51 protein-coding genes, 3 tRNA genes and 1 riboswitch (1 of these 55 only partly in view) are annotated in these 56,202 nt (G+C 72.4%); of the genes, 18 read left to right on the forward strand and 36 right to left on the reverse strand.

Annotated features, from left to right (window positions below; all coding sequences use genetic code 11):
• The first annotated feature begins 191 nt into the window (after positions 1-191).
• Positions 192-1,232 (forward strand): adenosine deaminase, encoded by a 1,041-nt coding sequence (locus tag ABD350_RS11255; protein ID WP_344347773.1) that lies wholly within the window; start codon positions 192-194, stop codon positions 1,230-1,232.
• Positions 1,233-1,255: 23 nt separating this feature from the next.
• Here the strand turns inward: ABD350_RS11255 and ABD350_RS11260 are convergent, their stop codons facing one another.
• On the reverse strand, positions 1,256-1,876 hold the full coding sequence (locus ABD350_RS11260; RefSeq protein WP_344347774.1) for a TetR/AcrR family transcriptional regulator: 621 nt from the start codon (positions 1,874-1,876) through the stop codon (positions 1,256-1,258).
• A 116-nt stretch (positions 1,877-1,992) separates the two neighbouring features.
• On the opposite strand from ABD350_RS11260, the gene ABD350_RS11265 reads away from it, so the two are divergent.
• The gene (locus ABD350_RS11265) at positions 1,993-2,625 is read left to right on the forward strand and encodes an NAD(P)-dependent oxidoreductase (protein WP_344347775.1); all 633 of its coding nucleotides are present in this window, start codon (positions 1,993-1,995) and stop codon (positions 2,623-2,625) included.
• 31 nt (positions 2,626-2,656) lie between these two features.
• On the opposite strand, the gene ABD350_RS11270 is transcribed toward ABD350_RS11265, so the two are convergent.
• The 6 genes from ABD350_RS11270 to ABD350_RS11295 form a co-directional block, all read right to left on the reverse strand.
• Positions 2,657-3,712, reverse strand: coding sequence for a UDP-N-acetylmuramate dehydrogenase (locus tag ABD350_RS11270; RefSeq protein WP_344347776.1), 1,056 nt, complete (start codon positions 3,710-3,712; stop codon positions 2,657-2,659).
• Between the two features lie 258 nt (positions 3,713-3,970).
• A complete protein-coding gene (locus ABD350_RS11275) occupies positions 3,971-4,399 on the reverse strand; it encodes a MaoC family dehydratase (protein WP_181797226.1) in 429 nt (142 codons plus the stop codon).
• A 7-nt stretch (positions 4,400-4,406) separates the two neighbouring features.
• A complete protein-coding gene (locus tag ABD350_RS11280; RefSeq protein ID WP_344347777.1) occupies positions 4,407-4,859 on the reverse strand; it encodes an FAS1-like dehydratase domain-containing protein in 453 nt (150 codons plus the stop codon).
• Positions 4,860-5,021: 162 nt separating this feature from the next.
• Positions 5,022-5,186 (reverse strand): 50S ribosomal protein L33, encoded by a 165-nt coding sequence (gene rpmG, locus ABD350_RS11285; protein ID WP_003948671.1) that lies wholly within the window; start codon positions 5,184-5,186, stop codon positions 5,022-5,024.
• Positions 5,187-5,276: 90 nt separating this feature from the next.
• Positions 5,277-5,349 (reverse strand) — tRNA-Met (locus tag ABD350_RS11290).
• Between the two features lie 46 nt (positions 5,350-5,395).
• Positions 5,396-5,468 (reverse strand) — tRNA-Thr (locus ABD350_RS11295).
• Positions 5,469-5,792: 324 nt separating this feature from the next.
• On the opposite strand from ABD350_RS11295, the gene ABD350_RS11300 reads away from it, so the two are divergent.
• Both ABD350_RS11300 and ABD350_RS11305 read left to right on the forward strand, forming a co-directional pair.
• Entirely contained in the window at positions 5,793-7,067 is a 1,275-nt protein-coding gene (locus ABD350_RS11300) for an amidohydrolase family protein (RefSeq protein ID WP_344347778.1), read from the forward strand.
• Positions 7,068-7,224: 157 nt separating this feature from the next.
• Entirely contained in the window at positions 7,225-7,881 is a 657-nt protein-coding gene (locus tag ABD350_RS11305) for an SDR family oxidoreductase (RefSeq protein WP_344347779.1), read from the forward strand.
• Positions 7,882-7,898: 17 nt separating this feature from the next.
• On the opposite strand, the gene ABD350_RS11310 is transcribed toward ABD350_RS11305, so the two are convergent.
• The 3 genes from ABD350_RS11310 to ABD350_RS11320 form a co-directional block, all read right to left on the reverse strand.
• Positions 7,899-8,111: a hypothetical protein gene (locus ABD350_RS11310; RefSeq protein WP_344347780.1), complete on the reverse strand. Its 213-nt coding sequence runs from the start codon at positions 8,109-8,111 to the stop codon at positions 7,899-7,901.
• A 213-nt stretch (positions 8,112-8,324) separates the two neighbouring features.
• Entirely contained in the window at positions 8,325-8,549 is a 225-nt protein-coding gene (locus ABD350_RS11315) for a hypothetical protein (RefSeq protein ID WP_344347781.1), read from the reverse strand.
• A 52-nt stretch (positions 8,550-8,601) separates the two neighbouring features.
• Positions 8,602-9,327 carry a class I SAM-dependent methyltransferase gene (locus tag ABD350_RS11320; protein ID WP_344347782.1) on the reverse strand — a complete coding sequence of 242 codons (726 nt, stop codon included), beginning with the start codon at positions 9,325-9,327 and terminating at the stop codon, positions 8,602-8,604.
• Positions 9,328-9,420: 93 nt separating this feature from the next.
• Between ABD350_RS11320 and ABD350_RS11325 the strand changes: the two genes are divergently transcribed.
• Positions 9,421-12,039, forward strand: coding sequence for a SpoIIE family protein phosphatase (locus ABD350_RS11325; protein WP_344347783.1), 2,619 nt, complete (start codon positions 9,421-9,423; stop codon positions 12,037-12,039).
• A 221-nt stretch (positions 12,040-12,260) separates the two neighbouring features.
• On the opposite strand, the gene ABD350_RS11330 is transcribed toward ABD350_RS11325, so the two are convergent.
• Together ABD350_RS11330 and ABD350_RS11335 are read right to left on the reverse strand one after the other, a co-directional pair.
• Positions 12,261-12,644, reverse strand: coding sequence for a hypothetical protein (locus ABD350_RS11330; protein ID WP_344347784.1), 384 nt, complete (start codon positions 12,642-12,644; stop codon positions 12,261-12,263).
• 1,495 nt (positions 12,645-14,139) lie between these two features.
• A tRNA-Tyr gene (locus tag ABD350_RS11335) sits at positions 14,140-14,221 on the reverse strand.
• Positions 14,222-14,455: 234 nt separating this feature from the next.
• Between ABD350_RS11335 and ABD350_RS11340 the strand changes: the two genes are divergently transcribed.
• The gene (locus ABD350_RS11340) at positions 14,456-14,947 is read left to right on the forward strand and encodes a YajQ family cyclic di-GMP-binding protein (protein WP_344347786.1); all 492 of its coding nucleotides are present in this window, start codon (positions 14,456-14,458) and stop codon (positions 14,945-14,947) included.
• 78 nt (positions 14,948-15,025) lie between these two features.
• Here ABD350_RS11340 and ABD350_RS11345 read toward each other — a convergent pair whose 3' ends face one another.
• Positions 15,026-15,292, reverse strand: coding sequence for a GlsB/YeaQ/YmgE family stress response membrane protein (locus ABD350_RS11345; RefSeq protein WP_344347787.1), 267 nt, complete (start codon positions 15,290-15,292; stop codon positions 15,026-15,028).
• A gap of 88 nt (positions 15,293-15,380) precedes the next feature.
• On the opposite strand from ABD350_RS11345, the gene ABD350_RS11350 reads away from it, so the two are divergent.
• On the forward strand, positions 15,381-16,634 hold the full coding sequence (locus tag ABD350_RS11350) for an APC family permease (RefSeq protein WP_344347788.1): 1,254 nt from the start codon (positions 15,381-15,383) through the stop codon (positions 16,632-16,634).
• Between the two features lie 40 nt (positions 16,635-16,674).
• Here ABD350_RS11350 and ABD350_RS11355 read toward each other — a convergent pair whose 3' ends face one another.
• The 12 genes from ABD350_RS11355 to ABD350_RS11410 form a co-directional block, all read right to left on the reverse strand.
• Positions 16,675-17,067, reverse strand: coding sequence for a YccF domain-containing protein (locus ABD350_RS11355; protein WP_344347789.1), 393 nt, complete (start codon positions 17,065-17,067; stop codon positions 16,675-16,677).
• Positions 17,064-17,924 carry a zinc metalloprotease HtpX gene (gene htpX / locus ABD350_RS11360; protein ID WP_344347790.1) on the reverse strand — a complete coding sequence of 287 codons (861 nt, stop codon included), beginning with the start codon at positions 17,922-17,924 and terminating at the stop codon, positions 17,064-17,066. Before htpX ends, ABD350_RS11355 begins: the two co-directional genes overlap by 4 nt.
• 187 nt (positions 17,925-18,111) lie before the next feature.
• Positions 18,112-19,629: an NADH-quinone oxidoreductase subunit N gene (locus ABD350_RS11365; protein WP_344347791.1), complete on the reverse strand. Its 1,518-nt coding sequence runs from the start codon at positions 19,627-19,629 to the stop codon at positions 18,112-18,114.
• Entirely contained in the window at positions 19,626-21,200 is a 1,575-nt protein-coding gene (locus ABD350_RS11370; protein WP_344347793.1) for an NADH-quinone oxidoreductase subunit M, read from the reverse strand. The genes ABD350_RS11365 and ABD350_RS11370 overlap by 4 nt, the downstream gene beginning before the upstream one ends.
• Before the next feature lie 6 nt (positions 21,201-21,206).
• Positions 21,207-23,201 carry an NADH-quinone oxidoreductase subunit 5 family protein gene (locus tag ABD350_RS11375; protein ID WP_344347795.1) on the reverse strand — a complete coding sequence of 665 codons (1,995 nt, stop codon included), beginning with the start codon at positions 23,199-23,201 and terminating at the stop codon, positions 21,207-21,209.
• Positions 23,198-23,578, reverse strand: coding sequence for an NADH-quinone oxidoreductase subunit NuoK (gene nuoK / locus ABD350_RS11380; protein ID WP_344347797.1), 381 nt, complete (start codon positions 23,576-23,578; stop codon positions 23,198-23,200). The genes ABD350_RS11375 and nuoK overlap by 4 nt, the downstream gene beginning before the upstream one ends.
• Complete coding sequence (locus tag ABD350_RS11385) at positions 23,578-24,156, reverse strand: NADH-quinone oxidoreductase subunit J family protein (RefSeq protein WP_344347798.1); 579 nt, start codon at positions 24,154-24,156, stop codon at positions 23,578-23,580. Before ABD350_RS11385 ends, nuoK begins: the two co-directional genes overlap by 1 nt.
• Entirely contained in the window at positions 24,153-24,704 is a 552-nt protein-coding gene (locus ABD350_RS11390; RefSeq protein WP_344347799.1) for a NuoI/complex I 23 kDa subunit family protein, read from the reverse strand. Before ABD350_RS11390 ends, ABD350_RS11385 begins: the two co-directional genes overlap by 4 nt.
• Entirely contained in the window at positions 24,705-25,673 is a 969-nt protein-coding gene (locus ABD350_RS11395) for a complex I subunit 1/NuoH family protein (RefSeq protein WP_181797013.1), read from the reverse strand.
• Positions 25,670-26,986 carry an NADH-quinone oxidoreductase subunit C gene (locus ABD350_RS11400; RefSeq protein ID WP_344347800.1) on the reverse strand — a complete coding sequence of 439 codons (1,317 nt, stop codon included), beginning with the start codon at positions 26,984-26,986 and terminating at the stop codon, positions 25,670-25,672. The genes ABD350_RS11395 and ABD350_RS11400 overlap by 4 nt, the downstream gene beginning before the upstream one ends.
• Positions 26,983-27,588: an NADH-quinone oxidoreductase subunit B gene (locus tag ABD350_RS11405; RefSeq protein ID WP_344347801.1), complete on the reverse strand. Its 606-nt coding sequence runs from the start codon at positions 27,586-27,588 to the stop codon at positions 26,983-26,985. Before ABD350_RS11405 ends, ABD350_RS11400 begins: the two co-directional genes overlap by 4 nt.
• The gene (locus ABD350_RS11410; RefSeq protein WP_344347802.1) at positions 27,579-27,998 is read right to left on the reverse strand and encodes an NADH-quinone oxidoreductase subunit A; all 420 of its coding nucleotides are present in this window, start codon (positions 27,996-27,998) and stop codon (positions 27,579-27,581) included. Before ABD350_RS11410 ends, ABD350_RS11405 begins: the two co-directional genes overlap by 10 nt.
• Before the next feature lie 269 nt (positions 27,999-28,267).
• On the opposite strand from ABD350_RS11410, the gene ABD350_RS11415 reads away from it, so the two are divergent.
• The 5 genes from ABD350_RS11415 to ABD350_RS11435 all read left to right on the forward strand — a co-directional run bounded on the left by ABD350_RS11415 (position 28,268) and on the right by ABD350_RS11435 (position 35,685).
• On the forward strand, positions 28,268-29,476 hold the full coding sequence (locus ABD350_RS11415; RefSeq protein ID WP_344347803.1) for a sensor histidine kinase: 1,209 nt from the start codon (positions 28,268-28,270) through the stop codon (positions 29,474-29,476).
• A 287-nt stretch (positions 29,477-29,763) separates the two neighbouring features.
• Entirely contained in the window at positions 29,764-31,089 is a 1,326-nt protein-coding gene (locus ABD350_RS11420) for a sensor histidine kinase (RefSeq protein WP_344347804.1), read from the forward strand.
• A 648-nt stretch (positions 31,090-31,737) separates the two neighbouring features.
• Positions 31,738-32,397, forward strand: coding sequence for a response regulator transcription factor (locus ABD350_RS11425; protein ID WP_280842467.1), 660 nt, complete (start codon positions 31,738-31,740; stop codon positions 32,395-32,397).
• Between the two features lie 305 nt (positions 32,398-32,702).
• Positions 32,703-34,631: a 2-oxoacid:acceptor oxidoreductase subunit alpha gene (locus tag ABD350_RS11430; protein WP_344347805.1), complete on the forward strand. Its 1,929-nt coding sequence runs from the start codon at positions 32,703-32,705 to the stop codon at positions 34,629-34,631.
• On the forward strand, positions 34,624-35,685 hold the full coding sequence (locus tag ABD350_RS11435; RefSeq protein ID WP_344347806.1) for a 2-oxoacid:ferredoxin oxidoreductase subunit beta: 1,062 nt from the start codon (positions 34,624-34,626) through the stop codon (positions 35,683-35,685). Before ABD350_RS11430 ends, ABD350_RS11435 begins: the two co-directional genes overlap by 8 nt.
• 13 nt (positions 35,686-35,698) lie before the next feature.
• Here the strand turns inward: ABD350_RS11435 and ABD350_RS11440 are convergent, their stop codons facing one another.
• A complete protein-coding gene (locus tag ABD350_RS11440) occupies positions 35,699-36,103 on the reverse strand; it encodes a winged helix-turn-helix transcriptional regulator (RefSeq protein WP_344347807.1) in 405 nt (134 codons plus the stop codon).
• A 95-nt stretch (positions 36,104-36,198) separates the two neighbouring features.
• Here ABD350_RS11440 and ABD350_RS11445 point away from each other — a divergent pair, with 95 nt between their 5' ends.
• Entirely contained in the window at positions 36,199-37,053 is an 855-nt protein-coding gene (locus ABD350_RS11445; protein WP_344347808.1) for an SDR family oxidoreductase, read from the forward strand.
• 140 nt (positions 37,054-37,193) lie between these two features.
• A complete protein-coding gene (gene rarD, locus ABD350_RS11450) occupies positions 37,194-38,150 on the forward strand; it encodes an EamA family transporter RarD (RefSeq protein WP_344347809.1) in 957 nt (318 codons plus the stop codon).
• A gap of 98 nt (positions 38,151-38,248) precedes the next feature.
• Here rarD and ABD350_RS11455 read toward each other — a convergent pair whose 3' ends face one another.
• A complete protein-coding gene (locus tag ABD350_RS11455) occupies positions 38,249-39,328 on the reverse strand; it encodes a hypothetical protein (RefSeq protein ID WP_344347810.1) in 1,080 nt (359 codons plus the stop codon).
• Between the two features lie 211 nt (positions 39,329-39,539).
• Between ABD350_RS11455 and ABD350_RS11460 the strand changes: the two genes are divergently transcribed.
• A complete protein-coding gene (locus tag ABD350_RS11460; protein ID WP_344347811.1) occupies positions 39,540-40,136 on the forward strand; it encodes a flavodoxin family protein in 597 nt (198 codons plus the stop codon).
• A 25-nt stretch (positions 40,137-40,161) separates the two neighbouring features.
• On the opposite strand, the gene ABD350_RS11465 is transcribed toward ABD350_RS11460, so the two are convergent.
• From ABD350_RS11465 to ABD350_RS11480, 4 genes are all read right to left on the reverse strand, one after another.
• Positions 40,162-41,049 (reverse strand): ABC transporter permease, encoded by an 888-nt coding sequence (locus tag ABD350_RS11465; RefSeq protein ID WP_344347812.1) that lies wholly within the window; start codon positions 41,047-41,049, stop codon positions 40,162-40,164.
• Complete coding sequence (locus tag ABD350_RS11470; RefSeq protein WP_344347814.1) at positions 41,036-42,007, reverse strand: ABC transporter ATP-binding protein; 972 nt, start codon at positions 42,005-42,007, stop codon at positions 41,036-41,038. The genes ABD350_RS11465 and ABD350_RS11470 overlap by 14 nt, the downstream gene beginning before the upstream one ends.
• A 34-nt stretch (positions 42,008-42,041) precedes the next feature.
• A complete protein-coding gene (locus ABD350_RS11475; RefSeq protein WP_344347815.1) occupies positions 42,042-43,256 on the reverse strand; it encodes a LolA family protein in 1,215 nt (404 codons plus the stop codon).
• Between the two features lie 314 nt (positions 43,257-43,570).
• Positions 43,571-44,581 carry a polyprenyl synthetase family protein gene (locus tag ABD350_RS11480; protein WP_344347816.1) on the reverse strand — a complete coding sequence of 337 codons (1,011 nt, stop codon included), beginning with the start codon at positions 44,579-44,581 and terminating at the stop codon, positions 43,571-43,573.
• A 589-nt stretch (positions 44,582-45,170) separates the two neighbouring features.
• A riboswitch (cyclic di-AMP (ydaO/yuaA leader) is annotated at positions 45,171-45,351 on the forward strand.
• 2 nt (positions 45,352-45,353) lie between these two features.
• Between ABD350_RS11480 and ABD350_RS11485 the strand changes: the two genes are divergently transcribed.
• Positions 45,354-45,842, forward strand: coding sequence for a transglycosylase SLT domain-containing protein (locus ABD350_RS11485; protein WP_344347818.1), 489 nt, complete (start codon positions 45,354-45,356; stop codon positions 45,840-45,842).
• 29 nt (positions 45,843-45,871) lie between these two features.
• Here ABD350_RS11485 and ABD350_RS11490 read toward each other — a convergent pair whose 3' ends face one another.
• On the reverse strand, positions 45,872-46,684 hold the full coding sequence (locus tag ABD350_RS11490) for an HAD family hydrolase (RefSeq protein WP_344347819.1): 813 nt from the start codon (positions 46,682-46,684) through the stop codon (positions 45,872-45,874).
• Between the two features lie 260 nt (positions 46,685-46,944).
• Between ABD350_RS11490 and fahA the strand changes: the two genes are divergently transcribed.
• A complete protein-coding gene (gene fahA, locus ABD350_RS11495) occupies positions 46,945-48,162 on the forward strand; it encodes a fumarylacetoacetase (RefSeq protein ID WP_344347820.1) in 1,218 nt (405 codons plus the stop codon).
• A 332-nt stretch (positions 48,163-48,494) separates the two neighbouring features.
• Positions 48,495-49,433, forward strand: coding sequence for a M56 family metallopeptidase (locus ABD350_RS11500; protein ID WP_344347821.1), 939 nt, complete (start codon positions 48,495-48,497; stop codon positions 49,431-49,433).
• A gap of 61 nt (positions 49,434-49,494) precedes the next feature.
• Here ABD350_RS11500 and recQ read toward each other — a convergent pair whose 3' ends face one another.
• The 4 genes from recQ to nuoL form a co-directional block, all read right to left on the reverse strand.
• Positions 49,495-51,486 (reverse strand): DNA helicase RecQ, encoded by a 1,992-nt coding sequence (gene recQ, locus ABD350_RS11505; protein ID WP_344347823.1) that lies wholly within the window; start codon positions 51,484-51,486, stop codon positions 49,495-49,497.
• 237 nt (positions 51,487-51,723) lie between these two features.
• The gene (gene nuoN / locus ABD350_RS11510; protein ID WP_344347824.1) at positions 51,724-53,373 is read right to left on the reverse strand and encodes an NADH-quinone oxidoreductase subunit NuoN; all 1,650 of its coding nucleotides are present in this window, start codon (positions 53,371-53,373) and stop codon (positions 51,724-51,726) included.
• The gene (locus ABD350_RS11515) at positions 53,370-54,941 is read right to left on the reverse strand and encodes an NADH-quinone oxidoreductase subunit M (RefSeq protein ID WP_344347825.1); all 1,572 of its coding nucleotides are present in this window, start codon (positions 54,939-54,941) and stop codon (positions 53,370-53,372) included. Before ABD350_RS11515 ends, nuoN begins: the two co-directional genes overlap by 4 nt.
• A gap of 5 nt (positions 54,942-54,946) precedes the next feature.
• Positions 54,947-56,202, reverse strand: the 3' portion of a protein-coding gene (nuoL, locus tag ABD350_RS11520) for an NADH-quinone oxidoreductase subunit L (RefSeq protein ID WP_344347826.1). 709 nt of this gene lie beyond the right edge of the window; 1,256 of the gene's 1,965 nt are visible here — the last part of the coding sequence; its start codon lies beyond the right edge, outside the window; its stop codon occupies positions 54,947-54,949.

Here is a 56,202-nt window from a genome sequence, read left to right on the forward strand (position 1 = left end):
CCGGACTCCACCTCGCCGCCATCTTCATCTGGTCGGCGAGGTGATCCGAAGGAAACGGCCTAGTTCCCGGCCGCCACGCGCGCGTGCGGGCCGTCTCCCCGGGGGGAGGCGGCCCGTTCGTGTGTACGGGCGCGCCCACCTACGGTGACACGGGCTACCGGGAACGCGGTGACGTGCGGCAGGATCTGGGAATGGAGCGTGTACGTGATCTCTCTGAGCTGCCGAAAGCCCATCTGCACCTGCACTTCACCGGGTCGATGCGACCAGGGACCGTGCTGGAGCTGGCCGACAAGTACGGCGTACGGCTGCCCGACACGCTGAGGGACGCCCTCGTCAGCGGCGATCCGCCCCGGCTGCGCGCCACGGACGAGCGGGGCTGGTTCCGGTTCCAGCGGCTGTACGACGCGGCCCGCTCCTGCCTGCGCGGCCCGGAGGACATCCAGCGCCTGGTCCGGGAGGCCGCGGAGGAGGACCTGAAGGACGGCTCGGGCTGGCTGGAGATCCAGGTGGATCCGACGTCGTACGCGCCCCGGCTGGGCGGTCTGATCCCGGCGCTGGAGGTCATCCTGGACGCGGTCGACACGACCTCCCGGGAGACCGGCCTCGGGATGCGCGTCCTGGTCGCCGCGAACCGCATGAAGCACCCGCTGGACGCGCGCACGCTGGCCCGGCTGGCGGTGCGGTACGCGGACCGGGGCGTGGTCGGCTTCGGGCTCTCCAACGACGAGCGGCGGGGCCTGGCGCGGGACTTCGACCGGGCCTTCCACATCGCGCGCGAGGGCGGCCTGCTGTCGGCCCCGCACGGCGGCGAGCTGGCCGGGCCGGTGTCGGTCCGGGACTGCCTGGACGATCTGCACGCCTCGCGGATCGGGCACGGGGTACGGGCCGCTGAGGACCCGCGGCTGCTGAAGCGGCTGGCCGACCGGGGCGTGACCTGCGAGGTGTGCCCGGCCTCGAACGTGGCGCTCGGCGTGTACGAGAAGCCGCAGGACGTCCCGCTGCGCACCCTCTTCGAGGCGGGCGTGCCGATGGCCCTGGGCGCGGACGACCCGCTGCTGTTCGGCTCGCGGCTGGCCGCGCAGTACGAGATCGCCCGGCACGCCCACGGTTTCTCGGACGCCGAGCTCGCGGAGCTGGCCCGGCAGTCGGTGCGGGGTTCGGCGGCGCCCGAGGAGGTCAAGGCGCGGCTGCTGGCGGGCGTGGACGACTGGCTGGCCCGTCCGGCCTCCTGAAGGCCGGCGGGCGGGACCCTGTGTCACCCGGCGGGCTCTCGCGGGGCCCGGATGCCGCCGAGCAGGGTCCGCGCGAGGCGGGCGGCGAACTCGTCGGCCGGCGGCCGCCCGGTGTCGGTGGCGTCGTAGGCGAAGGCCCGCTGGGCGCAGGCGCCCAGGAGGAGTGAGGCGGCGGCGTAGGTGTCGGCGTCGGCGCGCACCCGGCCGGCGGCCTGTTCGGCGCGGAGGTAGGCGTCCACGCCCTGGATGGGCAGGTGGGGGCCGGAGCCGAGAGCGCGCAGGGTGTCGTCGTGGCGCCGCTTGAGCTGGGTCTCGGCGTACAGGGAGGCGGCGATCGGGAAGCTCTGCTCGTAGAAGAGCGCGGCCTGGCGGGCGATCTCGGTGAGGTTCTCCTCCAGGGTGGCCCGTCCCGGTGCGGCGGCGAGGCTGTCGAGCAGCGGGGTGAGCCGGGGCAGCCGCTCGGTGAGGACCCGTACGAACAGCTCTTCCTTGCTGTCGAAGTACTTGTAGAGGGCCGCTTCGGAGCAGCCGGCCGCGCGGGCGATCTCCTTGGTGGTGGCGCGGGCGAGCCCGACGGTGAGCATCAGCTCGTGGGCGGCGTCGAGGATGCGCACACGCGCCGGCTTGGTGTCGACGGGCTCCATGGGGTTCCTAACGGCCTTGACGGGTGGGTGAGTACTTACCCACTCTAGGGCCGGAAGGGGTGAGTGAGCACTCACCCACCTGCGGGTCGCGCGCAGGGCACGGGAGGGAAGCCACCATGAGACTCACTGTTTTCGGCGCCACCGGGGGAACGGGCCGCGAGCTGGTACGCCAGGCCCTGGACGCCGGTCACGAGGTCACCGCGGTCGTCCGGGACCCGGCCCGCCTCCCGGTGTCCGGGGACCGCCTGGAGGTCGTCCGCAGCGGCCTGGACGATCCCGAGGAGCTGCGCGCCGCCGTCCGGGGCCGGTACGCCGTCCTGTCCGGTCTGGGGCCCCGGGGGCGCAAGGCCGACGGGGTGACCGCCCGGCTGACCCGTACGATCGTCGGCGCCATGGAGGCGGAGGGGGTGCGCCGGCTGCTGGTGGTCAGCGCCAGCCCGGTCGGCCCGGCACCGGAGGGCGACGGCCCCCTGGACCGCGCGGTGCGGAGCATCGTGTCGGCGGTCCTGAAGGACGTGTACGCCGATCTGCGCGCGATGGAGGCCGATCTGGCCCGCAGCGACACCGACTGGACGTGCGTACGGCCGCCGCGGCTCCAGGACAAGCCGCTCACCGGCCACTACCGCACGGTCGTCGGCGGCACCCCCGTCAAGGGCCGCTTCCTCGCGCGCGCGGACGTCGCGCACGCGATGCTGTCGATGATCGATGCCGAGGAGACCGTGCGGCAGGGCGTGGGAGTGGCGTACTGAGCGGGTACGGCCACTGCCGCGGCACCCGTCCTTACAGGCTCACACCCACGGTCACCGGCTCGTTGACGAGCGTGACGCCGAAGGCCGCGCGGACCCCGGCGACCACCTCGCGGGCCAGGGCCAGCAGGTCCTCCGTGGTGGCCTCGCCCCGGTTGGTCAGAGCGAGGGTGTGCTTGGTGGAGATGCGGGCGGGGCCGGTGCCGTAGCCCTTGGTGAAGCCCGCCTTGTCGATCAGCCAGGCCGCGGACGTCTTCGTACGGCCCTCCCCCGCCGGGTAGGCGGGCGGTTCGACGCCGTCGCCCAGCCGCTCGCGCACGCGCGCGTGGAAGGCGGCGAACTGGTCGTCGGTGAGGACCGGGTTGGTGAAGAAGGAACCGGCGGACCAGGTGTCGTGGTCCTCGGGGTCCAGCACCATGCCCTTCCCGGCGCGCAGCTTCAGCACGGTGTCGCGGGCGTCGGCGAGCGGCACCCGGTCACCGGTCGCCACGCCGAGCGCGCGGGCGGTCTCGGCGTACTTCAGCGGCGCGGACAGCCCGCCGGCGTCCTTCAGCCCGAACCGGACCCGGAGCACGACATAGCGGTCGGGGTCGGCCTTGAAGCGGCTGTGGCGGTACGAGAAGCCGCACTCGTCGTTCGTCAGGGTGACGGTCTCGCCGGCCCGGCGGTCGTAGGCGATGACCTCGGTGATCGTCGAGGAGACCTCCTGGCCGTAGGCGCCCACGTTCTGGATCGGCGTGGCGCCCGCGGAGCCGGGGATGCCGGCCAGGCACTCGATCCCGGCGAGCCCGGCCTCCACGGTGCGGGCGACGGCGTCGCTCCACACCTCGCCGGCCGCCAGTTCCAGCGTGCCGCCGCGCAGTTCGACCCCGCGCGTGGCGATGCGCAGCGCGGTGCCGTCGAACCCCTTGTCGCCGATGACCAGGTTGGAGCCGCCGCCGATGACCAGCAGCGGTGTACCGCTGTCGTCGGCCTCGCGCACCGCGGCGATCACCTCGGCGTCGGTGCCGGCCGTGACCAGCCGGGTCGCGGGACCGCCCAGCCGGAAGGTGGTCAGCGGGGCAAGGGGGGCGTCGTGGAGTACCTGCACGGGGCCAAGCGTACGAGACGCGGCCGAGGGGGCCGGGCAGGCGGGGACCGATGGGGGCCGCCGCCCGCCTGGGGGCGCCGCACGCGCGCGGGGGGCCGGCGCGACAGGCATCGGCGGGCCGGTCGACGGCAGCGGTCGGGGCGCCGTACTCGGTGGCGGGCAGCCGGGGGTGCCGGCGGACAGCCGGCCCGGTCGAGCGCGGCCGGCGCGTAAGGGGCGCACGTCAAGAGAGGGCGCCCCTTACTTCGGCTGGGCCGGTCAGGCCAGTCGTACGACCGCCCGGGACATGCCCAGTACCTTCTGGCCGGCGCTCGTCGCCGTCAGGTCCACCCGGACGGTGCGGTCGTCCAGCTTGGCCGCGACCTTGCCGCTGACCTCGATCAGCGCGCCCTGGTCGTCGTTCGGCACGACGACGGGCCGGGTGAAGCGGACGCCGTACTCCACGACCGCGCCCGGGTCCCCGGTCCAGTCCGTGACCACACGGATCGCCTCGGCCATGGTGAACATGCCGTGCGCGATGACGTCCGGCAGGCCCACCTCCTTGGCGAACTTCTCGTTCCAGTGGATGGGGTTGAAGTCCCCGGAGGCACCGGCGTAGCGCACCAGCGTGGCGCGCGTCACGGGGAAGCTCCGGGCCGGCAGTTCGGTGCCGACCTCGACCTCGTCGTACGCGATCTTCGCCGTCATCGGATTCTCACGCCTCCTCGGCCGCGCGGGCCACGAGCTTGGTCCAGGCGGTCACGACGAGCTCGCCGGACTCGTCGTGGACCTCGCCGCGGATGTCCAGGATGTCGTTGCCCGCGAGGGACTTGATCGACTCGATGGTGGAGGTGACCGTGAGCCGGTCGCCGGCGCGCACCGGGCGGGCGTAGGCGAACTTCTGGTCGCCGTGCACCACGCGGCTGTAGTCCAGACCGAGCTGCGGGTCCTGGACGACCTGTCCGGCGGCCCGGAAAGTGATGGAGAACACGAAGGTCGGCGGGGCGATCACATCGGGGTGGCCGAATTCCTTGGCGGCCTCGGGATCGGTGTACACCGGGTTGGACTCGCCCACCGCCTCGGCGAACTCGCGGATCTTCTCCCGGCCCACCTCATAGGGCGCGGTGGGCGGGTAGGTCCGTCCCACGAAGGACTGGTCGAGCGCCATGGCCCGGCACCTCCTGATCTCTGCTGTGATGGCCCCAAATTAGCCGGAAACCCGGTCGGGGAATGCGCCCGGGGCCGGTGGGGCGGCTGGATGCGGGACGGGCCGGGAAAACGCCGTGAGGCCGCCCCCTCGGAAGGGGACGGCCTCACGAACGAGCCTGATTTATCGCGTTTCGCGGTGCGCGGTGTGCGCGTTGCAACGCGGGCAGTGCTTCTTCATCTCAAGACGGTCCGGGTTGTTACGCCGGTTCTTCTTGGTGATGTAGTTCCGCTCCTTGCACTCCACGCAGGCCAGCGTGATCTTCGGGCGGACGTCGGTGGCAGCCACGTGAGTGCTCCTAAGACGAACGGATGGACTGGTTCAACGCAAGAAAGAGTAGCCGATCGAAGGACCGACCCCACAATCGGCTACTGTCAGTAGCGGTGACCGGACTTGAACCGGTGACACAGCGATTATGAGCCGCTTGCTCTACCGACTGAGCTACACCGCTTTGATGAGATCAGCTCCCGCCTTGCGGCGGGAACCTCTCACACCAGAGCCCCAAAACGGAATCGAACCGTTGACCTTCTCCTTACCATGGAGACGCTCTGCCGACTGAGCTATTGGGGCGAGCGATGAAGACATTACACGGTCCGCCGCCGTTCACCCAAATCCGTATCCCGCCGCCCGCCGGGACGCTCCTCGCGGCCCGCCCGGCGGCCCCCTGAGCCCCGGGCCGCACGGCCGTCGGCGGGCACGCGCGCGTGGCGTGCGGGCGGGTCGCGCGGGGGCCCGGCGGGGGCGGACCACGCCGGTACGACTATTGCGCCCCTGCGGGATCCGCGCGGCTCCCGACCCTAGGCTCGACCCGCCCTGCGTGATCTTGGGGCGACCCGCCCGCCCCGCGTCTCACGCCGGCCCGTCCGAGCCCCTCCCGCCCGCCCCAGGAGCGCGATGCCCGACAGCCAGCCGCAGCCGCAACCGCCGTCGAACCCGCCGCACTCGCCGGGGTCCCCGGGTCCGTCCGGCCCGGCCGGCCTGCTGCTGTGCGGGGCGCGGCTGACCGACGGCCGGACCGTCGACGTACGGCTCGGCGGGGGGCGTATCGAGGCGGTGGGCACGGCCGGCAGCCTCGCGCCGGGCCCGGCCCGCACGGGCGTCACGCGGGTGGACCTGAGCGGCTATCTGCTGCTGCCGGCCCCGGCCGAACCACACGCCCACGGGGACACCGCGCTGTCCGCCGAGCGCCCGGGGCCGGTGTCGTACGCCCCCGAGGACGTCCAGCGCCGGGCGACGGAGGCGGCCCTGCTGCACCTCGGGCTCGGCGCGACGGCGGTGCGGGCGCACGTGCGCGTGGGCGACGTCCAGGGGCTCGACGCGCTCGGCGCGGTGCTGCGGGCCCGGCGGTCGCTGCGGGGGCTGGCGGAGCTGACCACGGTGGCGATGCCCCGGCTGCTGACCGGGGCGGCCGGGGCCGACGGGCTGGCGATGCTGCGGGACGCGGTGCGGATGGGCGCCTCCGTGGTGGGCGGCTGCCCCGACCTGGACCCCGATCCCACCGGTTACGTGGAGGCGGTCCTGGAGGTGGCCTCCGAGCACGGCTGCCCGGTGGACCTGCACACCGACGCCGCCGACCCGGCCCGGCTGGCCCGGCTCGCGGCCATGGCCGGAGGCCTGCGCCCCGGCGTGACCATCGGACCGTGCGCCGGTCTCGCGCGCCTGCCCACCCGGCTCGCCTCGCGCGCCGCCGACCAACTCGCGGCGGCCGGCGTGACGGTGGTCTGCCTGCCCCAGGGCGGGTGCGGCGGCGTCGACCGGCGGGGCACGGCACCGGTACGGCTGCTGCGCGCGGCCGGGGTACGGGTGGCGGCCGGCGGCGGGGCCCTGCGCGATGTCTGCAACCCCGTCGGCCGCGGCGACCCCCTGGAGGCCGCGTACCTCCTCGCGTCCGTCCACGGCCTGCGCCCGGAGGACGCCTACGGCGCGGTGTCCGCCTCGGCCCGCGCGGTACTGGGCCTGCCGGAGGTGCGGGTGGAGGCGGGCTTCCCGGCCGAGTTGCTGGCCGTACGCGGCGACCGGCTGGCCGGGGCGCTCTCCCTGGCCTACAGCAGGATCGTGGTGCACCGGGGCCGCGTGGTGGCCCGCACGAGCGCGGTACGCGAGTACTGCCAGTCGACGGGGACGGGGGACCCGGGACTGCCCCGGCAGGGGCGCGGAGAGCTGTCGTGAGGGGCGGTGGGCGGGGCGCGAAGAGCTGTCCTGAAGGGGCGCTGGGCGGGGTCCGGCGGGGGCGCACGCGCGGGTGGTTCGCGCTCGTACGCGGGGCTCGCGTCACGCCGGTTAACTCGTGCGGCGGACGGGGCTCTTCGGGCGTACGGTCGAAGTCATGCGCATTGTCATCGCTGGTGGTCATGGTCAGATCGCGCTGCGGCTGGAGCGCCTGCTCTCCGCGCGCGGTGACGAGGTCGCGGGGATCATCCGCACGCTGGAGCAGGGCGACGACCTGCGGGCGGCCGGCGCCGAACCGGTCCTGCTCGACCTGGAGTCGGCCCTGGTGGAGGAGGTCGCGGCGCATCTGCAGGGCGCGGACGCGGCGGTGTTCGCGGCCGGCGCGGGCCCGGGCAGCGGCGCGGCCCGCAAGGACACGGTGGACCGGGGCGCGGCGGTGCTGTTCGCGGACGCGGCCGTACGCGCGCGCGTGCGGCGCTTCCTGGTGGTGTCCGCGATGGGCGCGGACCCCGCGCACCAGGGGGACGAGGTCTTCGACGCGTACTTGCGCGCCAAGGGCGAGGCCGACGCGTACGTCACCCGGCAGGAGGCGCTGGACTGGACGATCCTGCGCCCGGGCGCGCTGACGGACGACCCGGGCACCGGACTGGTCCGTATGGAGGCGCACACGGGGCGCGGCTCCGTCCCCCGGGACGATGTCGCGGCCGTCCTCGCGGAACTGGTGGACACACCCGCGACGGCCGGCCTCATGCTGGAGCTGATCGGCGGTTCCACACCGGTGTCGGTCGCCGTCAAGTCGGTGGCCGGGAACTGAGGAAGCCGAGAAGAGGCTCAGAACAGGGGCAGCTGACCGGGGAAGTCCGGTACGGCGTAACCGTCCAAGGAGGGCTGGACGGCGCCGAGTTGCGCGGGCCGGCGCGATCCGGCACAGGAGACGAGGTCGCCGTTCGCCCGCGCCCCGGGCGGGTCGTGGCGCGCGAAGCGGCCCGCGACGACGGCGATGTCGCGGTGGCACACGGGACAGGTTCTGCGTCGGGAGGACATGCCGCCAGTGTGCCCGCCGAGTGCCCGCCGACGTGCCGGGACATCGACCGGCCGGGTGTCCGCGCCGGGACGGTGACGGCCGGCACGGCCGGGCCCTCAGGACACCGAATCCTCAGGACAGCCGGGTCCTCAGGACAGATGCGGCCGGGGGTGCGGTCGGGGTGGCCGGGTCCGTCGGGCGGTCGCAGGAGCGGCGGTCGGCGGACGGGGCGGTCAGGTCCGGGTCTCCGCCTCCCACCGGTCGGGGCCCACTCCGCGCCAGTCGATCAGCGGCGAGTCGGCGACCTCTTCCGGTTCGATGTCCAGCCCCGCCCGGCGCAGGAACTCCACGAGATCCCGCACGTTGTGCGCGAGGCCGAGGATCTCGCCGTCCACCCGCACCCGGCGACCGCCGGTCGGGGACGGCAGGTGCACGATGATGGGACGTTTCCCGGCCATGGCTCCAGCATCGTCCGGACCACCCGGACGCGCACCCGGGCCGGTCCGGCGCTCATGGGCGCCGGGCCACGAAGACGAACTCCCGTCCCGGCCTGTCGGGGGCGTCACGGACCTCCTCCAGCTCATAGCCGTGCGCGAGCAGGTCCCGCTCGACCTCCGCCCGCTCCCGGAAGCGCACCGTGGAATCCGAGGTCAGCACCTGTCCGTCCGCCGCGAAGGCGTAACTCTGGCGGAAGGTCACCAGCGGCCCGCGCACCTCGGTCAGCTCGACCCGGTACTCGACCGTTCCGACGCCGGGGACCTCCGCCACGTGGCAGGAATCCTCACGGGTCCACTCCTGCCAGCCGCGCCGGGCCGGATCGCGGGTCTCGAAGACCAGCCGTCCGCCGGGCCGCAGCGCTTCCCGAACGCCCCGCAGCGTCTCCCGCCACACGTGCGGGTCGGTGATGGCCTGGGCGACGTTCCCCGTCATCGTCGCCAGGTCGGCGCAAAGCGGCGGGAGGCCGGTCGCGTCGCCGTGGATCCAACGGACGCGCCCACCGCCCGGTTTGGCCCGGGCGACGTCGAGGGAGGCCCGGGCGGGGTCGACGCCGACCACCTCGATCCCGCGGCCGGCCAGGAGCAGGGCGAACACCCCGGTCCCGCAGCCGATGTCCAGCACGCGGCGCGCCCCGAACTCCTCCGCCATGCCCAGATACGCGTCCAGGTCGGCGCGGTCCGAGTGGAGCGGGTCGTAGACCGCGGCGAGGCGTGGATGCGCGAAGCAGTCGTCGGCCATGCGGGCGAACGTACGCGGTGCCGGACCCGGACGGCGACCGGTTTTCACGGGCGTCCCGGAGTTCAGGTACGGGGTTCTGGGCACCCAGGCGGTATGGGCAGCCCGATTCCACCGGGAGCGCCGGCGCGGCGCCTGTCACCGGCGCCGGAGAACGTCGTGGTGGCCCGGAGGTTCGTACGGTCGGTGCTGGACGGCCTGGTGCCGGACGTGCGGGACACCGCCGAGCTGCTGACCGGCGAGCTGGTGACCAACGCGGTCGTCCACGCGCGCACCGAGATCGAGGTGACGGCGTGGACCGCCGGGGGCCGGGCCCATGTGCGGGTCGGCGACCGCCGCCCGGACTACGGCCTGGTACCGCACGTGCGCCACCTGTACGCCTGCACCGGCAGGGGGCTGGCCCTGGTCGAGGAGCTGGCCACCAGCCACGGCGTCCACAGCGGGGCGGACCGCAAGACGGTCTGGTTCGAGGTGTGGCCCGAGGCACCGGCGCCGCCGGCGTCCGCGTGGGAGACCGTGGCGCCGCCCGGCCGCACCGTCACCGTGACGCTGAACGACGTACCGTACGCCCTCTACTGGGCGGCCCAGCAGCAGTGGGAGGGGCTGCTGCGCGAACTGTTCCTCGACCCGTCCACCGCCTCCGGGATCGGGGTGCGCCCGGAGGACCTCGCCGCCGCCCAGGACACGAGCAGCATGATCTGCGCGTCCATGACGGCGGCGGTGGAGCAGGAGACCCTCGACAGTTCGACGCTCTCGCTGCTGGTGGCGTTCGCGGCGGACGCGGCACCCCGGATCGCGACGCTGCGCCGGGTCCTCGACGCCGCCGACGCGGTGGCGCAGCAGGGCAGCCTGCTGGCCCTGCCGGCCCTGCCGCACATCCGGTCCTTCCGGCACTGGCTGCTCGACCAGATCACCGGTCAGCTGCCCGGCGGGCAACCCACCTCGTGGACGCAGGTCACCGGCGCGCCGGGCGCCAGCCCGACGGATCTGGCGCCCTGGGACGCGAGCGAGGTGGAGGCGGCCCTGGTGCCGACCATCGCGGCCGACGAGGGCAACCGGATCATCGCGGTGAACGACGCCGCGTCGAGCCTGCTGGGCTGGCCGGCGCACGACCTCGTCGGCCGGCGGCTGACCGTGCTCATGCCCGAGCACCTCCGCCAACGCCACGTGACGGCCTTCACCTCGCTGCTGCTCACAGGTGAGTCCCGCATCCTGGGCCGCCCGATCCCGGTTCCCGCGCTGCACCGGGACGGCCGGGTGATCCCCATCCGCCTCACCATCCAGACGCAGGAGGCGATCGACGGGCGGACCGTGTTCGTCGCCCAGCTCGCCACGACGACGGCTCCCCCGGCCCCGCCGGAGCCCCCCGGGGGCGGACTGGCCGCCACCCGGCCGGTACCGGGCCCGGTGCACCTGCCGACCTCGACCAAGAAGACCAAGACGCTGAGCGTGGAGGCGGCCGCGCCGCAGTGGCTGTCCCTGTTCGCTGACACCGGCATAGCGCTGACCAGCACCCTCGATCCGGAGGAGCGGCTACGACGGGTGTGCCATGTGCTGACCCGGGACCTGGCCGACTGGTGCATGGCGGACCTCGTCGACGAGCAGGGCCGGCTGGAGCGGGTCTGTCTCGTCCACCGCGATCCCCATGTGCCGGTGTCCGGGACGCACCTCGGCACGCTCCCGCCGGCGTCCGAGATCACGCAGGACTCGCTGCCCAGGGTGCTGCGCGGTGCCGGTCCGCTGCTGGTCACCGACATCACCCCGCCCGTCGCCCCGCTGAGCCCCTTGGACGCCCGGCAGCGGGAACTGGTCGAGCGGCTGGGCGCCGACAGCGCGGTCGTCGCTCCGCTGCGGGCCGAGCGCGCGGTCTTCGGGGCCCTGACCATGGTGCGTACCGAGGCCGGGCACCCGTTCGCCAAGGAGGACGTTCCCCTGATCGCGGAGCTGGTCCGCGCCGTCGCGCTCGGGGTGGACAACGCCCGTCTGCACCAGCACGCCCGCTCCAACGCCGAACACCTCCAGCGCGCGCTGCTGCCCGAACTGCCCCGCGCCGACCGGCTGGAGCTGACCGCCCGCTATGTGCCCTCCAGCACCACCGCCGAGGTCGGCGGTGACTGGTACGACGCCTTCACGCTGCCCGGCGGTGACATCGTGCTGGTCATCGGGGACGTCTCCGGCCATGACCTCCAGGCCGCCGTCGCCATGAGCACCCTGCGCAACATGCTGCGCGGTATCGCCGTCGACCGGCAGGAACCGCCCGAGGAGGTCCTGCGCCGCCTGGACCTGGCGAGCCAGACCCTGAACCCGCAGTCCACCGCCACCTGCGTCTACGGCCTGGTCAAGAGCGACGGCCGCACGACGTACCTGCACTACTCCTCGGCCGGTCACCTGCCGCCCCTGCTGACCACCCAGGAGGGCGAGACGCGTTACCTGGACACGGGCCGGGGCCTGCTGATCGGGATGGACCCGTGTCTGCCCCGCCGCTCCGCCTGGGAGCTGCTGCCGCCCCACTCCACGCTGCTGTTCTTCACGGACGGCCTCATCGAACGCCGCGGTGAGTCGCTCGACGAGGCGATGAACAGGCTCCGCCGGTCCACCGCCGCCCAGGCGCGGACCCCGCTGGACGTCTTCTGCGACGAACTGATCCTCAGATTCGGCCGCGACACCACCGACGACATCGCCCTGCTCGCCCTGCGCCCCGGCCCGCCGGCCTGACCCACGTACGACGAGAGCCCCGTGACCTGCTGTTTACGCAGGTCACGGGGCTCTCGTTCCCGTGTGGCGGCGCCAGGATTCGAACCTGGTAGGCATAGCCGACAGATTTACAGCCCCAAGGACCCGTCCTCCGAACCGCGCTGACCTGCGCAGATGAGTGATGCGAGAGGAGGCCCGACTTCAGCCGTCCGCGCCTCGTCCACATGCGACCGGCTAGGTCTTCAGCACTGCCTCGGAACGGCGATACATAGCTGTCGGAGACCATGCAGAGCGGCATGGAACGCAGCCGCGATCTCGCGCGCCCGCTGTTCGCTCTCGATCGCCCGCATGGAGATGTAGTCAGGCGCGATATTGGCCTGCGCCACTGTGTCCGCGAGCACCAATGCTTCAACCGCGGACCGCAGGAATGCCACTGCCTCGTCCGAGATGGTGGGCCCGCTGCTAGACATAGCGTCAAGCTCCACATTCCAGTGCTGGCCATGACGAGTGATGCACACAAAGATCGCGTCGTTGGCCTTGGCGCTTCTGTAGGCCGCGTGGTGAGCCTCCGGTTCGGTGCAGTCGGGAATGAGTGCAGCAGGGAGAGGCGTTCCGAGCGTCGACATGCCCGCATCATCGCAGCCGCTTACGCTGCAATCAGGCGAACGCACATGACCACAGCCGATCCTGCGCTGCCTGTCAGAGCATCTACTTCTGGCCGCTGTACACGGGCACCGATCGCAATCGACTCGTGGCGGTTGCGGATGGGGGCTGGATACGTGAGTTTGTCTGGGTATATGCACACCAGGATGGCTCGGCGTGATACCGGGCCATCCTGGTCGTCGGTGGTTCTCCAAGGCCGTCATGGGCCCCAGACGGCCCAGACCAGCACAGCCCTGGCGGGCTTGTAGGCCGCGAGCACCCGGCCCTGGCCAGCACTGAAACCGTCGAATGCGGCCTTGCTCTGCTTGCACATCAACTGCGCCCCCCCCAACTCGCCCGATCCGTGCCGACGCAATCCGCCAGGATTCGCCACCCCCCACGAACCCCTGACCAGGAAGAACTAAACGATCTTCAGCGTGACGGGCTCACGCCACGCCTGAACGCCATGGCCCGCTAGGGGTTTCGCCACGAGTCTTGATCATGAAACGGGTTCAGAAGCTTGATGCTTCGGGCTGCTTGAGGTTTCCTCGTTATGGGGCCGAAAGGCTCCCGAGCTGCGCAGAGAGCCTGGCTCCGGGCTGCTTCCCGGAGCCAGGCTCACACGCGGGGCTTCAGGCGGGTCCGGCCGAACACCAAGCGGCCGGGCTCGCTTATCACCCAACCTGTCGTCCGGACCCCCTCCAGCGCATCACATAAAGCGCTCCGCGCACCCCGCGATGGCAGTGATCGTCGTGAGGACCAGCGCTACCAACTGGATCCAGTCCGGTAACTGACTGCGCCTGCGGCCACGCCTCCGCCGTTTCGATCCCTCCATCTGATCCGACCTCCCTCTCTGAAAATTCCACTGGGTTGGACCCGCCCCTTGAGGCGGGCGTGCCGGGAGAGGGACTTCGGACTCATCGCAACTTAACCCGACTCCAGTAGCGCAATCGGCGGTCCGAGGGTGGCGAATGCTGGCGAACGATCGTCCGGCACCACGGGCCCAAGGAAGCTGCTTCGCCGAGGGCTCTGTCCGTGCTCTGATCTAGGGATCCTGCAAGCGATTACTGAGTGTGACAGGTTCGGGCCAGAGGCGTTCCATGCTACTTACGGGTGTTCCAGCACGGCCTGCTCGACTCGCTGAGGGGACTGGGGACGCTGGCGGAGGCACAGTTCCTACCGGATGCCGGGCTAAGAGCTCGAACCGCGGTGCATACACGGCGAGCGTGACCCCTGACGTGCCGACGCCGGCGCGGCTCGTGGATGCACTGGGCCAGCACCATCTGGCGGGAGCTGGACGAAGTTCAGGTCCGCAAGGCCATGTGGTCGGCCGCAGAACCCGTCCACGGCCCGTCCACACGCATCGAGACAGGGCGTTCGACCGCGAGACAGCGTGAGACAGTCCCCTGATCACTGGGGAGTGCGACGAGAGCCCCGTGACCTGCTGTTTACGCAGGTCACGGGGCTCTCGTTCCCGTGTGGCGGCGCCAGGATTCGAACCTGGGAAGGCTGAGCCGGCAGATTTACAGTCTGCTCCCTTTGGCCGCTCGGGCACACCGCCGGGTAATGCTGCCGTCTGGAACCCGCTTTCGGCGGTGTTCCCCGGCAACGACGTAAACAATACCCGATGCACAGGGGTGCTTCGCCACCCGGTTGATCTCCGCACCCGGGGGCGCGGGGTGGCTAGGCTGGTGCGGATGCGGCCCGGTGCTCCACCGGGCCCGGCGGTCGCCGCCGCGCGCCGGCACCCACCCCATACGCACCCCGATATCCCCGATACAAGGAGCCACAGGACATGGCCGACTCCAGTTTCGACATCGTCTCGAAGGTCGAGCGGCAGGAGGTCGACAACGCCCTCAACCAGGCCGCCAAGGAGATTTCGCAGCGCTACGACTTCAAGGGCGTGGGGGCTTCGATCAAGTGGTCCGGCGAGGACAAGATCCTCATGGAGGCCAACTCCGAGGAGCGGGTCAAGGCCGTCCTCGACGTCTTCGAGTCCAAGCTCGTCAAGCGCGGCATCTCGCTGAAGGCGCTGGAGGCGGGCGAGCCGCAGCTCTCCGGCAAGGAGTACAAGCTCTTCGCGTCGATCCAGGAGGGCATCTCCCAGGAGAACGCCAAGAAGGTGGCGAAGATCATCCGCGACGAGGGCCCGAAGGGCGTCAAGGCGCAGGTCCAGGGTGACGAGCTGCGCGTCAGCTCCAAGAGCCGCGACGACCTCCAGACCGTCATCGCCCTCCTGAAGGGCAAGGACTTCGACTTCGCGCTGCAGTTCGTGAACTACCGCTAGGCGCACGGAATGACGGAAGGGCGGGTGCCGTGGGGGCACCCGCCCTTCCGTGCTGCCCGGACCCGCGTCCGGACGCGGTCAGTCGCGGGAGTTGCCGAACAGGATGCGGTAGACGATCAGCAGCACCAGGGAACCGCCGATGGCCGCCGCCCAGGTCGCGCCGTCGTAGAAGTCCTTGGTGATCGGGTGGTCCAGCCAGCGCGCCGAGATCCAGCCGCCGAGGAACGCGCCCGCGACGCCGATGAGGGTCGTACCGATGAAGCCGCCGGGGTCGCGGCCCGGCAGCAGGACCTTGGCGATGGCTCCGGCCAGCAGTCCCAGGATGATCCAGCTGATGATGCCCATGCCGTGAAACCTGCCCTTCCGCGCTGTGTCGAGGAGGAAGACGCCGACGGGTCGTCCGACGGTTGCCGCACTCAGTAGGGTGCGGCGCATGACACGTACGGATGCCGGTCTGCGCCGCAGCCTGGGCGTGCGGGACGCCGTAATCGTGGGCCTGGGGGCGATGGTCGGCGCCGGGGTGTTCGCCGCGCCGGGGCCCGCCGCGCGGGCGGCCGGGTCCGGGCTGCTCGCCGGGCTCGCTCTCGCCGCCGTGGTGGCCTGCTGCAACGCGCTGTCCTCCGCCCGGCTCGCCGCCCGCTATCCGGCCTCCGGCGGCACCTACGTGTACGGCAGGGAGCGGCTGGGCGCCTTCTGGGGGTATCTGGCCGGCTGGGCCTTCGTGGTCGGCAAGACGGCCTCCTGCGCCGCCATGGCGCTCACCGTGGGCGCGTATGTGTGGCCGGGGCAGGCGCACGCGGTGGCGGTCGCCGCCGTGGTGGCGCTGACCGCCGTGAACTACGGCGGGATCCAGAAGTCGGCGTGGGTCACGCGGGGCATCGTGGCCGTCGTCCTCGCCGTACTCGCGGCCGTGGTGGTGGTGTGCCTGGCCTCGGGGCGGGCGGACGCCGGGCGGCTGGGCACCGGCCCGGCGGCGGGCCCGGGAGGAGTGCTCCAGGCGGCCGGGCTGCTGTTCTTCGCGTTCGCCGGGTACGCGCGGATCGCCACCCTCGGGGAGGAGGTGCGCGATCCGGCCCGCACGATCCCGCGGGCCATCCCGCTGGCCCTGGGGATCGCGCTGGTGGTGTACGCGGCCGTGGCCGTCGCGGTGCTCGGCGTGCTCGGCGCGGACCGGCTCGGGCACGCGGCGGCGCCGCTGGCCGACGCGGTGCGGGCGGCCGGGGCGCCGGGGCTGGTGCCCGTGGTGCGGGCCGGGGCGGCGGTGGCGGCGCTGGGCTCGCTGCTGGCGCTGATCCTAGGGGTGTCCCGTACGACGCTCGCCATGGCCCGCGACGGACATCTGCCGGGCGCGCTGGCGGCCGTGCACCCGCGGTTCCGGGTGCCGCACCGGGCGGAGGCGGCGGTCGGCGCGGTGGTCGCCGTGCTGGCCGCGACGGTGGACGTGCGCGGCGCGATCGGTTTCTCGTCCTTCGGTGTGCTCGCCTACTACGCCGTCGCCAACGCCTCGGCCTGGACGCTGAGCGCGGCCCCGCGCGCCCGCGTGGTGCCCGCGGTGGGACTGCTGGGCTGCGCCGCGCTGGCGTTCGCGCTGCCGCCGGTCTCGGTGGCCGTCGGCGCGGGCGTACTCGCGCTGGGCGCGGCGGCCTACGGCGCCCGGCGGTGGCGGGCGGGCCGGCACGGGGCCTGAGGCCCCTCCACGGCGCCCGGCGGGGCGTACGGCGGTGTGCTCAGCGGGCGGCGAACGGCCGGTCGGTGGGGACGATCTCGCGGCCCAGCGGCAGCAGGGAGACCGGTATCAGCTTGAAGTTGGCGATGCCGAACGGGATGCCGATGACCGTGACGCACAGGGCGATGCCGGTGACGATGTGGGCGAGCGCGAGCCACCAGCCGGCCAGGATCAGCCACAGCGCGTTGCCCACGCAGGAGGGGGCGCCCGCGTCGCGCCGCTCGACCGTGGTGTGCCCGAAGGGCCACAGGGCGTAGACGCCGATGCGGAAGGCGGCGATGCCGAAGGGGATGCCGATGACCGTGACGCACAGCAGGACGCCGGCGAGGAGATAGCCGAGGAACAGCCAGAAGCCGGACAGGACGAGCCAGATGACGTTGAGGATGGTCTTCACTGTTGTCCTGCCATCCTTTCGAGGCGGGCGATGCGCTCCGCCATCGGCGGGTGCGTGGAGAACATCTTGGACATCCCCTGGCCCGGGCGGAAGGGGTTGGCGATCATCATGTGGCTCGCCGTCTCGATCCGGGGCTCGGGGGGCAGCGGAAGCTGCTTGGTGCCCGTCTCCAGCTTGCGCAGGGCGCTGGCGAGGGCCAGCGGGTCGCCGGTGAGCTGGGCGCCGGAGGCGTCCGCCTCGTACTCCCGGGAGCGGCTGATGGCCAGCTGGATCAGCGAGGCGGCGAGCGGGCCGAGGATCATGATCAGCAGCATGCCGAACAGGCCGGGCCCCTCGTCGTCGTCCGAGCGGCCGACCGGGATCAGCCAGGCGAAGTTCACCAGGAACATGATCACGGAGGCGAGCGCTCCGGCGACCGAGGAGATGAGGATGTCCCGGTTGTAGACGTGGCTCAGCTCGTGGCCGATGACGCCGCGCAGCTCGCGCTCGTCCAGCAGGCGCAGGATGCCCTCGGTGCAGCACACGGCCGCGTTGCGCGGGTTGCGGCCGGTGGCGAAGGCGTTCGGCGCCTCCGTCGGCGAGATGTACAGCCGGGGCATGGGCTGGCGGGCCTGCGTGGACAGCTCCCGCACCATCCGGTACAGCGCCGGGGCCTCGAACTCGCTGACCGGACGGGCGCGCATCGCGCGCAGCGCGAGCTTGTCGCTGTTCCAGTACGCGTACGCGTTCGTGCCCAGCGCGACCAGGACGGCGATGATCAGCCCGGGGCGGCCGAAGAAGCCGCCGATGACGATGATGAGTGCGGACAGCCCCCCGAGGAGTACGGCCGTCCTGAGCCCGTTGTGCCGGCGGTGCACGGTGCGCCCTCCAAGTCGTGCTGCTGGGAACACTCTGATCCAGTGGACCCTCCCGCTTCCGACAACGGCGGGCGGGGTCCACAAGTTCCCGCGCGCCTGCGGCCGCCCGCCCCGGCCGAACGGGTGACGTGCCCTTTCGGCGGCGCGCGCGGAGCGGCACGGGTGCCCCGCGCGCGCGTTACGACTCCTAGAACAGTCCGCCGGCGGCGAAACGCAGGACCAGCTGGGGCGCTCCGGACAGGGCGACGCCGAGGACTGCGGTGAGGGCGAGCGCGGCCGTGAGGGGGGCCGGGACCCGGTGCCGGACGGGCTCGCCCTCGGGTGCGCGGAACAGCAGGGCCGTCCACTGGAGGTAGTAGAAGAGGGCGATCACGACGTTGCCGGCCATGACGACGGCGAGCCAGCCGAGGCCCGCGTCGACGGCCGCCGAGAACACGGTGACCTTGGCGAACAGGCCGATGACGCCCGGCGGCAGCCCGGCCAGGCACAGCAGGAAGAAGGCCAGCAGCAGCGCGCTGAGCGGGTTGGTGGCGTACAGGCCCCGGTAGTCGGCGATCCGGTTCAGCGCCCGGCCGCGGCCCACCAGGGCGGCCACGGCGAAGGCGCCGAGGTTCACCGCGGCGTACATCAGGGCGTACGCGACGGTGGAGCCGATCGCCCGCTCGGCGTCCTTGGTGTATCCGGCGGCGGCGATCGGCACCAGCAGATAGCCGGCCTGGCCGACGGAGGACCAGGCGAGCAGCCGTACGGCGCTGTACGCGCGCGTGGCCCGCTGGCGCAGCGCGGCGACGTTGCCGGCGGTCATGGTGAGGGCGGCCAGGGCGGCGAGCGCGGGCCCCCAGACGTCGGCGTACGACGGGAACGCGACGACGGTGACGAGGATCAGGCCGGAGAAGCCGACCGCCTTGCCGACGACCGACAGATAGGCGGCTACGGGCAGGGGCGCGCCCACATAGGTGTCGGGCACCCAGAAGTGGAAGGGCGCGGCGGCCGTCTTGAAGGCGAAGCCGACGAGGGTGAGGACGACACCGGCCTGGGCGAGGGTGTGCAGCTGCCCGTCGACGTGCGTCAGGCGCTGGGCGACCTGGGTGAGGTAGAGGGTGCCGGTGGAGGCGTAGACGAAGCTGATGCCCATCAGGCTGACCGCGGTGGCGGTGACCGAGGACAGGAAGAACTTCAGCGCGGCCTCGGCGGAGCGCTTGTCGCCGAGCCGGATGCCGACGAGGGCGAACGCGGGCAGGGAGGCGACCTCCAGGGCGACGATCAGCGTGGCCAGGTCGCGGGAGGCGGGCAGCAGGGCGGCGCCGGCCGCGGAGGACAGCAGCAGGAACCAGAACTCGCCCGCCGGGACGCGCCGCCGTTCGTCGTCCAGGTGGGTGACGGACAGCAGGGCCGCGAGCAGGGCGCCGCCGAGCACCAGGAACTGGACGACCAGGGTGAAGTGGTCGGCGGTGTAGCTGCACGCGCGCGCGGGCGCGTCGGTGCAGAAGGTGCCGCGGTCGCCGTCCAGCAGGGGCAGCAGCAGCGCGGTCGCCGCGGCGAGTCCGGCGACCGAGACCCAGCCGAGCACGGCCTTGCGGGGCTCGGGCACGAACAGGTCGGCGACGAGGACGGCGAGCGCGACGACGGCCGCGAGGGTGGGCGGGGCGATCGCCAGCCAGTCGACGGACTGGACCAGCGACTCGGCAAGCGGCTGGGCGCTCATCGGGTGCCTCCTGCGAGGAGCTGCTGCACGGCCGGGTCGGTCAGGCCGAGCAGGGCCCCCGGCCACAGTCCGGCGAGGACGGTGAGGGCGACCAGCGGGGTCCAGGCCGCGAACTCGTAGCCGTGGACGTCGGCGAGCTTCACCGCCTCCCGGTCGGTGCCGCCCATGCAGACGCGCCGGACCACGATCAGCATGTACGCGGCCGTCAGCAGGGTGCCGAACGCGCCGATCGCCATGAAGGTGAGGAAGGCCGGCCGGCTGAGGCCCGCGGCGGGCCGGAACGAACCGAACAGGGCGAGCATCTCGCCCCAGAACCCGGCGAGGCCGGGCAGGCCGAGGGAGGCGACCGCGCCGAAGGCGAGCAGGCCGCCGAGGCGCGGGGCCCTGCCGTACAGGGCGGCGCCGGTCTCCTCGGCGAGGGTGTCCAGGTCGGTGCTGCCGGTGCGGTCCTTGAGCGCGCCGACCAGGAAGAACAACAGGCCCGTGATGAGACCGTGGGCGATGTTGGCGAACAGGGCGCCGTTCACGCCGGTCGGGGTGGTGCTGGCGATGCCGAGCAGGACGAAGCCCATGTGGCCGACGGAGGAGTAGGCGATCAGCCGCTTGAGGTCGCCCTTGGCGCCCTGCCGGGCGAGGGCGAGGCAGGCCAGGGAGCCGTAGACGATCCCGACGACGGCGAACGCGGCGAGGTACGGCGCGAAGGTGTGGAAGCCGTCCGGCGCGACCGGCAGGACGATCCGGACGAAACCGTACGTACCCATCTTCAGCAGGACGCCGGCCAGCAGGACCGAGCCGACGGTCGGCGCGGCGGTGTGGGCGTCGGGCAGCCAGCTGTGCAGCGGCCACATCGGCGTCTTCACCGCGAGCCCGATCCCGATCGCCAGAACGGCGATGACCTGCACGGATGTGGTCAGCGACCGGCCGTTGTCAGTGGCGAGTGCGACCATGTCGAACGTGCCCGCCTTGATCCCGATCAGGAGCAGGCCGAGCAGCATGACCACGGAGCCGAGCAGCGTGAACAGGATGAACTTCCACGCGGCCCGGGTCCGGCCCGCACCGCCCCACCGGGCGATGAGGAAGTACATCGGGATGAGCACCATCTCGAACGCGAGGAAGAACAGCAGCAGGTCGAGCACGGCGAAGGTGGCGAGGGTGCCGGACTCCAGCAGGAGCAGGAGCGCGACGAACGCCTTCGGGGCCGGGCCCGCCGGCGGCTTGAAGTAGGAGTAGAGCGCGCAGAGGAAGGTCAGCAGCGCGGTCAGGACCAGAAGGGGGAGGGAGATGCCGTCGATGCCGAGGTGGATCCGCACGTCGAGTGCGGGGATCCAGCTGATGTCGGTCGTGGCCTGCGTCTTCGACGGATGGTCGTGGTCGAAGCCGAGCGCGAGGACGATCGCGGCGATGAGGATCGCGCCGGTGACGGTCACACCGTGCCGCAGCACGGCCTGCCCCGGCGACTTCCCCTTCAGTCCGGGCGGGGCCGGAAGGAGCGCGGCGACGGCGCCGAGGAGCGGGCCGACGACGACGAATGCCAGAAGGAACTGCATCACGGACTCGTTGATATCGATCACGCCTGCTCACGCTCCCGTGGCGACGAGGAGGACGGCGACCGCCAGGACGACGGTGCCGGCGAGCAGCGCGCTCACATAGGTCTGCACATTGCCGGTCTGCGCACGCCGTACGGCGGCCCCGAGCAGCCGGGGCAGGGCGGCGGCGCCGTGCACGTAGGTGTCGACGACCTCGCGGTCCAGGAACCGGACGAGGCTCGCCCCGGCCTGGACCGGGCGGACGAACAGCGCCGCGTACACGGCGTCCAGGTGGAAGCCCGCCGCGGCGGGCCGGTGCAGCGGGCCGAGCAGCAGCCGTGCGGGGTCCGCCGGGTCGGGCGCGTGGGCGAGGTCGCCGTAGGCCGGCCGGTGGGTGGCGATGGCCTCGGCCTCGACCAGTCCGGCGTCGGCCTCGGGGTGGGCGGCGACCGCGCCCAGCGGGGAGCGGGCGGCGAGCGCGGTGGTGCGCTGCCAGGCGCCGTAGGTGAGCAGCCCGCCGACCAGGGCGAGGCCCGTGCCGAGGATGGAGGTGAGCGGGGTCGGGGTCAGGTCGCGGCCGTCGAACCAGTCGGGCAGGACGCGGTAGGCGAGCCCGCCGAGGGCGAGGGAGGGAATCGCGAGGACCCAGAGCACGGCGTTCATGGTGAGCGGCTGAGGCCCGTGGTCGGGGGCCTCGGCGCCCCGGCCGCGGAAGGCCAGCAGCCACAGCCGGGCGGCGTACGCCGCGGTGAGGAGCGCGGTGATGAGCCCGGCGACCAGGACGATCCAGCCGGCCGCGCCGGGGGCGTGCGCGGTGTGGCCCTGGGTGACGTGTTCGGCGGCGCCGAGGACGGACTCCTTGGAGAAGAAGCCGCTGAACGGCGGGATCGCGGCGAGCGCGAGCAGCGCCACGGTCATCGTCCAGTAGGCGTCCGGTACGCGGTCGCGCAGGCCCCGCATGCGGGACATGGCGGCCAGCGAGTTGGTGCCGGCGGCGTGGATGACCACACCGGCCGCGAGGAACAGCAGCGCCTTGAAGGCGCCGTGTGTGAGGAGGTGGAAGACGGCGGCACCGCGGTCGCCGACGGCGAGGGCGCCGGTCATATAGCCGAGCTGGCCGATGGTCGAGTAGGCGAGGACGCGCTTGATGTCGTCCTGGGCGAGCGCGGCGAGGGCGGAGCCGGCCATCGTGACGGCGGCCATGACGGCGAGGACCGCCATCGCGGCCCGGGAGGCCTCGAACAGCGGGAGGAGACGGGCGATGAAGTAGACACCGGCGGCGACCATCGTCGCGGCGTGGATCAGCGCGGAGACGGGCGTCGGGCCCGCCATCGCGTCCGGGAGCCAGGTGTGCAGCGGGAACTGCGCCGACTTGCCCGCGACGCCCGCGAGCAGCAGCAGCGCGACCAGCGTGGGGTGGTCGATGCCACCGCTCGTGACGGCGCCGAGGATCCGGGTGAGCCGGAACGACCCGGCGTCGCCGGCCAGCGCGAACAGGCCGATCAGGAACGGCACGTCGCCGAGCTTGGTGACCAGGAAGGCCTTCAGGGAGGCGGCGCGGGCCTCGGGGGTCTCCCAGTAGTGGCCGACCAGGAAGTAGGAGCAGATGCCCATCACTTCCCAGCCGACCAGCAGCACGATCAGGTCGCCGGAGTAGACGACCAGGAGCATCGCGGAGGTGAACAGGGAGACGAGCGCGGCGTACGACGGGTAGCGCGGGTCGTCGCGCAGATAGCCGGTGGAGTAGATCTGCACGCAGGACGCGACGCAGGCGACCAGGACGGCGACGAGCGCGGCGAAACCGTCGATGTGCAGGGCCAGCTCGATGGGCACGGACCCGGTGGGCGTCAGCTCGGTGTGGGCGTCCACGGCCGCGCCGCCGCCCTGGCGCACGGCGACCAGCGCGGCCAGGACCAGCGAGGCCAGCGGCGGGAGCACGGCGAGCGGGCGGACGAACCCGGGGGCGGTGCGGCCGAGCAGCAGGCCGGCCGCGGCGCCCAGGAACGGCAGGAGGGGGACGAGGACGGCGAGAGTGGTCGTGGTCACGCGGTGGCCTCAGCCTTCTCGGCCGCGGGGTGATCGCTGTCGGGGCCTTCCGCGTCGGGGCCCTCGGCGGTGTCGCGGAGCTTGTCGATGTCGGAGGTGCCGCGGTTGCGGTACACCGCGAGCACGATGGCCAGGCCGATGCCGATCTCGGCGGCGGCGATGGCGATGGTGAACAGGGTCAGCGCCTGGCCGGAGTGCAGGGTGTCGTTCGCGGTCCGGCCGAGCCAGGCGTCGAAGGCGACCAGGTTGAGGTTGACGGCGTTGAGCATCAGCTCGACCGACATCAGGACCAGGATCGCGTTGCGGCGGGCGAGGACGCCGTACAGGCCGGTGCAGAACAGGAGGGCGGAGAGTACGGCGGGATAGGCGAGGTGCATCAGCGGGCGCCTTCCTTCCCGGGGGCCGCGGGCGCGGCGTCGGCCTTGTTCTTGCGGGACAGCACGATCGCGCCGACCAGGGCGGCGAGGAGCAGCACGGACAGGGCCTCGAACGGCAGCACCCAGTGCCGGAACAGGCTGGCGCCGGTGACCTTGGTGGTGCCGCCGGCCGGGCCGTCCAGGTCGATCCAGGTGGTGCGGAAGGCGTCCACGACCACCCAGACCAGGGCGACGGCGGAGGCGACCGCGACAGCCAGGGCGGCCGGGCGGTTGCCGGAGTCGGCGTCCGGCGAGCGGCCGATGGGGGCCTTGGTGAGCATCAGACCGAACAGCAGGAGGACGACGACGGAACCGACGTAGATCAGCACCTGCACCCAGGCGATGAACTCGGCCGTGAGCAGCAGGTACTCCACGGCGAGGCCGCCGAGCGCGACCACCAGCCACAGGGCGGCGTGCACCAGCTGCCGGGTGGTGACGGTGACCAGCGCGGCGCCGAGCGTGACCAGGCCGACGAGCAGGAAGGCGATCTCGACGCCGGTCGGGGACAGGAAGCCGTGCGGGGCCTGGGCGAGCGTCATGCCGTGCCCTCCCCCGGCTGCGCCTGCGCGGCGGCCAGCTTCTCGGCGGTCTTGCGGGCCGCGGCGATCTCCTTGGGCTCCTCGGCGCCGGGGTCCAGGGCGGGCGGGGCCGGCACGGTCCACATCCACTCGCGGAGCTTGTCCCGCTCGTGGGTGAGGTCGCGGATGTCGGTCTCGGCGTACTCGAACTCCGGGGACCAGAACAGCGCGTCGAAAGGACAGACCTCGATGCAGATACCGCAGTACATGCACAGGGAGAAGTCGATCGCGAACCGGTCGAGGACGTTGCGGCTGCGTTCCCGGCCGCCGGGGGCGGCGGGCGGGACGGTCTCCTTGTGGGAGTCGATGTAGATGCACCAGTCCGGGCACTCGCGGGCGCACAGCATGCAGACCGTGCAGTTCTCCTCGAACAGCCCGATCACCCCGCGGGTGCGGGGCGGCAGCTCGGGCAGGGCGTCCGGGTACTGCTCGGTGACGGACTTCCTCGTCATCGTGCGCAGGGTGACGGCCAGGCCCTTGGCGAGGCCGGAGCCGGGAATGGGGGCCATTTAGGAGATCACCACCTTGACGATGCCGGTGAGGGCGATCTGGGCGAGGGAGAGGGGGACGAGGAGGGTCCAGGACAGTTTCTGGAGCTGGTCCTCACGCAGCCGCGGGTAGGTCACGCGGAGCCAGATCACCAGGAAGGCGAGGATCGCGGTCTTCAGCAGGGTCCAGACCCAGCCGAGGCCGTCGGCGCCCCACGGGCCGTGCCAGCCGCCGAGGAAGAGGACGGTGGTCAGGCCGCACAGGACGACGATGCCGGCGTACTCGGCGAGCAGGAACAGGGCGAAGCGCAGTCCGGTGTACTCGGTGTACGCGCCGAAGATGATCTCGGAGTCGGCGACCGGCATGTCGAACGGCGGGCGTTGCAGTTCGGCGAGTCCGGCGACGAAGAAGACGACCGCGCCGACGATCTGCCACGGCAGCCACCACCAGTGGAAGGCGTGCAGGATGCCGGGCAGGGAGACGGTGCCGGCCGCCATCGCGACGGAGGCCGCAGCCAGCAGCATCGGCAGTTCGTAGGAGAGCAGCTGGGCGGCCGTGCGCAGGCCGCCCAGCAGGGAGAACTTGTTGGCGCTGGCCCAGCCGGCCATCAGCGAGCCGAGCACGCCGACGCCCATCACCGCGAGGACGAAGAACACGCCGGCGTCGAGCACCTGGCCGACGGCGCCCTCGCCCGGGCCGATCGGGATGGCGAGCAGGACGAGGAGGTACGGCAGCAGGGCCACGGCGGGGGCGAGCTGGAAGACACGGCGGTCGGCGCCCGCCGGGACCACGTCCTCCTTCTGCGCGAACTTCACGCCGTCGGCGATCAGCTGGGCCCAGCCGTGGAATCCGCCCGCGTACATCGGACCGAGGCGGCCCTGCATATGGGCCATCACCTTGTGCTCGGTCTGGCCGACGATCAGCGGGAAGGTGAGGAAGACGGCGAACACGACGAGGAGTCGCAGGGCGACGTCCAGTACGTCGTTCACTGCGGGCCTCCTGTGGAATCGGTATCGGAGTCGGTGCCGGTGTCAGTTCGGGTGCCGGTGTCGTCCGGCTCAGGCCGCGATGCCTGCCGCTCGCCCTTCGCCTCCGGTTCCGGTGCGGGTTCCGGTTCCGGTTCCGGGGCGGGCTGCGGCTCGTCGAAGGCCGGGCGGGCGTGGTGCCAGGGGGCGTCCGAGCTGCGCGGGGCGCGGGCGCGCTGGGAGGCCGAACCTTCCGAGGCGCTGCGGGCGCGACGCGCCGGGCCGGGCGTGGGGCCGGGCTCGTAGGCCGCCGAGGCCTCGGCGGCCGGGCCTTCCGTCGGGCCCTGTGCCGCCGCCCCGGTGGCATCGCCCTCGGCAGCGGCCTCCTTGCGCGGGGCCGCGTCCTCGGTCCGGGCCGCCTGCTGGCTCGCCGACCCCTCGCTCGCGCTGCGCATCCGGCGCGGCCGGGCGGGAGCGGCGGCACCCGGCGCCGTATCCGGGGCGGTGCCCTCCGCAGGGGAAGCCCCCGGGGCCGTCTGGCTCGCCGAACCCTCGCTCGCGCTGCGCATCCGGCGGGGCCGCGCGGGTGCGGCGGCGTCCGTACCCGGTGCGGCGGCGTCCGGCGCGGCCGCCTGGCTCGCCGAACCCTCCGCTGCCGAGCGGGTGCGCCGTACCGGGCGGTCGCCTGCCGCGCGGGCGGCTGCCGTGCGGGCGGCTGCCGTGCGGCCGGCCGCCGCTCTGGCCGGGCGGGCCGGGGCCGGGGGGAGCTGACCCTTCAGGGGTCCCCATTCGTTGGGGTCGGGGACACCGGGCGGCAGCATCTGGCGGCGCTTGGGGCCACCGTGCTCGGACTCGCCCGGCTCCTTGGCGCCCGGCCAGGCCTTGGCGACACGGGCGGCGAGGACGAAGTCCTTGCGGAGGGGGTGGCCCTCGAAGTTCTCGGGGAGCAGGAGGTGCTCCAGGCCCGGGTGGCCCTCGAAGACGACGCCGAACATCTCGTGGGTCTCGCGCTCGTGCCAGGCGGCGCCCGCGTAGACGCCGACGGCGGAGGGCAGGACGGGCGCGTCGTGCGGGACCGTCGTACGGACCAGGAGGCGGCGGACCGGGTGCAGGGCGACGACGTGCGCGGCGACCCGGAAGCCCGTGCCGGGTTCGTCGACCGCGCTCAGCCAGTCGAAGTAGGTGCAGGCCAGGGCCGTACGGGCCGTCTGTAGGGCGGTGAGCCAGGCGGACGGCGGTACGTCCACGGTCAGGAGGTCGTACGACTCCTCCGCCGTGGCGTCCGGGCCGAAGAGTTCCTCGGCGGGGGCGGGCAGCCAGCCGGCGGCCGTGCTCATCGCGGGCCCTCCTCACCGGCCGGCGCCGGGGGCCGGACCAGGCCGCTCTGGAGGGCCGCGGCGGACGGCCGGGCGGCGGGCCCGTCGCCGTACCGCTCCCCCAGCGACTCGCGGGCGATCTTCTCCTGGAGCTTGAGGATGCCCTGGAGCAGCGCCTCGGGGCGCGGCGGGCAGCCGGGGACGTAGACGTCCACCGGGATGATCTGGTCGACGCCCTTGGTGACGGAGTAGGAGTCCCAGTAGGGGCCGCCGCAGTTGGAGCACGCGCCGAAGGAGATGACGTACTTCGGCTCGGGCATCTGCTCGTACAGGCGCTTGACGGCCGGGGCCATCTTGTCCGTCACGGTGCCCGAGACCACCATCAGGTCGGCCTGGCGGGGGCCCGGCGCGAAGGGGATGACGCCGAGCCGGATGAAGTCGTGGCGGGCCATCGACGCGGCGATGAACTCGATCGCGCAGCAGGCGAGGCCGAAGTTGAACACCCAGAGCGAGTAGCGGCGGCCCCAGTTCAGGACCACCTTCATCGGCTCGGGCGCCAGCCGTGCCAGCGCCCCCAGCCGCTTGGGCTCGGGCAGGAGAACGGGGTCCGGGTTCACGTCCATGCCAGGACGCCCTTCTTGTATGCGTACAGCAGGCCCACGGCGAGGAAACCGAGGAAGACGAACATCTCCACCAGGGTCGCCGCGCCGTAGCCGGGGGCGGCGAAGACCGTCGCCCAGGGGAACAGGAAGATCGAGTCGACCGCGAAGATCACGTACAGGAAGGCGTAGACGTAGTAGCGGACCTGGGTGTGGGCCCAGCCCTCGCCGACGGGGTCGACACCGCACTCGTAGGTCAGGAGTTTCTCCGGTGTCGGCACGACCGGGCGCAGCAGGCGGCCGGCGCCGAAGGCGACCGCGACGAACAGCACGCCGACGAGCGCGAGCAGCCCGACCACCGAGTAGGACCGGAAGTAACCGGCCGCGACGACGTGCCCCGCGGCGACCGTCGAGTCCGTCAACGTCTCCCGCACCGTCCGTCCCTCGCTCCCTGACCTCGTGACCGTGATGATTCACCGTGGTGATTCCCCGTGGTGGTGATCCACCGTGGTGATGCAGTGCACCGTGATGCCTCGTGATTCGAGGATCTGTACGCACGCGAGTCTAGGCCCTGATAAAGAGCGGGTAAGCGGCCCGTCACGCCGTGGGACGGCCCGGCGGGCCGGGGTGGGGTTTTCCCCCGGCGGCGCAGGGCGGCATACCGCATGGCGGGAACGGTGCCGGGCACGGCAGGCTGACCAGCATGACCGCTCCCCGCCCCGCCGCCGCCCCGACCGGCGGCACCGACGCAGACGACGGACGCGACGGCTCCCATCGGCTGCCTCCGCCCCGGCCGGCCTACGACACGCATACCTGGAAGGAGATCGCGCACCTGCTGCTGAACCTGCCGGCGGCGGTGATCGGCTTCACGTACGCGTTCACCGTGCTGGTGGCCGGCGGCGCCCTCACCCTCACCGTGATCGGGTTTCCGCTGCTCGCGCTGTGCCTGCTCGTCTCCCGGCAGCTGGGCAAGGTGGAGCGGGCCCGGGCCCGCAAGCTGCTCGGGGTGCGGGTGGAGGAGCCGTCGCCGCTGCCGCTCGCCAGGAGCGGCGGGCCGGTGCAGCGGGTGTGGATGGCGCTGAAGGACCCGGTGGGCTGGCGCACCCTGCTGTACGACGTCATCCGGCTGCCGTGGGGCATCCTCACCTTCGCCACCACGCTGACCTCGCTGTTCGTGCTGTGGCCGGTGCTGCCGTACCTGGCGCGGCTGATGGCGAACCTGGACCGGGCGATGGTGCGCGGGCTGCTGTCGCCCTCGGACGAGCTGGAGCGCCGGATCGCCGAGCTGGAGTCCGACCGCGGGATCGTGGTGGACACGGCGGCGGCGGATCTGCGCCGGATCGAGCGGGATCTGCACGACGGCGCCCAGGCGCGGCTGGTCAACCTGGCCATGGGGCTGGGCCTGGCCAAGGAGAAGCTGCTGGAGGACCCGGACGCGGCGGCGGCGATGGTGGACGAAGCGCACGGCGAGGTGAAGCTGGCCCTCCAGGAGCTGCGCGACCTGGCCCGGGGCATCCACCCGGCGGTCCTCACCGACCGCGGCCTGGACGCGGCGCTGTCGGCGGTCGCCTCCCGCTGCACGGTGCCGGTCAAGGTGAACGTGGACCTGCCGGCCCGGCCGGCGGCGGCCATCGAGGGCATCGCCTACTTCACCGTCTCCGAGCTGCTCCAGAACGTCAGCAAGCACAGCGGGGCCCGGACCGCCTCGGTCGACGCCTGGCGGGCGGACGACCGGCTGCTCCTCCAGGTCCGGGACGACGGCCGGGGCGGCGCCCGGCTCGACGGGGGCAGCGGCATGCGGGGGCTCGCGGAGCGGCTGGGCGCGGTGGACGGCCTGTTCGTGGTCGACTCCCCGGCCGGCGGGCCCACGGTGATCACGGCGGAACTGCCCTGGCGGGACCGGCAGGAGTAGCGGGGCGCAACCACGCGCCGGATCGACGGGAGTGACCGCGCCGGGCCGGCCGCGAGCCCGGGCGAAGAGAGCAAGGCAAGCGCGAGGGCAAGCGCGAGGGGCAAGGGCAGGGGCAGGGGCAGGGGCTGGCGCCGGAGAACGTGCCGTAAGGCCGGCCGCAGGCGCAGGGGGTGGGGAAAACCCCCCGCTCAAGACGCCGACGGCCTCCATGTCCCGGAACGGCTCGGCGGACCACCCTGGACGTACGGCTGAACCGCCGTGTGGACGAGGAGAACAGGACGGCACCGATGGCGACGGAGTACGGAAACGGGTACGCCTACCGGAACGAGCGGCCGCACCGGTTGCCGGCCGGACTGCGGGCGCCGTTCGAGGCGCGCAGCTGGCGGGAGTTCGGGTATGTGCTGCTGAGCCTGCCGGTCGCGATCGTGCTGTTCTGCTGGACGGTGACCATGGTCTCCCTCGGCGCCGGCCTGCTGGTGACCTTCCTCGGCATCCCGGTGCTGGCCGCGGCGCTGGCCGGCTGCCGGGGCTTCGGGGTGCTGGAGCGGGCGCGGGCACGCGCGCTGCTGGGCCTGCGGGTGGCCGATCCGGAGCCGCTGCGCCCGCCCAAGCCGGGCCTGGTGGCGTGGACGGGGGCGGTGCTGAAGAGCGGCTCGTCCTGGCGGCAGGCGCTGTACACGCTGGTGCAGTTCCCGTGGGCGGTGTTCTCGTTCTCGGTGGTGGTGACCTTCTGGAGCCTGGGCTGGTCGCTGCTGACGTACCCGCTGTGGTTCTGGGTGTTCCCGGTGTACGCCGGCCAGGGCGGTATGCAGCTGTACGGCGACAGCCACCACAGCGTGTACCTGGACAACCCGTTCGAGGTCGGGCTGACCGCGCTGGTCGGGCTGGCGTTCACGCTGGTCAGCCCCTGGCTGGTGCGGGCCCTGACGACCGTGGACGGGCTGTTGGTGCGCGGGCTGCTCGGGCCGTCGCCGCTGTCGGCGCGGGTGGTGGAACTGGAGTCGGACCGGGGGGTCGTGGTCGACACGGCCGCCGCCGATCTGCGCCGGATCGAGCGGGCCCTGCACGACGGCGCCCAGGCCCGGCTGGCCGGTCTGGCCATGGACCTGGGGCTGGCGAAGGAGAAGCTCCGGGACGACCCGGAGACGGCCGCGCGGATGGTGGAGGAGGCGCACGGCGAGGTGAAGCTGGCCCTCCAGGAGCTGCGCGACCTGGCCCGGGGCATCCACCCGGCGGTCCTCACCGACCGCGGCCTGGACGCGGCGCTGTCGGCGGTCGCCTCCCGCTGCGCGGTGCCGGTACGGGTGGAGGTCGATCTGCCGGCCCGGCCGGCCCCGGCCATCGAGGGCATCGCCTATTTCACCGTCTCCGAGCTGCTGCGCAACGTCAGCGAGCACAGCGGGGCCCGGACCGCCTCGGTCGACGTGTGGCGGTCGGACGACCGGCTGATGCTCCAGGTGAGCGACGACGGGGTGGGCGGCGCCGACCTCGCCCGGGGCTCCGGGCTGGCCGGTCTCGCGGCCCGGCTGGACGCGGTGGACGGCGTCCTCGTGGTGGACTCCCCGTCCGGCGGCCCCACCCGGGTGACAGCGGAACTGCCTTGGCGCGGCTGACCCCCGGCGCCGCCGGGAACCGCCTTCACACGGCCGCCCCCCGGCGCCGCTGCCCCCCGGCCGACACCCGCCCGGCCGAGGCCCGACCCGGCAACCTGGCTTGACCGAACCCGACCTGCCACGACTGACACCCGACCCGACCGGGATCCGGCCCGGCTTGGCCGAGATCCGACCCGACTTGGCCCAGGCCCGACCCGGCTTGGCGGAGGCCCAACCCGGCTCGGCCGGGCCCCGGCCTGGCTCGGCCGAGGCATGGTCGGGCCTGGCCGGGTCGGGCTTGACCGGAACCCGAACGACCTGGCCGGCACCCAAGCGACCTGGCTGGCGCCCAAGCGGCCCAGCTGACACCCGACCAACCCGACTGGCACCCAAGCGGCCCAGCCGGCACCCGACGTGGGCCGACCCCGCGGCCGCCGCCCGCCCCGCGCCGCGTCTTCCCCCGGCGCGGTGGGGCGCAACGCGCCCGGCCCCGGATCTTTCCCCTGACGATGCCGGCGAGCAGCGCCCCGATCCCTGATCTTTCCCCTGGTACGGCGGCGCTCCGGCCCGAAGCCTGGAATGCTGGTCTTCCGTAGGACGGCGGACGGCCGGGGCGGGCGGCGTCGTAACGGATCGTGCTGGGGGGACCGGAAGATCGTGGAGGACAGGGTGCGGGTGGTCATCGCCGAGGATTCGGTGCTGCTCAGAGAGGGCCTGACCCGGCTGCTGACCGACCGCGGGCACGACGTCGTGGCCGGCGTCGGCGACGCGGACGCACTGGTGAAGACCATCGCCGACCTGGACGGCCGGGGCGAGCTGCCCGACGTGGTCGTGGCGGACGTACGGATGCCGCCGACGCACACCGACGAGGGTGTCCGGGCGGCCGTGACGCTGCGCCGGGTCCACCCCGGGCTCGGGGTGCTGGTGCTGTCGCAGTACGTGGAGGAGCGTTACGCCACCGAGCTGCTGGCAGGTTCCAGCCGGGGCGTGGGCTATCTGCTCAAGGACCGGGTGGCGGACGTGCGGGAGTTCGTCGACGCGGTGGTGCGGGTGGCCGAGGGCGGTACGGCGCTGGACCCGGAGGTGGTCGCGCAGTTGCTCGGCCGCAGCCGCAAGCAGGATGTGCTGGCCGGGCTGACCCCCCGGGAGCGCGAGGTGCTGGGGCTGATGGCGGAGGGACGGACGAACTCGGCGATCGCCCGGCAGCTGGTGGTCAGCGACGGCGCCGTGGAGAAGCACGTCAGCAACATCTTCCTGAAGCTCGGCCTGGCCCCGAGCGACGGCGACCACCGCCGCGTGCTGGCCGTGCTCACCTACCTGAACTCCTGAGCCGACGCCCTAATGGACGTCCGGACGGCCCCCGGCAGAAACCCGGGCGGCCCCCGGGCGGGTGCCGGGTCAGGGGCCCCGTAAGGAGCGGCCGCGGGAGAGAACCTTGAGACGCGCGGGGGTCTCTTGAGCGTCCGTTCAGCGACGCGGGACATGATGGGGAGCCAGCGCGACAGGCCCTCTCGAAATGTCATCCAATCCGCGGATGGCCTCGGGAAGGCGACCCTGACCGACGTAGGGTTGATCCTGGGATGGTCCGTGGGACGACCGGCCCCGGACAGCCGCCTCGAAGGAGGTCCAGTTCAGTGACCAGCCAGGTCAGCAGCCCAGCGGAGCAGACCGACTCAACCGTCGTGGGAGAGCAGCGCAAACCGGGCGACGCGAAGGACGTACGGCGCCTGGACCGGGTGATCATCCGGTTCGCGGGGGACTCGGGTGACGGCATGCAGCTCACCGGTGACCGGTTCACCTCGGAGACCGCTTCCTTCGGCAACGACCTCTCCACGCTCCCGAACTTCCCCGCGGAGATCCGTGCCCCCGCCGGCACGCTGCCCGGGGTCTCGTCCTTCCAGCTCCACTTCGCCGACCACGACATCCTCACCCCCGGGGACGCGCCGAACGTCCTGGTGGCGATGAACCCGGCCGCCCTGAAGGCCAACGTCGGCGATCTGCCGCGCGGCGCCGAGATCATCGTCAACACCGACGAGTTCACCAAGCGCGCCCTGCAGAAGGTCGGTTACGACTCCGATCCGCTGCACGACGGCTCACTCGACGGCTACCACCTCCACCCCGTACCGCTGACCACCCTGACCGTGGAGGCGCTGAAGGAGTTCGACCTCTCCCGCAAGGAGGCCGAGCGCAGCAAGAACATGTTCGCGCTGGGCCTGCTGTCGTGGATGTACCACCGGCCGACCGAGGGCACCGAGAAGTTCCTGAGGTCGAAGTTCGCGAAGAAGCCCGAGATCATGGCGGCGAACATCGCGGCGTTCCGGGCGGGCTGGAACTTCGGCGAGACCACGGAGGACTTCGCGGTCTCCTACGAGGTCGCCCCGGCCGCCAAGGCCTTCCCGGTGGGCACCTACCGCAACATCTCCGGCAACCTCGCCCTGGCCTACGGCCTGATCGCCGCCTCCCGCCAGGCGGATCTGCCGCTGTTCCTGGGCTCGTACCCGATCACCCCGGCCTCGGACATCCTGCACGAACTGTCCCGGCACAAGAACTTCGGGGTGCGCACCTTCCAGGCCGAGGACGAGATCGCGGGCATCGGCGCGGCGCTGGGCGCGGCCTTCGGCGGCTCCCTGGCGGTGACCACCACCTCCGGGCCCGGTGTCGCCCTCAAGAGCGAGACGATCGGTCTGGCGGTCTCCCTGGAGCTGCCGCTGCTGGTGGTGGACATCCAGCGCGGCGGCCCCTCCACGGGTCTGCCGACCAAGACGGAGCAGGCCGACCTGCTCCAGGCGATGTACGGGCGCAACGGCGAGGCACCGGTGCCGGTGGTCGCCCCGCGCACCCCGGCCGACTGTTTCGACGCGGCCCTGGAGGCGGCGCGGATCGCGCTGACGTACCGCACGCCGGTGATGCTGCTGTCGGACGGCTATCTGGCCAACGGCTCCGAGCCGTGGCGCATCCCGGAGCTGGAGGAACTGCCCGATCTCAAGGTCCGCTTCGCACAGGGCGCGAACCACACGCTGGACGACGGCACCGAGGTGTACTGGCCGTACAAGCGGGATCCGCAGACCCTGGCCCGGCCGTGGGCGATCCCCGGCACCCCGGGTCTGGAGCACCGCATCGGCGGGATCGAGAAGCAGGACGGCACGGGCAACATCTCCTACGACCCGGCCAACCACGACTTCATGGTCCGCACCCGGCAGGCCAAGATCGACGGCATCGACGTCCCGGACATCGAGGTCGACGACCCGCACGGCGCGAGGACCCTCGTCCTGGGCTGGGGTTCCACCTACGGGCCGATCACGGCGGCGGTACGGCGGCTGCGGGCGGCCGGCGAGTCCATCGCCCAGGCCCATCTGCGCCACCTCAACCCCTTCCCGCGCAACCTCGGCACGGTCCTGAAGGGCTACGACAGGGTGGTGATCCCCGAGATGAACCTCGGGCAGCTCGCGACCCTCGTCCGGGCGAAGTACCTGGTCGACGCCCACTCCTACAACCAGGTCAACGGCATGCCGTTCAAGGCGGAACAGCTCGCCGCGGCGCTGAAGGAGGCCATCGATGACTGACACCGCCGACGGGCTGCTCCAGCTGGTCCCCAAGGCCGAGGCCAAGCAGTCGATGAAGGACTTCAAGTCGGACCAGGAGGTGCGCTGGTGCCCCGGCTGCGGTGACTACGCCATCCTCGCGGCCGTACAGGGCTTCATGCCCGAACTGGGCCTGGCCCGGGAGAACATCGTCTTCGTCTCGGGCATCGGCTGCTCCTCCCGCTTCCCGTACTACATGAACACCTACGGGATGCACTCCATCCACGGCCGCGCCCCCGCCATCGCCACCGGCCTGGCCGCCTCCCGCCGCGACCTGAGCGTCTGGGTCGTCACCGGCGACGGCGACGCCCTGTCCATCGGCGGCAACCACCTCATCCACGCCCTGCGCCGCAACGTCAACCTGAAGATCCTGCTGTTCAACAACCGGATCTACGGCCTGACCAAGGGCCAGTACTCCCCCACCTCCGAGGTCGGCAAGATCACCAAGTCGACGCCGATGGGCTCCCTGGACGCCCCGTTCAACCCGGTGTCGCTCGCGCTCGGCGCGGAGGCATCCTTCGTCGCGCGCACGATCGACTCCGACCGCAAGCACCTGACGGAGGTGCTGCGCGCCGCCGCCGCCCACCCGGGCACGGCGCTGATCGAGATCTACCAGAACTGCAACATCTTCAACGACGGCGCCTTCGACACCCTGAAGGACAAACAGCGGGCCGAGGAGGCGCTGATCCGGCTGGAGCACGGACAGCCGATCCGGTTCGGTGCCGACGGAGCGCGCGGCGTCGTACGCGACCGGGCCACCGGCGACCTGAAGGTGGTCACCGTGACGGCGGAGAACGAGGCGGACATCCTGGTCCACGACGCCCACGCCGCGTCCCCGACCACCGCCTTCGCCCTCTCCCGCCTCGCCGACCCGGACACCCTGCACCACACCCCCGTCGGGGTGTTCCGCTCGGTCGAACGGCCGGTCTACGACGCCCTGATGGCCGAGCAGCTCGACACCGCCGTGGAACAGCGCGGCAAGGGCGACCTGGCCGCGCTGCTGGCGGGCGGGGACACCTGGACGGTCGTGGGCTGACCCGCCCGCCGACTCACGAGGCCCGGGACCGGACGTCCCGGGCCTCGTCGTATGCCCGGCGGGCCGCCTCGACCCGGTCCATGCGGTCGTGTGTCCACCGGGCGAGGGCCCGCACCTGCTCCGCCGCCTCACGGCCGAGGCCGGTGAGCGAGTAGTCGACGCGGGGCGGGATGACCGGCTTGGCGTCCCGGTGCACCAGGCCGTCGCGCTCCAGGGTCTGCAGGGTCTGGGTGAGCATCTTCTCGCTGACGGGCCGGCCGCCCGAGCCGCCGACCGCCCGGCGCAGCTCGCTGAACCGGTACGGCCGCTCCAGCAGCTCGATCAGGACGAGGACGCCCCAGCGGCTGGTGACGTGCTCCAGGACGAGGCGATGGGGGCACAGCGCCTCGGCGTCCATCCCCCTCTTACTTACCGTCATGCCAGTACCTTACTTCAAAGTGGGTACTTTCCCATCCACAGCGCCTCCCTTACGGTGAGTGTCATCAGGACATCGTCACCAAGGAGTCGTAGACCATGAGCATCGTCGTCACCGGAGCCACCGGGCACCTCGGCCGTCACGTCGTCACGCAGTTGCTGGAGAAGGTCCCGGCGGACCGGATCACCGCCGTCGTCCGGGACCCGGCGAAGGGCGCCGACCTCGCCGCGCGGGGGGTGCGGCTGGCCGTCGCCGACTACAACGTGCCCGAGACCCTGGACGGCCTGTTCGCGGCCGGCGACAAGATCCTGCTGATCTCCGGCAGCGAGGTCGACAAGGACCGGGTGGCGCAGCACACGGCCGTCATCGACGCGGCGAAGGCGGCGGGCGCGGCGCTGCTCGCCTACACCAGCGCCCCGGGCACCCTGACGGCCGCGCTGGCGGACGACCACCGGGCGACCGAGAAGGTGCTGCTCGCCTCCGGTCTGCCCTACACGCTGCTGCGCAACGGCTGGTACCACGAGAACTACACCGAGAACCTGGCGCCGGTGCTGGAGCACGGCGCGGTCGTGCAGGCGGCCGGCGACGGCCGGGTCTCCTCGGCCGCCCGCGCCGACTACGCCGCCGCCGCGGTCGCGGTGCTGACCGGCGAGGGCCACGAGAACGCCACGTACGAGCTGGGCGGCGACGAGGCGTGGAGCTTCGCCGAGTACGCGGCCGAGCTGAGCCGGCAGACCGGCCGGGAGATCGCCTACCGGTCGGTCTCGGTGGCGGACCTCACCGGCATCCTGACCGGTGCCGGGCTGCCCGCGCCGGTGGCCGGGATCCTCGCCGCCGTGGACGCCTCGATCGCCGACGGCGAGCTGGTGGTCTCCTCCGGCGACCTGACCCGGCTGATCGGCCGCCCCACCACCCCGCTGGCCGATGCCGTCACGGCCGCACTGAAGGGCTGACCCGGCCGGGGCCGGCTCCTCCACCCCACCCTTCCTCTGTCATGACCGTATGCGGATACGAACATGACATCGGAGGGCGTCCGGCGCTACCTTCGTGCTCGCGCGTCCGCACCGGGAGCGCGAGCGAGAGGGAGGGGCCGGTGGCCGGGAAGTCCGAGGGTGAGCACCGCATAGGCCTGCTGAACGGTTTCGCCGCCTACGGGATGTGGGGCCTGGTGCCCCTGTTCTGGCCCCTGCTGAAACCGGCCGGGGCCATGGAGATCCTCGCCCACCGCATGGTGTGGTCCCTGGTGGTGGTCGCCGTCGCGCTGCTCTTCGTGCGCCGCTGGGCCTGGGCCGGGGAACTGCTGCGCCGGCCCCGGCGGCTCGGCCTGGTCGCCGTGGCGGCCGCCGTGATCACCGTCAACTGGGGCGTGTACATCTGGGCGGTCAACGCGGGACACGTCGTGGAGGCCTCGCTCGGCTACTTCATCAACCCGCTGGTCACCATCGCGATGGGCGTGCTGATCCTCAAGGAGCGGCTGCGGCCCGTGCAATGGGTGGCGGTCGCGGTCGGCCTCGCCGCCGTCGTCGTCCTCACCGTCGGCTACGGCCGTCCGCCGTGGATCTCGCTCTGCCTCGCCTTCTCCTTCGCCACCTACGGGCTGGTGAAGAAGAAGGTCGCCCTCGGCGGGGTGGAGTCGCTGGCCGCCGAGACCGCGATCCAGTTCCTGCCGGCGCTGGGCTACCTGATCTGGCTGGCCGCGCGGGGCGACTCGACGTTCGCGGCCGAGGGCGCCGGACACGCCGCCCTGCTCGCCTCCACCGGCCTGGTCACCGCGGTGCCGCTGGTCTGCTTCGGCGCGGCGGCGATCCGGGTGCCCCTGTCCACGCTGGGCCTGTTGCAGTACCTGGCCCCGGTCTTCCAGTTCCTGCTCGGCATCCTCTACTTCCACGAGGCCATGCCGGCCGAGCGGTGGGCCGGGTTCGCGCTGGTCTGGCTGGCGCTGGTGCTGCTCACGGGTGACGCGTTGCGCTACTCCCGGCGCCCGCGCCGGCTCCCCGAACCGGCGCCCCGCAGCGTCGGGACCCCCGCATCGGCTCCGGCTGACGTCTGACCGGACGGATCGGCCCTTCCGCCGGACGCCCTCGTCGAACGGCTGCTGCTCCCGCTCCTGCTACTCCCCCTCCCGGTGCTGCTACTCCACCGCGCCGGTCACGCCTGTGCCGCCCTGGCCGCGCGGTCGGTGAGCCGGACCATGCGGGCGCGGGCGGCCTGAAGCGGGCGGGGATCATTCGCGGCGAGGCCCGGCTCGGCGGCGAGGTCCGTCCACAGGTCGATCAGATCGCGGCCCAGCCGCAGGCCCTCCTCGGGATCGCGCACCGCACGCCAGGCGGTGGCCGCGCTCTGCAGGTTGCCGTAGGCGGCCTCCGCGTCCCGGGTCTGGTGCCGCAGCCGGGCCACTTCCAGCGACAGCCGGCAAGCGCGCACGGGGTCGTCCCCCAGGTAGGCGATGTAGGCGGACAGCTCGCGCACGTGCAGCACCTCGGCGTGACGCGGGCCGAACACGGCGGAGGCCTCGGCGAGCGTCCGTTCGGCAAGTTCGGCCGCCGCGTCGATACGGCCCGCCCGCACGGCCTCGTTGATCCGGCTCATCGGCTCGGTGAGCAGCTCCGCGCCCTCGGCGGTCTCGGTCAGCGGCCCGTCGCCGAGCACCTCCTCGGCGACCGCGTCGAAGCCACGGGCCGGGGTCTGCGCGGGGGCGGGCTCGTCGAAGGGCAGCCCCAGCCCCAAGGCCGCGCCCGCAGCCGCACCACCCACGCCCTTGGCCGTACCCGCAGCCGAGGCCGTATCCGCACCCGTGTCCGCTCCCGCGTCCTTCGTGCCGGCGGCCGCGGGCGGTGGGTCCATCACCGGCGGAGGACCGAATCGGCCGGCCGGCGCCTGCGGGGTGCCCACCGGTGTCTCCGCCGCGGCGCCCGTGCCCGGTGTGCCGGGCGCGGTCAGCCGGACCGGTTCGCCGGTCACCCGGCTGGAGCCGTCGCCCGAGACCTCCAGGGGGACCACACAGCCCGCGAGGTCGTCGTGGACCGTGGCGTGTATGGGTGCCCCGACGCTGATGGCCAGGCTCTGGAGGCGGTTCAGGACGGCCTGCTGGATCTCCTCGCCGGGCGCAGCGACGACCGGCACCCCGTCCACGGAGGCGCTCCCCGGGCCGTACACCCGGACGGGTACCGCCGCCGGATACCCCACGGTCCGCGGCGCCCGCTTCTTCTCGAAGCTGAGTCCAGCCATCGGTGTCCCTCCACTCCCCCGGCGTCGCGATCCGGTCGTACGCATCTGTCCACCAGTGTGTCGGCTACCCACGGCTGCCGCGTCACCACGACGTCACAGCATCGCACCAGCACACGCGATGCCGTGAAACCCTGGCGCAGATTAATTGCGTATGCATAAGATGCACACGCACCTTGTTCGTTGGTACGACCTGACGCACCTGGGGGACCTCATGAGTCGCCGTTTTCTCTTCGTCCTCGGCAGTGCCCGCGCCGAGGGCAACACCCAGTTGCTGGCCCGGCGGGCCGCCGAGCAGCTCCCCGACGATGTCGAGCAGCGCTGGATCGACCTCACCGAGCAGCCGCTGCCCGAGTTCGAGGACCTGCGGCACGACAGCGACCACGTACGGCCGCCGTCCGGCACCCCGACCGGGCTGCTGCTGGACGCCACGCTCGCGGCCACGGACATCGTGATCGCCTCGCCGGTGTACTGGTACTCGGTCTCCGCCCAGACCAAGCGCTACCTGGACCACTGGTCGGGCTGGCTGCGCATCCCGGGCCTCGACTTCAAGGCGACGATGGGCGGCCGCACCCTCTGGGGCGTCGCCGCGCTCGCGGACGAGGAACTGTCCGTGGCCGACCCGTACGTGGGCACCCTGCGCAACTCGGCCGCTTACATGGGGATGCGGTTCGGCGGCGTACTGCTGGGCAGCGGCAGCAAGCCCGGCGACGTCCTGAACGACACCGGGGCGCTGACCCGCGCCAAGACCTTCTTCGCCCAGGACGCGCCCCTCGCGCGCTTCCCCCACGAGAGCGCGGGCGTCGTCTGAACCCAGGGGCCCGGCCGCCGGGCCCCTAGGCGGTGATGTCCTTCGCCGTGAACCGCGCCCAGGCCGCCGAGCCGAACACGGCCGCGTACAAGGCCTGGAGGCCGAGGTCGCGCAGCAGGTCGTCCCAGTAGACGGGGTCGCGCATCAGGTCGGCGAACGACAGCCAGTAGTGCGAGAAGAGGTACGGCTGCACCGCGTGCAGCTGGGGTATCTGGTCCACGATCTGCACGGTGATGAGCAGGCCGACCGTGGTCGCCATCGCCGCGATGCCGCTGTTGGTGAGGGTCGACACGAACAGGCCGAGGGCCGCCACCCCCACCAGCGAGGCCGCCACGACCAGGGCGATCAGCAGCGCGCGGGCCAGCCCCTCACCGAGGCCGATCCGGGTGCCGGAGATCGTCGTCAGCTCGCCGAGCGGGAACAGCAGCGCTCCCACGGCCAGCGCCGAGACCGCGACCACCAGGGTGGCCAGCAGGCAGAAGGCCAGCACGGCCGCGTACTTGGTGAACAGCAGCCGGGTGCGGCCGGCCGGGGCCACCAGCAGATAGCGCAGGGTGCCCGCGCCCGCCTCCCCGGCGATCGCGTCGCCGGCCACGACGCCGACCGCCATCGGCAGGAAGAACGGCAGGGTCGCGGCCAGCGCGGTGAACACCAGGAACAGACCGTTGTTGGTGATCTGCGCGATGAAGGCCGGGCCCTCGCCGCCCCCGCCGCCGGCCTGCCCGCCGTCCCCGGTCTCGATCCGCACCGCCACCCCGACCAGCACCGGCACCGCGGCCAGCACCCCGAGCAGGGCGAGCGTGCGCCACCGCCGCACGGTGGTGACCAGCTCGCTGCGCAGCAGCCCGAGGGCCCACAGCGGGTTCGGCCGGCGCACGGCGGCGGTCCCGGCCGGGCAGTCAGCCCGCGACATCGAATCCCTCCCCGGTCAGCGCCACGAACGCGTCCTCCAGCGAGGCGCGTTCCACGGTCAGGCCCCGGACCCGGACACCGGCGGTGACCAGGGCCGCGGTCACCTCGGCGAGGTCCCGGCCGGGCGGCTCGCCGGTGACCCGGTCGCCGTCGGCGGTCACGTCCCCGACGCCCAGTTCCTTCAGTACCCGGGCCGCCTCGGCCGGGTCCGGGGTGGTCACGACCAGCCGGCCGCGCGCCCCGGCCGCCAGGTCGGCCACCTCGCCCTGGGTGACCAGCCGGCCCTGCGCCATGACCGCCGCGTGGGTGCACACCTGCTCGATCTCGTCCAGCAGATGGGAGGAGAGGAACACGGTCGTCCCGTCGGCGGCCAGCTCCCTGATCAGGGTGCGGATCTCGCGCATGCCCTGCGGGTCGAGACCGTTGGTGGGCTCGTCCAGCACGAGCAGCCGGCGCGGCTGGAGCAGCGCGGCGGCCAGGCCCAGGCGCTGCTTCATGCCGAGCGAGTACGCCTTCGCCTTCTTGCCGGCGGCCGCCGTCAGGCCGACCCGGTCCAGCGCGGCGGCCACGCGCGCGTGCCGGGTGCGCGGGTCGGCGGTGGGGTCGGCGGAGTCGTAGCGCACCAGGTTGTCCCGGCCGGAGAGGAAGCCGTACAGAGCGGGGCCCTCGATGAGGGCCCCGACCTGCGGGAGGACCGTACGGGCCGCCCGGGGCATGGGGCGGCCGAGCAGCCTGACCGTGCCCGCGGTCGGTTCGATCAGGCCCATCAGCATCCGGATGGTGGTGGTCTTGCCGGAACCGTTGGGGCCGAGGAAGCCGAAGACGCTGCCCGCCGGGACGGTCAGGTCGAGACCGTCCACGGCGAGCTGTCCGCCGCGGTAGCGCTTGGTGAGCCCGCGCGTGTCGATCACACTCGCCGGGTCGCCCTCCGGCGGGCCGCCGCGCTCGCGTTCGTCCATCGGCTTCCCCTCGTCTCGTCGGTCCCGGTGGGGGTCACTTCCCCGCGTCGGCCGCCTTCACCAGGGTCTCCTTCGTCACCAGGCCGGCGTACACCTTGCCGTCGTCGGTGATCAGGGCGTTGACCAGGCGGGTGGAGAAGACCGTGCCCTTGCCGAACTTCCCGGAGACCGGGTCGCCGAGCGAGCCGAGGAAGCCGCCGGCGTCACCGCCCTGGGAACCGGTGGGCAGGCCGCCCTTGGCGCCGGTGTCGACGGTGGCAACGGACGTCCAGCCCTCGCCGAGGACGTCCAGCCCGCCGAGGCCCTCGGTGAAGTCCTCGTCGTGCTCCGGGCCGGGCGTCCTGGCCGCCGCGTCCTTCTCCTCGGTGACCCGCGCGCCCTTCGGCGGGGTGAAGTCGAAGGTGGAGGCGGCCGGCCGGCCGAACGAGACCTGGGTGAAGCCGGCGTCGACCACGGCGGCCCCGCCGCTCCTCGGGGTGAGCGTGAACTTCAGCGGCATCCAGGTCTTCGCGTCCACGGCGATGCTGATCGCACCGACCGTGGTGCCGGACTGCCGGGGCCGGATCAGCAGCTTGTAGGCGTCGCGGCCGGCCACCTGCGCGGTGCCGTCGACGGTGACGGACGTGGTGTCGTCCACCGCCTTCAGCGCCTCGTCGGCGAAGTCCTTCGGGGTGGCCGGCGGCTCTGCCCGACGCTCCTTGCCGGACCCGGCCGCGGTGGAGTGGTAGACCTCGTTGCTCTTGCTGTCGTAGCCCCAGACGTCCTTGCCGTCGTGGATGAGGCTGTACTCGGCGCCGCGCTCCAGCAGCGACATCTTCTGCCGGTCCGGGCCGTCGGCGGCGACCCGCAGGGTGTGCATGCCGGACGCCAGCTCGGTGAGCCTGGACCGCGGGTCGGCGGAGGAGCCGTCGCCGGAGCCGCCGTGGTCCGCGCCGGAGAGCAGGCCGTCCTCCAGGCCGCCGAGGTCCGGCAGGCCGAGGTCGGTGGTGATCTTCACGGTGCCGGACAGCTGTTGCACGTCCGACCTGGCCATCTTCTCGATGAGCTGCTGTGCGGTGATCTTCGGCAGGTCGGGGTCGCCGGAGTCGGCGAGCGCCGGGACGAGCCCGATCGTGGCCGCCGCCACCCCCACCACCGCGACGGGAACGCCGTACCGGGCGGCCTTGCGCCGGCCGGAGCGCGGGGCCCCGTCCCGCGCGGCGTCCTCGTGCGCGGCGCCCACTGCGTCGTCGGATTCGTACGGTGCCATGTGTGCCTTACCTCCGTCGTCGGCGGCGGCTGTTCTCACGCTGGTCAACCCTGAGCCGCCATTCTCACCCGAATCGATGAGTCGTGGTGATTCCTGCGGTTTCCATATGACCAAATCCGCCGAGCGGAAGCGTCAACCCTCGGAGGCAACTGCGCCTACGCCTGCGGTATGACACCGGACGGCGGCGTCCCCCTACGACCCGTAGGGGTCGCCGGGGTCGCGGGGGGAGGCCGCGTCCATGCGGGGGACGCCGGGATCCGGCCATGCGAGGGGTGCGGGGCCACCGGAGGGACGGACGGGGTGGGCGGGCCGGGTCAGCCGGCGCGGTGGACCACCGCGTCGCACAGCTCCATCAGCGCAGCCTTGGCGCCGCACTCCGGCAGCGGGGCCAGCGCGGACCGCGCCTCCTCCGCGTACCGGACCGTGTCCCGGCGGGCCTGCTCCAGCGCGGGGTGGGCGCGCAGCGCGGCCAGCGCCCGGGCGTGCCGGGTGTCGTCGCTGAGGTCGGAGTCCAGCAGTTCGCACAGCGCGATGTCCTCGGCCAGCCCGAGCCGGGCGGCCCGCTCGCGCAGCCGGAGCACCGGAAGCGTCGGGATGCCCTCGCGCAGGTCGGTGCCCGGGGTCTTGCCGGACTCGTGGGAGTCGGAGGCGATGTCCAGGACGTCGTCCGCCAGCTGGAAGGCGACGCCGAGCCGTTCGCCGTACTGGGTGAGCACGTCCACGACCCGCTCGCCGGCGCCGGACATCATCGCGCCGAACCGGCAGGACACCGCCACCAGGGAGCCGGTCTTGCCGGCCAGCACGTCCAGGTAGTGCTCGACCGGGTCGCGGCCGTCCGAGGGGCCCGCGGTCTCCAGGATCTGCCCGGTGACCAGCCGTTCGAACGCCAGGGCCTGCACCCGGACCGCCTCCGGGCCGAGGTCGGCGAGGATCTGGGAGGCGCGGGCGAAGAGGAAGTCGCCGGTGAGGACCGCGACGGAGTTGCCCCAGCGGGTGTTGGCGCTGTCCACTCCGCGCCGTACGGCCGCCTCGTCCATGACGTCGTCGTGGTAGAGCGTGGCCAGGTGGGTCAGCTCCACGACCACGGCCGACGGCACGACGCCCGGCGCGTACGGGTCGCCGAACTGGGCGGCGAGCATCACGAGCAGTGGCCGGAATCGTTTCCCGCCGGCCCGCACGAGGTGCTGCGCGGCCTCGGTGATGAACGGGACCTCGCTCTTGGTGGCATCGAGCAAGCCTTCCTCGACAGCCGCCAATCCGGCCTGGACATCGGCTTCGAGAGCCTGGTCCCGCACGCTCAGCCCGAACGGCCCGACGACGGTCACGAGGGGTCTCCTGTCTGCTGGTGTCTGCTGGCGATTACACGGTTTGTCGATAGGTCGCTGCCATCACTCAAGTCAGCGTATCCGGTCCTGTTTCGATCACCGATAGCGCCCACCGGTCCAGCCCGGGTGGTATCGGACCATGACCGGCATGGTTTTGATCACACGGTAATAAGGGACATATATCGACTTAACGGTAATCCGGATGCCGTGTCGCGACCTCTCCACACCTTCCTCACCCTCACCCCTCCCCCGTCGGCCTCCAGGGCAACGACGCGCGCCCCACTCCGGGTTCCACCACTACTCGGACTTCAGGCCTGAATAGCCCTAATCCCCCATGTCCGATTTGAAGTCTTTTGCCATTTCGTGAATTGGGTCACTCGCCCCAGCTCGCCCGCGCCGCCCGCCACGCCCCCGCCACGCCTTGCCCCGTCGGCGAGTTGAGGATTGGCATTCGCAAAGGATCAAGCCCCTCAAACGACATCGATCAAGACCAAATGGCGCCTTGTATGAATCCGGTACTTGTTCCCGACATGTGCTCTCGCATACGTTCCGGGCCGTCGGGTGGACGCCTAATCCTGCCGCCGCCCGCGTAACCCATTCACGAACTCATTCGTACGGCAGGAGCGGGGGACCCAGGTAAGTCGCCGCGCCGGACGGCATACGCCGCACCGGAACGGCTCGGGGTGAAGCCGTGCCTCCTTCCGGGCACGGCCGGGCACCTCCCCGCCCGAACCCGACAGCTCACCTCGCAGGCGCCGGAGAGGAACTTTCGATGCCTGCTGCCGCTCAGCACCGCCGTACCCGGAACACCCGCCTCGTCCGCACCCTCGCCGCCGCCTGCACCGGCGCCGCCGTCCTCGCCCTGCCGCTCATCGGCGCGACCGGCGCGTCCGCCGCCACCACCGCGGCCCCGGCGGTGGCCACCACCCCCGCCGGATACCCGGACAACCTCGACGGCTGGATCCGCGAATCGCTCGCGATCATGGCCGAGAAGAACATCCCGGGCACCTACAACGGCATCCACCGCAACATCATCCGCGAGTCCTCCGGCAACCCGTCGGCCATCAACCTCTGGGACTCCAACGCGGCCAAGGGCATCCCGTCCAAGGGCCTGCTCCAGGTCATCGACCCCACCTTCAACGCGTACCACGTCGCCGGAACGTCCTTCGACATCTACGACCCGGTCGCGAACATCACCGCCGCCTGCAACTACGCGGCGGACCGGTACGGCTCGATCGACAACGTCTTCGGCGCCTACTGACCGGACCGGCCGCCCGGCCCCTGACGCGGTCAGGCGGCCGGGAACAGTCTTTCGAGGACGACGGCGACCCCGTCGTCCTCGTTCGACACCGTGACCTCGTCGGCCACCGCCTTCAGCTCGGGATGTGCGCCGGCCATGGCCACACCGCGCGCCGCCCAGCGGAACATCGGGATGTCGTTGGGCATGTCACCGAAGGCCAGGGCCCGTTCGGCACCGATCCCCAGCCGCTCGGCGGCCAGCGCCAGACCGGTCGCCTTCGTCACCCCGCTCGGCTGGAGCTCCACGGTGCCCGGCCCCGACATGGTGACGCTCGCCAGCGAGCCCACCGCCGAGCGCGCCACGGCCGCCAGCTCGTCGTCGGACAGCTCGGCGTGACGCAGCAGCACCTTGCTGATGGGCTCGGCCCACAGATCGGCGCGCCGGCCGACCCGGACCGCGGGCAGCGTCGGATGCGGCATCCGGTAGCCGGGCTCGATCAGCGTGAGCCCGTCCTCGCCGTCCTGGTCGACCGCCGCGTACACCTGCCCCACCTCCGCCTCGACCTTGCCGAGCGCGGTCTCCGCCAGCTCCCGGTCCAGCCGGACCGACCACAGCAGCCGGCCCGCCCGGGCGTCGTAGACCTGCGCGCCCTGCCCGCACACCGCCAGTGAGGTGCAGCCGAGGCGCGTGAGCAGGGGCCGCACCCGTGGCGCAGGGCGGCCGGTGACCACCAGGTGCCGGGCCCCGGCCCGCGCCACCCGCGCGAGCGCGGCGAGCGACCGGTCGGAGACGGTGTCGTCGCCGCGCAGCAGCGTTCCGTCCAGGTCAGTGGCGATGAGGGCATATGCCGGGGTGGATGCCATGCCCAGAGAATACGGACCCCGGGCCCCGCCGACTCATCCCTCGCTCCCCTCTCCCGCCGTACCGCCCGCCCCCAAGTGCCGCCCGCGCAGGGCTCGGTGGCGAAAACCCACCGGACTGTCACGGCCCGGGCGAGCACCCTTTCGAGCAAACCCCCGGGCGCGGGGACCACTGCCCATGACAGGCGTGTCGGCCGTAACGTGTGCCCGACCCCATGGAACGCTTCGCCATGCATGGCACGGATGAGAGTGAGGCAGCACCCATGCCCCCCTTCGACGTCCCCGAGGGCGACCCCTTCGGCCCGCACAACCTCCCCTACGGCGTGTTCTCGCCCACCGGCAGCACGGAGCGGAGGATCGGCGTCCGGCTCGGGAACCACGTCCTCGACGCGGGCGCCACGGCGGCGGCGGTCGGCTCGCCCCACCAGGCGCTGCTCGCCGCCCCCACCCTCAACCCGCTGCTGGCCGCCGGCCGCGCCACCTGGTCGGAGATACGGCGGGCCGTCACCTCCTGGGTCACCGACCCGGCGCACCGCCCGACGGTCGAGCCGCTGTTCCACCCCCTGTCCGAGGTGACGCTGCACCTGCCCTTCGAGGTGGCGGACTACGTCGACTTCTACGCCTCGGAACACCACGCCCGCAACGTCGGCCGGATCTTCCGCCCGGACGCCGAGGACAGCCTCACCCCCAACTGGAAGCACCTGCCGATCGGTTACCACGGCCGCGCCGGCACGGTCGTCGTCTCCGGCACGGACGTCGTACGGCCGGCCGGGCAGCGCAAGGGCCCCGCCGACCCCGCGCCCGTCTTCGGCCCGTCGGTCCGGCTGGACATCGAGGCCGAGGTCGGCTTCGTCGTGGGCGTGCCGTCCCGGCAGGGCCGCCCGGTGGCGCTCGGCGACTTCCGCGAGCACGTCTTCGGGCTCTGCCTGCTCAACGACTGGTCCGCGCGGGACATCCAGGCCTGGGAGTACGTCCCGCTCGGCCCGTTCCTCGGCAAGTCCTTCGCCACCTCGGTCTCGGCGTGGATCACCCCGCTGGAGGCGCTGAAGCACGCGCGCCTGGCCCCTCCGGAGCGCACCCACCCGCTGCTGCCCTACCTGGACGACACGGCCCCCGGCGTCGAACCCGGCGGCTACGACCTCCGTATCTCCGTCGCGGTCAACGGCCAGGTGGTCTCCGAACCGCCGTTCTCCACCATGTACTGGACCGCCGCCCAGCAGCTCGCCCATATGACGGTCAACGGCGCCTCGCTGCGCACCGGCGACCTGTACGGCTCGGGCACGGTGAGCGGCCCGGCCGAGGACCAGCGGGGCTCGCTGCTGGAGCTGACCTGGAACGGTCGTGACCCCCTCGAACTCCCGGACGGCAAGCGGACGTTCCTGGAGGACGGGGACGTGGTGACCCTGTCGGCCTGGGCCCCCGGACCGGACGGCCACCGGATCGGACTGGGCGAGGTCACGGGCCGCGTCGTGGCGGACTGAGGCACTGGTACGACGGGCGGCTCGCGGACGGCCCGTGACCGTGCCCGTCCGCGCCCGCCTGTCTGTTGGCCTGTCTGTCTGCCGGGCGCCGTCCCTGGCGGCGTCCGGCACGCCGCCGGGCCGGGACCCTGTTCCGGCCCCGCCGAACTCCCCTCTCCCACCTGGACTTTCGCCGTCACACCCGGTCGGTTCGCCACCGGCACCTGACTCGCACCGCCCTTCTTCGCCATACTGACAGGGACACGCGTCCGCACCCCGCGCGGCCGTGCGACGCGTGCCCCCGCACCACCCCGTACCCGCACACCTTTCCGACCAGGAACCGGAGCCCCGGCATGACCGTCTGCCTGCTCCTGCTGAGCGTCGTCGGCCTGACGGCCGCCGTACCGGCGCCCCGCGCGCTGACCCGGGCGGCCTGGCCCGAACGGGAACCCGTGGTCGCGCTGTGGGTATGGCAGTGTCTGGTCGCCACCGTCCTGCTGTGCTGTCTGACCGCGCTGGTCCTGGGCGCGGCGGCCGTCTTCCACACCGTCCGCGACCGCGTGTTCGCCCCCGCGCCGCCCGCCGTCACCGCCGCCTACGACCTGTCCACCACCCCCGTGTGGGCCACCGCCCTCACCCTGCTGCTGGCCTGCGGAGCCGCCTGGACGACGGCGATGCTGGCCCGCGAGCTGTTCGAGGCCCGCCGCAGCCGGGGCCAGGCCCGGGCGCAGCTGCGCGAACGCGCCCCCGAACTGCCGCCGGGTCTGCGGGCGCCGCGCGGACCGATGCTGGTGCTGGAGGACGAGTACCCGGACGCCTGGTGGATGCCGGGGCACCCGCCGCAGCTCGTCGTCACCACCGGGGCGCTGCACCGCCTCACCGACCTCCAGCTCGACGCCGTCCTCACCCACGAACGCGGACACGCCCGCGCCCACCACGACTGGCTGCTGCACCTGTCCGCCGCGCTCGCCACGGGCTTCCCGCGCGTGCCGCTCTTCGCCCACTTCTGCGACCAGACGCACCGCCTGGTCGAGCTGGCCGCCGACGACGCGGCCTCCCGGCGCTGCGGGCACCTCACCACCGCGCTCGCCCTGATCGAGCTGAACCAGCACCGGGGCGTGCTCTCCTGCGCCTCCAGCCGCCGGCTGCTGGGCGAGCGCGTGGACCGGCTGCTGGAACCGCCGCCCCGGCTGCTGCGCCGGCACCGGGCGCTGACCACGACGGTGGCCGCGCTGGTGCCGCTGCTGCCGCTGCTGATCACCTTCGCTCCCGGGCTGACGGCACTGTCCTGACGGCACCTGACGGCACTGTCCCGACGGCGCTCGTCCCGAGCGTCCTGGCGGCCGGGGCGGGCTATACCCAGTCCGGCTCCGGCTCCGGCTCGTCGGCCGGCTCGGGCCAGTGGGCGTCCTCCGGTGCGCCGGCGGGGGCGGGCGGCGCGGCGCCGTCCAGGGAGGCCAGCACCCGGAGCACGCCCTCGCCGTACGTCGCCAGCTTCTTCTCGCCGACGCCGTTCACCGTGCCCAGCTCCCGCACCGAGCCGGGCCACCGGGTCACGATCTCCCGGAGGGTCGCGTCGTGGAAGATGACATACGCCGGGACACCCTGTTCCCGGGCCTCCTCGGCGCGCCAGGCCCGCAGGGCCTCGAAGGCGGGAAGCAGCGCCTCGGGCAGCTCGGCCGCGGCGGCCTTGGCCTTGCCGGCACCGCCGGAGCCGCCGGCGGACCGGGACCGGGAGGCGGCCGGCTTCTTCGGCTCCTTGCGCAGCGGCACCTCCCGCTCCCTGCGCAGCACCGCGCCGCTCGCCTCGGTGAGCACCAGCGTGCCGTACTCCCCCTCGACCGCGAGCAGCCCCTGGGCCAGCAACTGCCGGATGACGCCCCGCCACTCGCCCTCGGTGAGGTCCTGGCCGATACCGAAGACGGACAGCTGGTCGTGGTCGAACTGGATCACCTTGCCGGTGCGCTTGCCGAGCAGGATGTCCACGATCTGCACCGCGCCGAACTTCTGCCCGCGCTCCCGCTGCAACCGCACCACCGTGGACAGCACCTTCTGCGCGGCGACCGTGCCGTCCCAGGTCTCCGGCGGGGTGAGGCAGGTGTCGCAGTTGCCGCAGGCCTCCGCGTCGGCGTCCTGCCCGAAGTAGGCGAGCAACTGGCCGCGGCGGCACCGGGCGGTCTCGCACAGCGCGAGCATGGCGTCGAGGTGGGCGGCCGCGCGGCGGCGGAACGCCTCGTCGCCCTCGCCGGACTGGATCAGCTTGCGCTGCTGTATGACGTCGTTCAGGCCGTACGCCATCCACGCCGTGGACGGCAGTCCGTCGCGGCCCGCCCGGCCGGTCTCCTGGTAGTAGCCCTCGATCGACTTGGGCAGGTCCAGATGGGCGACGAAGCGCACGTCCGGCTTGTCGATGCCCATGCCGAAGGCGATGGTCGCGACCACGACCAGGCCGTCCTCCCGCAGGAACCGGGACTGGTGCGCGGCGCGGGTGGCCGCGTCCAGGCCCGCGTGGTACGGCACCGCCTGGATGCCGTTCGCGGTCAGGAACTCCGCCGTGCGCTCGACCGAGTTCCGCGACAGGCAGTAGACGATGCCGGCGTCACCCGGGTGCTCCTCCCGCAGGAAGGCGAGGAGCTGCTTCTTGGGGTCGGCCTTGGGCACGATCCGGTACTGGATGTTGGGCCGGTCGAAGCTGGCGACGAAGTGCCGGGCCGTCGGCAGGTTCAGCCGCTGGGTGATCTCCTCGTGCGTGGCGCGGGTCGCCGTGGCGGTGAGGGCGATCCGCGGGACGTCCGGCCAGCGCTCGCCGAGCAGGGACAGGGCGAGATAGTCGGGGCGGAAGTCGTGGCCCCACTGGGAGACGCAGTGCGCCTCGTCGATCGCGAAGACGGAGATCTTGCCGCGGGAGAGCAGGTCCAGCGTGGCGTCCAGGCGCAGTCGCTCCGGTGCCAGATAGAGCAGGTCCAGTTCGCCCGCCAGGAACTCGGCCTCGACCACGCGCCGCTCGTCGAAGTCCTGCGTGGAGTTCATGAAGCCGGCCCGGACACCGAGGGCGCGCAGGGCGTCCACCTGGTCCTGCATCAGCGCGATCAGCGGGGAGACCACCACGCCCGTACCCGGTCTGACCAGGGCGGGGATCTGGTAGCACAGCGACTTTCCGCCGCCGGTGGGCATGAGCACGACGGCGTCGCCGCCCGCCACCACATGCTCGATGATCGCCTGCTGCTCGCCCCGGAAGGCGTCGAATCCGAAGACCCGGTGCAGCGTGGCCAACGCCTCGCTGTCGGCCGCGCCCGGCCCTTCGGTCACCTGTGTCATCTCGCTGATCCCGCCCATCACGCCCATCGCCTTGTCCCCCGTCGGTCCCCCGTGTGTCGTCTTACGACCGTTCCCTCAACGATAGGGGCCCGCACCGACAGCTTCGGAGTTATCCACAGGTTCACTCGTTCTCCGGCGTCATCACTCGGTAACCCGCCCTTCCGGACCTGCCGCCACACACAAGGCATCGGTGACCAACGACCACATGCCGCTGCCCGGCCCCCTGGGCAAGGGCGCCGGGCAGCGGCATGTGGGACGTGGAGGTCAGCGGACGAAGACTCCCGCCTGGCCGGCCAGGTCCAGGAAGTACTGGGGGGCGATGCCGAGGACCAGGGTCGTGGCCACGCCCATGCCGATGGCCAGCATGGTCAGCGGGGAGGGGACGGCCACGGTCGGGCCCTCCGGCTTCGGCTCGCTGAAGAACATCAGGACGATCACCCGGATGTAGAAGAACGCGGCGATCGCCGACGAGACCACACCCACGATGACCAGCGGAGCCGCGCCACCGTCCGCCGCCGCCTTGAACACGGCGAACTTCCCCGAGAAGCCGGAGGTCAGCGGGATACCGGCGAAGGCCAGCAGGAACACCGCGAACACGGCCGCCACCAGCGGGGAACGCCGGCCCAGGCCCGCCCACTTGGACAGGTGGGTCGCCTCGCCGCCCGCGTCCCGCACCAGCGTGACCACGGCGAACGCGCCGATCGTCACGAAGGAGTAGCCCGCCAGGTAGAAGAGGACCGACGACACGCCGTCCTCGGACGTGGCGATGACACCCGCGAGGATGAACCCGGCGTGCGCGATGGACGAGTACGCCAGCAGGCGCTTGATGTCGGTCTGGGTGATGGCGACGATCGCACCGCCCAGCATGGTGATGATCGCGACCGCCCACATCACCGGCCGCCAGTCCCAGCGCAGGCCGGGCAGGACGACGTAGAGCAGGCGCAGCAGCGCGCCGAAGGCGGCCACCTTCGTCGCCGCCGCCATGAACCCGGTCACGGGGGTGGGCGCGCCCTGGTAGACGTCGGGGGTCCACATGTGGAACGGCACCGCGCCCACCTTGAACAGCAGGCCCATGACGAGCAGGGCGCCGCCGATCAGCAGCAGCGCGTCGTTGCCCATGGTGTTGGCGAGCGCGGGGTCGACGTCGGTGGCGGTGCCGTCGACGACCTGGGCGATGCGGGCGTACGACATCGAGCCCGCGTAGCCGTACAGCAGGGCGATGCCGAACAGGGTGAACGCCGAGGCGAACGCGCCCAGCAGGAAGTACTTGACCGCGGCCTCCTGCGACATCAGCCGCTTGCGCCGGGCCAGCGCGCACAGCAGGTACAGCGGCAGGGAGAGGACCTCCAGGGCCACGAACAGGGTCAGCAGGTCGTTGGCCGCCGGGAAGATCAGCATGCCGCCGATCGCGAACAGCAGGAGCGGGAAGACCTCGGTGGTGGTGAAGCCCGCCCGGACGGCGGCCTTCTCGCTGTCGCTGCCGGGTACGGACGCGGCCTGCGCGGCGAAGGAGTCGACCCGGTTGCCGTGCGCGGCCGGGTCCAGGCGCCGTTCGGCGAAGGTGAACAGGCCGACCAGGCCGGCCAGCAGGATGGTGCCCTGGAGGAAGAGGGCCGGGCCGTCGACGGCGATCGCCCCCATGGCCGCGATGTGCGCCTTCGTGGTGCCGAACCCGTCGGCCGCGAGCGCGACGACCGCCGCGAACGCGGCGCACAGGGCCACGACGGACACGAACACCTGCGCGTAGTAGCGGGACCTGCGCGGCACGAACGCCTCGATCAGCACCCCCACCAGCGCCGCGCCGACGACGATCAGCGTCGGCGACAATTGTCCGTACTCGATCTTCGGCGCGTCGATCTTCGTGATCGGCTCGGCCGCGGTTGTCCACAGGCTGTGGACGGCTGTTGCGCTCACTTGGCCGCCTCCACGTCGGGCCGGGGGTCCTTCTTGTGTACGTCGGACAGGGTCTGTTTGACCGCCGGATCGACGATGTCCGTGACCGGCTTGGGATAGACGCCCAGGAAGATCAGCAGCACGATCAGCGGGGCCACGACCAGCACCTCACGCACGCGCAGGTCGGGCATCGCCGAGACCTCCGGTTTCACCGGGCCCGTCATCGTCCGCTGGTAGAGGACCAGCGTGTACAGGGCGGCGAGGACGATGCCGAAGGTGGCGATGATCCCGATCACGGGGTAGCGCGCGAACGTGCCGACCAGTACCAGGAATTCGCTGACGAACGGGGCGAGGCCGGGCAGCGACAGCGTGGCGAGGCTGCCGACCAGGAAGGTCCCGGCGAGCACCGGGGCGACCTTCTGCACGCCTCCGTAGTCGGCGATGAGCCGCGAGCCGCGCCGGGAGATGAGGAAACCGGCGACGAGCATCAGCGCGGCGGTGGAGATGCCGTGGTTGACCATGTACAGCGTGGCGCCGGACTGGCCCTGGCTGGTCATCGCGAAGACGCCCATGATGATGAAGCCGAAGTGCGAGATCGACGCGTACGCCACCAGGCGTTTGATGTCCCGCTGGCCGACGGCGAGCAGCGCGCCGTAGATGATGCTGATCAGGGCCAGGACGAGGACGACCGGTGTCGCCCACTTGCTGGCCTCCGGGAACAGCTGAAGGCAGAAGCGGAGCATCGCGAATGTGCCCACCTTGTCCACCACCGCGGTGATGAGGACGGCGACGGGTGCGGTGGCCTCCTGCATGGCGTTGGGCAGCCAGGTGTGCAGCGGCCACAGCGGCGCCTTCACCGCGAAGGCGAAGAAGAAGCCGAGGAACAGCCAGCGTTCGGTGCTCGTCGCCATGTCCAGCGTGCCGTTCGCGCGGGCGTCGGCGATCTCGGTGAGCGAGAAGCTCCCGGCGACCACGTACAGACCGATCACCGCGGCCAGCATGATCAGACCGCCGGCCAGGTTGTAGAGAAGGAACTTCACCGCCGCGTACGACCGCTGGGTGGCGGCCGTCTCCTCGCCGTGCGCGTGCGCGCGGTCCCCGAAGCCGCCGATGAGGAAGTACATCGGGATGAGCATGGCTTCGAAGAAGATGTAGAAGACAAAGACGTCGGTGGCCGCGAACGAGATGACCACCATCGCCTCCACCGCCAGGATCAGCGCGAAGAAGCCCTGGGTGGGCCGCCAGCGGCGGCTGCCGGTCTCCAGCGGGTCGGCGTCGTGCCAGCCGGCGAGGATGATGAACGGGATCAGCAGGGCGGTCAGGGCGATCAGCGCCACCGCGATGCCGTCGACGCCCAGTTCGTACCTGACCCCGAAGTCCTTGATCCAGGCGTGGTTCTCGGTGAGCTGGTAGCGCTCTCCGTCCGGGTCGAAGCGGACCAGGACGGTGACGGCCAGGGCGAGCGTGGCGAGCGAGACGAGCAGCGCCAGCCACTTGGCGGCGGTGCGCTGGGCGGCCGGTACGGCGGCCGTGGCGACGGCCCCGAGCGCCGGGAGCGCCGCCGTCGCTGTCAGCAGGGGAAAGGACATCGGTATCAGACCGCCCTCATCAGCAGGGTCGCGGCGACCAGGAGTGCCGCGCCGCCGAACATCGAGACCGCGTAGGAGCGGGCGAAGCCGTTCTGGAGCCGGCGCAGCCGTCCGGACAGCCCGCCGAAGCCGGCCGCCGTGCCGTTGACGACGCCGTCCACCAGGGAGTGGTCGAGGTACACCAGGGAGCGCGTCAGGTGCTCGCCGCCGCGCACCAGGACCACGTGGTTGAAGTCGTCCTGGAGCAGGTCGCGGCGGGCCGCGCGGGTGAGCAGCGAGCCGCGCGGGGCGACAGCCGGGACGGGCTTACGGCCGTACTGGGCCCAGGCGAGGGCGACCCCGACGACCAGGCACACCATGGTGGCCCCGGTGATCACGCCCGCGCTGAGCGGGGAGTCGCCGTGGTCGTGCCCGGTGACCGGCTCCAGCCAGTTCAGGAAGCGGTCGCCGATGCTGAAGAAGGCACCGCCGAAGACCGAGCCTACGGCGAGGACGATCATCGGGACCGTCATGACCTTCGGGGACTCGTGCGGGTGCGGTACGGCGTGCTCGCCCGCGGTCTCGGCGGCGGGCTCCACACCGGGCTCGGCCGGGGACGGGGCCGGGGCGTTGCGCCACCGCTCCTCTCCGAAGAAGGTCATCAGCATCACGCGCGTCATGTAGAAGGCGGTGAGGGCCGCGCCCAGCAGGGCCGCGCCGCCGAGGATCCAGCCCTCGGTGCCGCCCTTGGCGAACGCCGCCTCGATGATCTTGTCCTTGGAGAAGAAGCCGGACAGGCCCGGGAAGCCGATGATGGCCAGGTAGCCGAGGCCGAAGGTGATGAACGTGACCGGCATGTACGTGCGCAGGCCGCCGTAGCGGCGCATGTCGACCTCGTCGTTCATCCCGTGCATCACCGAACCGGCGCCGAGGAACAGCCCGGCCTTGAAGAAGCCGTGCGTCACCAGGTGCATGATCGCGAAGACGTAGCCGATGGGGCCGAGACCGGCGGCGAGGACCATGTAGCCGATCTGCGACATGGTCGAGCCGGCCAGCGCCTTCTTGATGTCGTCCTTGGCGCAACCGACGATCGCACCGAACAGCAGCGTGACCGCGCCGACGACGGTGACGGCCAGCTGGGCGTCGGGCGCCGCGTTGAAGAGGGCGCCGGAGCGGACGATGAGGTAGACGCCCGCGGTCACCATGGTCGCCGCGTGGATGAGGGCGGAGACCGGGGTCGGGCCCTCCATGGCGTCCCCGAGCCAGGACTGCAGCGGCACCT

This window comes from Streptomyces nogalater (genome assembly GCF_039532885.1).
Classification (GTDB): domain Bacteria; phylum Actinomycetota; class Actinomycetes; order Streptomycetales; family Streptomycetaceae; genus Streptomyces; species Streptomyces nogalater.

What these genes read in the sequence shown, in the direction of transcription:
- ABD350_RS11305 (WP_344347779.1), top strand. Translation starts at nt 7,225, where the DNA reads ATGCGCATTGTCATCGCTGGTGGTCATGGTCAGATCGCGCTGCGGCTG.
- ABD350_RS11405 (WP_344347801.1), bottom strand. Translation starts at nt 27,588, where the DNA reads ATGGACGTGAACCCGGACCCCGTTCTCCTGCCCGAGCCCAAGCGGCTG.
- fahA (WP_344347820.1), top strand. Translation starts at nt 46,945, where the DNA reads ATGCCCCCCTTCGACGTCCCCGAGGGCGACCCCTTCGGCCCGCACAAC.
- ABD350_RS11420 (WP_344347804.1), top strand. Translation starts at nt 29,764, where the DNA reads ATGGCGACGGAGTACGGAAACGGGTACGCCTACCGGAACGAGCGGCCG.
- ABD350_RS11280 (WP_344347777.1), bottom strand. Translation starts at nt 4,859, where the DNA reads ATGGCGCTCGACCAGTCCTTCGTGGGACGGACCTACCCGCCCACCGCG.
- ABD350_RS11325 (WP_344347783.1), top strand. Translation starts at nt 9,421, where the DNA reads ATGGGCAGCCCGATTCCACCGGGAGCGCCGGCGCGGCGCCTGTCACCG.
- recQ (WP_344347823.1), bottom strand. Translation starts at nt 51,486, where the DNA reads ATGGGCGTGATGGGCGGGATCAGCGAGATGACACAGGTGACCGAAGGG.
- ABD350_RS11385 (WP_344347798.1), bottom strand. Translation starts at nt 24,156, where the DNA reads ATGACGCTCGCCCAGGCCCCGCACGGCTTCCTGTCCCCGACCGGCGTC.
- ABD350_RS11475 (WP_344347815.1), bottom strand. Translation starts at nt 43,256, where the DNA reads ATGGCACCGTACGAATCCGACGACGCAGTGGGCGCCGCGCACGAGGAC.
- ABD350_RS11445 (WP_344347808.1), top strand. Translation starts at nt 36,199, where the DNA reads ATGAGCATCGTCGTCACCGGAGCCACCGGGCACCTCGGCCGTCACGTC.
- ABD350_RS11330 (WP_344347784.1), bottom strand. Translation starts at nt 12,644, where the DNA reads ATGTCGACGCTCGGAACGCCTCTCCCTGCTGCACTCATTCCCGACTGC.
- ABD350_RS11340 (WP_344347786.1), top strand. Translation starts at nt 14,456, where the DNA reads ATGGCCGACTCCAGTTTCGACATCGTCTCGAAGGTCGAGCGGCAGGAG.
- ABD350_RS11300 (WP_344347778.1), top strand. Translation starts at nt 5,793, where the DNA reads ATGCCCGACAGCCAGCCGCAGCCGCAACCGCCGTCGAACCCGCCGCAC.
- ABD350_RS11260 (WP_344347774.1), bottom strand. Translation starts at nt 1,876, where the DNA reads ATGGAGCCCGTCGACACCAAGCCGGCGCGTGTGCGCATCCTCGACGCC.
- ABD350_RS11465 (WP_344347812.1), bottom strand. Translation starts at nt 41,049, where the DNA reads ATGTCGCGGGCTGACTGCCCGGCCGGGACCGCCGCCGTGCGCCGGCCG.
- ABD350_RS11255 (WP_344347773.1), top strand. Translation starts at nt 192, where the DNA reads ATGGAGCGTGTACGTGATCTCTCTGAGCTGCCGAAAGCCCATCTGCAC.
- ABD350_RS11485 (WP_344347818.1), top strand. Translation starts at nt 45,354, where the DNA reads ATGCCTGCTGCCGCTCAGCACCGCCGTACCCGGAACACCCGCCTCGTC.
- nuoK (WP_344347797.1), bottom strand. Translation starts at nt 23,578, where the DNA reads ATGCACCTCGCCTATCCCGCCGTACTCTCCGCCCTCCTGTTCTGCACC.
- ABD350_RS11460 (WP_344347811.1), top strand. Translation starts at nt 39,540, where the DNA reads ATGAGTCGCCGTTTTCTCTTCGTCCTCGGCAGTGCCCGCGCCGAGGGC.
- ABD350_RS11490 (WP_344347819.1), bottom strand. Translation starts at nt 46,684, where the DNA reads ATGGCATCCACCCCGGCATATGCCCTCATCGCCACTGACCTGGACGGA.
- ABD350_RS11400 (WP_344347800.1), bottom strand. Translation starts at nt 26,986, where the DNA reads ATGAGCACGGCCGCCGGCTGGCTGCCCGCCCCCGCCGAGGAACTCTTC.
- ABD350_RS11470 (WP_344347814.1), bottom strand. Translation starts at nt 42,007, where the DNA reads ATGGACGAACGCGAGCGCGGCGGCCCGCCGGAGGGCGACCCGGCGAGT.
- ABD350_RS11515 (WP_344347825.1), bottom strand. Translation starts at nt 54,941, where the DNA reads ATGTCCTTTCCCCTGCTGACAGCGACGGCGGCGCTCCCGGCGCTCGGG.
- ABD350_RS11350 (WP_344347788.1), top strand. Translation starts at nt 15,381, where the DNA reads ATGACACGTACGGATGCCGGTCTGCGCCGCAGCCTGGGCGTGCGGGAC.
- ABD350_RS11390 (WP_344347799.1), bottom strand. Translation starts at nt 24,704, where the DNA reads ATGGCCCCCATTCCCGGCTCCGGCCTCGCCAAGGGCCTGGCCGTCACC.
- ABD350_RS11455 (WP_344347810.1), bottom strand. Translation starts at nt 39,328, where the DNA reads ATGGCTGGACTCAGCTTCGAGAAGAAGCGGGCGCCGCGGACCGTGGGG.
- ABD350_RS11365 (WP_344347791.1), bottom strand. Translation starts at nt 19,629, where the DNA reads ATGAGCGCCCAGCCGCTTGCCGAGTCGCTGGTCCAGTCCGTCGACTGG.
- ABD350_RS11275 (WP_181797226.1), bottom strand. Translation starts at nt 4,399, where the DNA reads ATGACGGCGAAGATCGCGTACGACGAGGTCGAGGTCGGCACCGAACTG.
- ABD350_RS11315 (WP_344347781.1), bottom strand. Translation starts at nt 8,549, where the DNA reads ATGGCCGGGAAACGTCCCATCATCGTGCACCTGCCGTCCCCGACCGGC.
- ABD350_RS11320 (WP_344347782.1), bottom strand. Translation starts at nt 9,327, where the DNA reads ATGGCCGACGACTGCTTCGCGCATCCACGCCTCGCCGCGGTCTACGAC.
- ABD350_RS11500 (WP_344347821.1), top strand. Translation starts at nt 48,495, where the DNA reads ATGACCGTCTGCCTGCTCCTGCTGAGCGTCGTCGGCCTGACGGCCGCC.
- ABD350_RS11345 (WP_344347787.1), bottom strand. Translation starts at nt 15,292, where the DNA reads ATGGGCATCATCAGCTGGATCATCCTGGGACTGCTGGCCGGAGCCATC.
- ABD350_RS11265 (WP_344347775.1), top strand. Translation starts at nt 1,993, where the DNA reads ATGAGACTCACTGTTTTCGGCGCCACCGGGGGAACGGGCCGCGAGCTG.
- ABD350_RS11435 (WP_344347806.1), top strand. Translation starts at nt 34,624, where the DNA reads ATGACTGACACCGCCGACGGGCTGCTCCAGCTGGTCCCCAAGGCCGAG.
- ABD350_RS11310 (WP_344347780.1), bottom strand. Translation starts at nt 8,111, where the DNA reads ATGTCCTCCCGACGCAGAACCTGTCCCGTGTGCCACCGCGACATCGCC.
- ABD350_RS11415 (WP_344347803.1), top strand. Translation starts at nt 28,268, where the DNA reads ATGACCGCTCCCCGCCCCGCCGCCGCCCCGACCGGCGGCACCGACGCA.
- ABD350_RS11440 (WP_344347807.1), bottom strand. Translation starts at nt 36,103, where the DNA reads ATGACGGTAAGTAAGAGGGGGATGGACGCCGAGGCGCTGTGCCCCCAT.